Raw genomic sequence first — 41,483 nt, 5'->3', positions numbered from 1 at the left:
AAGGGTACACCCTGATCGAGCGGGCAAAGCCAACTTGTTGGTTTAGTGGTGCGCCCAAAAGGATTTGAACCTCTGACCTGCTAATTGGTAATCAGATTCACCTGAGCAGGGTGCGAAGGACGCGGCAAAACATACCCTTTTGTGACCCAAAAACGCAACTATGCAACCGACCTTCTACATCTGAAGCCTATACCCACGCCCACCCATCTAGGTTCCCCCTGGTCACCCGCCACGAAAGAGCGAGCGTAAACAACCCCAACAACGTGAACATGGTCGGGGATGGCGTGGAGGCCCTGGCCTTTACCGGGGCCTGCACCTGGCACGCAAACTGCTGCACAACCCCGCCGGGGGACCGTGGATAGTTCCCCAGGGCGCCCAAGTCCGTCGAGTCGTTATGGCTGACCGTTGTGAATCTACCGCCGAAAGGAAAGCGATGAGCGATAAGCCCATCACAGTGCTGCTGGTCGAGGACAGCCCCGGCGACGCCCGCCAGATCCGGGAGATGCTGGCTGAAGTCAGGGGTACGTCATTCACCGTAGAGTGCTCCGACCGGCTTACGACCGGCCTCAAGCGCCTGGCCGCTGGCGGCAACGACGTGGTCCTGCTGGATCTCTCTTTACCAGACAGCCACGGGCTTGACACGCTGGCCAAGATACGCGCCCGAGCGCCCCAGGTTCCGATCATAGCGCTGACCAGCCTTGACGAGGAAGCAGTGGCAGTGAAGGCCGTCCGGGAGGGGGCAGAGGATTGTCTCGTCAAGGGGCGGCTCGACAGCAATCTGCTGGTGCGGGCCATCCGTTATGCTATCGAGCGCAAGCGGGCCGATGAGGCTTTGCGGGCGGCCAAGGAATACGCAGAGAACCTCATCAATAGCTCTTTAGACATGATCATATCCGTGGATGTAAACCGGAATATCGTGGAGTTTAACCGAGCCGCCGAACAGGTCTTCGGATACAGCAAAGCAGAAGTCTTGGGTAAGTCCATCGACCTCCTGTATGCCGACCCATCCGAGGGAGGCCAGTTGCACAAGAACACTCATGATGGCGGGTTTACAGGAGAAGTTACGAACAAGAGAAAGAATGGGGAGATCTTTTACTCTTACGTTTCTGCATCGGTGATGCATGACGCAACTGGCAGGGTGGTAGGTGTGATGGGGATATCGCGCGACATCACCGAGCGCAAGCGGGCGGAAGAAATAATCGTACACCAAGCGTATCACGACGTCCTAACAAACTTAGCCAATCGCAGGTTGTTTGTGGATCGCCTGACCGAGGCATTGGTCCGCGTCCCATGGCATAAACGGCTAGTGGCTGTTCTCTTTCTCGACCTCGATCACTTCAAAAGTATCAACGACGCGCTGGGGCACAGTCTGGGTGACCTTCTGTTGAAAGCCGTAGCTGAGCGACTTACTGCTTGTGTCCGAGAGGGCGATACCGTTGCGCGTCTAGGGGGCGATGAATTTGCGATTAGCCTTGCGGACGTCGCACGGGCAAGCGATATTCCCAGGGTGGCCCAAAAGATCATTGATGCATTGTCCGAGCCCTATCTCCTGGAGGGTCGTCAACTCTTTATCACTACCAGCATCGGAATCAGCATCTTTCCCGATGACGCACAGGATCCCGAGACTCTTTTAAAACATGCTGATATTGCCATGTACCGAGCCAAGAAGCATGGAAGGAACAATTACCAGCATTATTCCCCGGATATGGATGCTCACGCTTTTGAGCGGCTGGCAGTGGAAACGAGTCTGCGGCACGCACTAGAACGAGAAGAGTTCTTCTTAGCGTATCAACCCCAGCTCGATATTACGACCGGCCGAATCATCGGCTGTGAGGCCCTGGTGCGCTGGCAGCACCCAGATCTGGGAATCATGCCGCCGGGCAAATTTATACCCCTCGCGGAAGAATCCGGCCTGATTGTGCCGCTTGGTGAATGGGTGCTTCGCAGCGCCTGTGCACAAAACAAGGCCTGGCAAGCGGCCGGCCTTCCACCTATACATGTGGCGGTGAATGTATCGCCCCGCCAGCTGAGACACGAGAACCTCGTCCAGACGGTAGACCGGGCGTTAAGGGAAACGGGACTTAGCCCCAATTACCTTGAATTGGAATTGACAGAGAACATCATGCAAGATCCGGAGGGGGCGATGAGATTGCTTACTCAGTTGAAATCCATCGGGGTACACATCGCAATAGATGATTTTGGAACCGGGTATTCTTCATTAAACTTATTAAAGCGTTACCCCATACACAAGTTGAAAATTGACCAGTCTTTTGTGCGTGACATCACAAACAATCCGCATGATAGGGCCATTATTACAGCGATTATCACGCTGGCCCACAGTCTGAATCTCAAGGCGATTGCCGAAGGCGTAGAAACGCAAGAGCAATTGGCGTATTTGCGCTCGCTCAAATGTGATGAAGCACAGGGGTATTTACTTGGCCGGCCTATGCCAGCTCAAGACGCATCAAAACTATTGGCTCAAATGGGGACCAAGGTAGCGCCCCATAAATCCCGAAAAAGGGGCGTCGCGCCACGCTCGAGCCAACGCGGTACGAGGGCGGCTAAGGTTCGTCGTTAGACATAAAGCGTGCCCTGGGGTCGCATCTTTACTCTTGAGTCAAATCGGTCGCCATAGGGGTATATGCCGGGCTCAATACCGTACAACTCTGGGGCTGGGAACAATTAAGGGTCGGGGGGTTGAAAAGTGCCTGGTGATTTGGTGCGCCCAAGAGGATTCGAACCTCTGACCTGCGGATTCGTAGATCGAGGCGCGACACAATAGATTCAATAACTTCAAAGACTTAGGTGTGCAGGACACGGCCAAACGTGACATTTCGTGACCCAAAAACGCAACTGTTGTGAGTAATTGAACTTATCCCCTTTTCTCTCCCCCGGATGCGAGGGGATCTCCAGCGCGAGATGCAACGGGATGCTGGATTGAGAAAGCTTTTCGAGAGCGTAGAGCGAGGCATATTGACTCACAAGTAAAGATTTGACCCCATAACTTGTAGCTTGTATGGCTCCCTGAACCTGACCCAAATAGAAAGGGCCCCGAAAATCTCGAGGCCCTTTCTGTCCTGAGCTGCATCCGACCAACTATCGCTTGATGACGTTGGCCGCCTGCTTGCCCTTTGGTCCTTCCACGACATCGAACTCAAGCGAGTCCCCCTCGGACAGGGTCTTGAATCCGCCGCCTTCGATCGCCGAATAGTGCACAAAAACATCGTCGCCGTCTGGTCGCTCGATGAATCCGTAGCCCTTGGCGTCGTTGAACCACTTCACGGTGCCAGTGTATGCCATGTTCCTTTCTCCCTCCTCTCTTTTTAGGATCCCCGGGCGCTGCCCGGGGGTAAGGTCCCGTCGAAACGAGACCTGACCGCATAAAAAAACCGCAAGGGCTTTTCATGAAGCCCTTGCGGTTTCCGTTTCCACAACAAGCCAAACACGAAAGCTGACAACAGAATAACCTGTCGCTCTCTTCCTGTCAAGCGGTATTTTCTTATGCTGGACATGGAAGAGTGGAGGCGAGGTCAAGTCCTGCAACAATACATTCACGGGAAAGGAACCACGGGTGAGCATCTGCCTTGACCTATTTCGCATGCTTGCCACACCATCCGCAGTGGCGGATACTGAGGCCCTCCTCATGAGACGGACAGATGGAACCGGGGTTGGCGTAGCTCCTGGCCCACCTCCGGCACAAACGTTGGCCCGCCAGCTACATCATGGGCCCTACAGGAAATCCCAGTGCAGATGCATTTACGAGCGATCCCATTTAGGGTATAAGATATAAGAATGGCAGTGTCTGCCACATTGGTTATGCAGCCCAATTGTAGATGGGCCGCGCAGGATATAGAGTCGTGATCGAGGCGCCCGCACGGCGAGAACGCACGCAGTCGCTCGGGGAAGAAATCGCGAACAGCGTCAGCCATGGTGTCGGCTTGCTGGCGGCAGTGGCTGCTGCCCCAGTTCTCGTCCTTGCCGCACTTCAGCGTGGCGGCGTATCGGGAATTCTGGGCGTGAGCGTCTTTGCGGCGACGATGGTGGTGCTGTACCTCGCATCCACGCTGTACCACGCGTTGCCAAAGAATCGGGCCAAGCGGGTATTCCAGGTTCTCGATCACGGAGCGATCTACCTCTTGATCGCGGGCACGTACACGCCGTTCACGCTTGGCGTGCTCCGCGGCCCGTGGGGCTGGACGCTGTTCGTGCTCGTGTGGAGTCTGGCCGTTGCTGGTATCGTCCTCAAGGCTGTCGGCGGGATACGGTACCCGGTCATTTCGACATGCGTGTATCTCGCCATGGGGTGGCTCGTCCTCATCGCGGTAAAGCCATTGGTGCTCCGTGTGCCACCGTGGGGTCTGTTCTGGCTCCTTGCAGGCGGCATCGCGTACACGGGGGGTGTAGTGTTTTTCGCCGCGAAGCGGGTCCCCTACAGCCATTTCGTCTGGCACCTGTTCGTTATGGCAGGCACCGCATGTCACTTCATCGCGGTGCTGTGGTACGCGGCCTAAGCGAACAACGCCATAGAGACTCTTGACGCAATGGTCTCTGTCGAGGGTGAGAACATGCGTCAGGTCACCTGGGTCGTGATCGACGAGGTGAAGCGCGGCGATTGGGGGATCGGTGGAAAGGGATTGACTACCCAGGATGTCAAGGAGCTCGCGGCAGGGTAACCTGACGAAGTAGTCGTGCAGAGCACGGCGAACCAGACGCCCTCTCGGGTAGCGGCCCGCGAGGGCGTTTTGCTTTTTCCTGCGGGCCATGGATTAGTGTCGATATGGTGGTGCGCCCGGAGAGATTCGAACTCCCGACCTCCTGGTTCGTAGCCAGGCACTCTATCCAACTGAGCTACGGGCGCCCTGTGAAGCAGCTGTCGGCTGTCAGCAGTCAGCAAAGATCCTTATTCTCGCCTTCATGCTGACAGCTGATTGCTGACAGCGGACTGCTGAAAATGGCGGAGAGGCCGGGATTCGAACCCGGGGTAGAGCTCATCACCCTACAACCGCTTAGCAGGCGGCTGCCTTAAGCCTGACTCGGCCACCTCTCCGTTTCATTCGCTTATAGTCGAGGGCGGATAGTTGAGAGCAAGAACCAGAAAGCCGAGATTCTGCCCTCAACTCTCAACTGTTAGCTCTCAGCTCTCGCCTCTGGACGCTCAGCTATGCGCTCTGAACGATTGCGTGGCGGAGGGGGTAGGATTCGAACCCACGAGGCTCATCGCCTAACGGTTTTCAAGACCGCCGCCTTAAACCTGACTCGGCCACCCCTCCATTCGGTTCACTGCTCACCGTTCAGGGTTCACGGGTAAAGCCAATCCATTATAGCTCTTCTGACTGTGAACTGTGAACTGTCAACGTGATCCCGCTAGGCGGGGCCTAGTGAGGTTCGATCTTTTTCAGGCCTCCCATATAGGGCCTGAGCGCTTCGGGGATGGTCACGCTGCCATCGGCTTCTTGATAGTTCTCGAGAATGGCGGCCCAGGTCCGGCCGATGGCGACGCCAGAGCCATTGAGGGTGTGGGCAAACTCGACCTTGGCCCCGGGCGCGGGGCGGTACCGAATGGCGGCCCGTCGCGCTTGAAAGTCCTCGAAATTGCTGCAGGAAGAGATCTCGCGGTACACCTGCTGGCTGGGAAACCAGCCCTCGATGTCATATGTCTTGGCAGCCGCAAAGCCCAAATCGCCCGCGCAGAGTGTCACCACGCGGTGGGGAATGCCCAGCCGTTTCAAGACCTCTTCGGCATCGCGGGTCAGCTGCTCTAATGCCTCGTACGACTTCGCCCCCTCGGAAAACTTCACCAGCTCGACTTTGTTGAACTGGTGCTGGCGGATAATCCCGCGCGTGTCCTTCCCATATGAGCCCGCCTCGCGGCGGAAGCAGGGGGTGAACGCGACATAATTCCGCGGGAGGTTTCCGGGCCCGAGGATCTCTTCCCGATGGATGTTGGTAACTGAAACCTCTGCGGTGGGAATGAGATAGTAAGGGTCGTCTGCCATCCTGAACAGCTCCTGGGCGAACTTGGGCAGCTGTCCGGTTCCGGTCATGCTGTCTTCATTGACCATGAGGGGCGGGACCACCTCGGTGTAGCCGTGCTCCCGCACGTGCAGATCGACCATGAAGTTGATGAGGGCCCGCTCCATGAGGGCCCCGTCTCCCTGCAGGAGGGGAAAGCGGGCTCCCGCGATCCGAGCGGCCCGGGCAAGATCCAGGATCCCTAATTCCTCTCCGATCTCCCAGTGGGGCCTCGGCTCAAAATCGAACGTCCGGGGCGTCCCCCAGAGGCGGACCTCAACGTTGTCTTCTGGGGTCTGCCCAGCCGGGACTGAGTCGTGGGGGAGGTTCGGGACCAGAAGCAGTAGGTGTTCTAGTTCATGTTCGAGGGCCTGCAGACGATCCTCGCCCTCCTTGAGGGCGCTCGAGATTTCCCGGCTCTTGGCCATCATCTCCTGGGCCTCGCCGCCAGCCCGCTCGTCGCCCTTCAGGTCGCGTACCCGTTCGGAAATTGATTTCTTCTCACGCCGGAGGCGCTCGACTTCGGTCACCAGCCGCCGCCGCTCGGCGTCCAGCTTCAGCAGATTGTCCAAATCGTACGCCCCGCCTCGCTGCGCCAGCTTTGCCCGGATGAGGTCGGGGTGTTCGCGAATGAGCTTGAGGTCCAGCATCTCCCTGCCCCCTAGGTCTGCTCTGGCTCCTCCTGGGGGGTTTCCTCGCCCACGCCTTCCTCTTCCTCCGTCACCAGGGCCGTCACCGCGCCAACTCGGCCCCTTTCGCCCAAGCCCTGCAGCCGCACCCCCTGTGCCGCCCGACCCGTATCGCGAACCTCTCGAACCGCAAGGCGAGTGATCTTCCCTTCCTGAGAGATCATCATGACCCCGTCATCTTCCCGGACCTGTTTAATCCCCACAACCGGTCCATTCTTGTCGGTCACCCGAATGTTGATGATCCCTTTGCCGCCCCGTCCTTGGAGCCGGTACTCGGGAACATCGGTCCGCTTCCCGAACCCCCGCTCGGTCACGGTCAAAATCTTCGCCTCCTCGGACACGATTTCCATTCCCACCACGTGGTCTCCGCGTCCAAGCTTGATCCCTGTAACCCCTCGGGCTGTCCGGCCCATCGGACGCACATCGCCTTCACGGAATCGGATCGCCATACCCTTCCTGGTCCCCAGGAAGACGTCCTCCGTCCCCCTCGTCATCGCAACACCGATCAGCTCATCCCCCTCATCCAGCGACAAGGCGATGATCCCTCCTGCCCGCGGATGCGCATAGGCGTTGAGTTCCGTCTTTTTCACGACCCCCCGACGCGTGCCCATAATGAGATACCGGTCGACCTCGAACTGGCGGATGGGAATCGTGGTGGTGACATGCTCCCCCGCCTGAAGCTGGAGGAAGTTGGCAATGGCCTTGCCCCGGGCCGCCCGGCCGAGCTGGGGAAGCTCATGGACCTTCAGCCAGTGGACCCGGCCCAGATTGGTGAAGAAGAGCATATAGCTGTGGGTGGTAGCCACAAAGAGGTGCTCCACGTAATCCTCCTCCTTGGTGGCCATGCCGGTCATCCCTTTTCCACCCCGCCGCTGAGCGCGGTACACATTAAGCGGACTTCGCTTGATGTAGCCCCCGTGGGTGACCGTAATCACCATCTCCTCATCGGCCACCATGTCTTCGAGGCTTATCTCGGTCGCCTCCGCCTCGATCTGTGTCCGCCGGGGATCACCATAGGTCTCCTTCAGGGCCACCAGCTCTTCCTTGATGATCTGCCGCACTAGCCCCTCGCTCTGGAGGATGGCCTGTAGCCGCGCGATGGTCTGCAGGATCCCTTGGTACTCTTCCTGGATCTTCTGCTGTTCGAGTGCCGTCAGCCGCTGCAGGCGGAGGTCCAGGATCGCCTGGGCCTGGACCGGGGTCATGGAGAACCGCTGGATCAGTCCTGTCCTGGCATCGTCGACCGTTCGCGAGCGCCGGATCAGGGCGATGACCTCGTCCAGGTGGTTCAGCGCGATCCGGTAGCCCTCGAGGATGTGGGCTCGCTCCTCAGCCTTGCGGAGGTCGAAGCGGGTCCGGCGCAGGACCACCTCTCGGCGGTGATCAATGAATGCTTGCAAGATCTGCTTCAAGGGGCACACCTTCGGCTGGTTATCCACCAGGGCCAGCATGATCACGCCAAAGGTGGATTGCATGGGGGTCTGCTTGTAGAGTTGATTCATGATGAGCCGGGGTGCCTCATCCCGCTTCAGCTCTACGACGATCCGCATCCCTTCGCGGTCTGATTCGTCCCGAAGATCCGACACTCCGTCCAGCCTTCGGTCGCGGACCAGCTCGGCGATCCGCTCGACGAGCTTCGCCTTGTTCACCTGATACGGAAGCTCCGAGATGATAATGCTCTCGCGGCCTCCGCGCCCCTTCTCCACGAAGGCCTTGGCCTGCATCTGAATCAGGCCCCGGCCGGTCCGGTACGCCTCCACGATCCCTGCGCGGCCGCGGATGAGTCCCGCTGTCGGGAAGTCCGGCCCTGGCAGGACCGCCATGAGCTCCTCCAGCGACGCGTCGGGGTTCTCCAACTGAAGGATCGTCGCATCCGTGACCTCACCCAGGTTATGCGGCGGGATGTTGGTGGCCATCCCGACGGCGATTCCCGAGCTCCCGTTGACGAGCAGGTTGGGGATTGCGGCAGGAAGGAGGGCCGGCTCCTTAAGGGTGTCGTCAAAGTTCGGGACAAGGTCGACCGTCTCTTTGTCGATGTCCCGGAGCATTTCCTGGGCGATTCGGGCCAGGCGGACCTCGGTGTATCGCATCGCCGCCGGCGCGTCCCCGTCCACCGATCCAAAGTTCCCCTGCCCGTCGATCAACGGGTACCGCATAGAGAAATTTTGCACCAGGCGGACAAGCGTGTCATAGACGGCGGTGTCGCCATGAGGGTGGTACTTCCCCAGGACCTCTCCGACCACCCGGGCTGCCTTCTTATAGGGGCGATTAAAGGGAAGCCCCAACTCTTGCATCGCGTAGAGCACGCGGCGGTGGACCGGCTTGAGCCCATCCCGGATATCGGGCAGGGCCCTGCCGACGATGACGCTCATGGCGTAGTCGAGGTAGGACCGGCGCATCTCGTCGTGGATGTCGGTCGGCCTCACCTCGCCGATTCGCGGCTGCTCGATCCGATCCTCTGGCACCGCTTGTCCTTTCGCGTATCTAGATATCCAGGTTTACGACTTCCAGGGCGTGCTCTTCTATGAATTGTCGCCGGGGCTCCACCTGCTCTCCCATGAGGGTGGTGAAGATCCGTTCGGCAGCCAGGGCATCCTGCACGGTGACCCGCAAGAGACTGCGGGTCTCCGGGTTCATGGTGGTCTGCCAGAGCTGGTCTGGATTCATCTCGCCGAGGCCCTTGTAGCGCTGGATGGCCATGCCCTTTTTCGCCAGCCCGAGCGCCGCTTCGTACAGCTCTGCCCACGAAGAGGCCTCGGTCCTCTCCCCGTTCGCCTCGATCCGGAAGGGCGGCTTGCCTAAACCCTTGAGGGCTTCCGTCGCCGCCTGTAATTCCCGATACTCGACCGATCCCACCAGTCCTTGGTCGATGACACAACGCGCCCGAGGGCCCCCATCGCCGAGCGTCACCACGAGGCGATGTGCTTCTTCGTCTTCGTCCCACTCAACTTCCCCCTCCGGGCGCCCTTTCTGGTTGCCCTGGGCCTGTAGGGCCTTGAGGAGTCGTTCGCGCAGTCGCGTCACCTTTGCCTCATCCTTGAGCACGCCTTGCAACGTCCCTCCGGCCTGGATCAGCGCATCAATGATATCCGGGTTTCGTCCTCGACGCTCCAGCAGGCGTCGACACTGCTGCCAGGCGGCCATCTTTCGAAGGAGGCCAACAAGCTGCTGCCCCCTCCAAACCGCTCCCTCGGCACCGGCCTGGACCTTGAGCACCTCGGCCGCCGTCTCCAGGAGGAACTCCTCCATGGCCCGGTTGTCCTTGAGGTACCGCTCGGTCTTGCCCCGCTTTACTTTGTAGAGGGGGGGCTGGGCGATGTAGAGGTGTCCGTCGTCCACCACCTGCCTCAGATGCCGGAAGAAAAAGGTCAGGAGAAGTGTCCGGATGTGCTCCCCGTCCACATCTGCATCGGTCATGATGATGACGCGGTGGTACCGGAGCTTGCTGATGTCGAACTCGGGATTGATTCCTGCCCCCATGGCCGAAATGAGCACTCGGATCTCCGCCGAGGAGAGCATTTTATCGATCCGGGCGCGCTCCGTATTCAGGATCTTGCCCCGCAAGGGGAGAATGGCTTGGAACCGCCGATCCCGGCCCTGCTTCGCCGAGCCGCCTGCGGAGTCTCCCTCCACGAGAAAGATCTCGCTCAGCGCCGCGTCCTTCTCAGAGCAGTCGGCGAGCTTTCCCGGGAGGTCAAGGTCGCCAAGGGGACCCTTGCGTCGGGCCAGCTCTTTCGCCTTTCGAGCTGCTTCCCTGGCGCGCGCCGCCTCGACCGCTTTGTCCACGATGCGGCGGCCGATCCCGGGATTTTCCTCCAAGAACTCACCGAGCTTCTCGTTGACGATGGTCTCCACCAGGCCCTTCATGTCCGGATTGTTCAGGCGGGCCTTGGTTTGTCCCTCAAATTGCGGGTTCGTCAGCTTGACACTGATCACGGCGGTCAGCCCCTCCCGGATATCTTCACCGGTCACGCTTGCCTTGAGGTTCTTGAGGAGGTCCCGCCCCGCGGCATAACTGTTGATCGTCCGCGTCAAGGCCGACCGGAAGCCAATCAGGTGGGTGCCGCCGTCATGCGTATTGATGTTGTTGGCAAAGGAAAAGACCGTCTCGGCGTAGCCGTTGTTATACTGAATGGCTATCTCGACAATCGTCCCGTTTCTCGTCTCCTCAATGTGGATCGGTTTAGGGTGGAGTACCGTCTTGTTCTCGTTCAACAGGTCAACAAGCGCCCTGATCCCCCCGGTATAGTAGAATTCCCGGGTCTCATCGGCCCGCTCATCGGCGAGGATGATCCGAAGCCCCTTGTTCAAGAAGGCCAGCTCTCGTAGCCGGTTGCTCAACGTGTCGAGGCTGAAGGTCCGGTCCTCAAAGATCTGCTCGTCCGGAAGAAAGGCGATCCGGGTCCCGCCCTTCCGGGCTTTGCCAATTTCCTCGATCTCTCCCGTCGGCTTGCCTCGCTCGTACCGCTGCAGATATCGTTTTCCCTCGCGCCAGATCTCTACCTCGAGCCACTCGGAGAGTGCGTTCACCACCGAAACGCCCACGCCGTGCAGGCCGCCCGCGACCTTGTACGCGGAGCTGTCGAATTTGCCGCCGGCATGGAGGGTGGTCAACACTACCTCAACGGCGGGCCGACCGGTCGGCTCGTGGAAATCAACCGGAATCCCGCGGCCGTTGTCTACCACCGTGACACTATTGTCGACGTGAATGGTGACCGCGATCCGGTCGCAGAAGCCTGCCATTGCCTCGTCAACGCTGTTGTCCACCACCTCGATCACGAGATGGTGCAGTCCCTCCGGTCCGGTGCCGCCGATGTACATCGCGGGGTGCTTGCGGACCGCTTCAAGCCCCTCCAGGACCTTGATCTGTCCTGCGCCGTAGCTGGCAGCCTCTTGAGGTTCCTGTCGCCTTTCTGTCATCTTTGACACCGCTCCCTTATTGGTTCGGTCCCTGGGTCAGCTCTCACAAAAAAAATCCCTCCGCACCCCATTCGGTGGCCTCCGAGATGAGTAGCCGCGGAAGGACAAATGGACTAGATCCGCATGGGCATAATGACGCAGCTAAACCCCTCCCCTTTCGCCGGTTCGAATACGGCAGGTGACAATGGATCTTGAATGCGCATCTCAACTTCGGTTCGTTCTACCACACCCAAGAAGTCCAGGAGATACTTTGCATTAAAGCCGACGGTGACCTCCGGGCCCTGATAGTCCATGGAGAGCTCTTCCTTTGCCTCACCGAGATCGACATTGGTGCAGGAGATGAGCAGTCGCCCCCCTCTCAGATCCAACACGGTCGGCGTCGCTCGGTCCCCAGCAATGGTGGAAGTGCGGCGAAGCGCTCCTAGGAAATCTTCGCGGCGAACGACGGCTCCTGGGCCGCTGGGAGACGGGAGGACTTGCTCATAGTTGGGAAATTGTCCTTCAATCAACCGACTGATCAGGCGGCTCTGGGGCAGGAGGAAGCCCATCTGGTGACCAAGGGGGATCAATCGGATCTCTCCTGATTCATCTTTGAGCATCTTTCCTAGTTCCACAAGGGCCTTCCGGGGGATGATCGCCTCCAGCATGTCTTGATCCTTTTCTTGATCCTTTGCTGAGTCGAAGGAAGTCGTGACCAGCGAGAGGCGATGACCATCGGTGGCCACAATCCGAAGATCGCTCGCCGTAATTTGCAGCAGGGCTCCGGTCAGGGTTGGTCGCGTTTGGTCTGTCGACACGGCAAAAAGGACCTTGGAGATTATTCCCCGGAGTGTTTCGGCATTCACTGTGATCCCTGTTCCCTCGGCGATTTCAGGAAAGGCGGGAAACTCCTCTGGTGCGGCCCCCTTCAGGCGAAAAACTGATTTTGCGCAAATGATCTCGAGGTTTTGCGGTTCTTGCCAACGCAGATCGATCGAAGTATCGGGGAGTTCCCGCGCGATTTCGTAGAGTTTCTTGCCAGAGACAGCAACTCTTCCCTCATTTTTGACATCCCCGTCGAGGGTAGTTCGTATACTCACGTCGAGATCTGTTCCTGAAATGCTGATAGTATTTTCCTTTGCTTCGAGGAGGAGGTGAGAGAGAATAGGAAGCGTCCTTTTTGCTTCGATCACCCCTTGAATCTGAGCTAGCGTGCTCAGGAATGGCCCTCGAAGCACTTGGATGTGCATTCTTCTCCCCCCCGAAATTCAGTAGGTCAACTTACTATAATAAAGAAAAATAAAATGAGTCGTTGTAGTAGGCTTTGTGGAAAACCGGAAACCAAAGGAAAATCGAGAGTCTGTCTTGGGAGAGAAGGGGGAACAGGTTGTGGATTGGATCGGAGCGCGTCCCCAGCCGCCCATATCCCTCATCTGGTCCACAACCTTCCCCGCTCCATTTCCCTGGTTATCAACGTCTCCCGGTTACGCCCAGCCCTTCGCGACTGGGGATGACGACAGTGTCCGACACCGCACTGCGCTTCACTGGATCGCTTTCCACATGTGTCAAGCCGCGCCCCGCGTGCATTCTACCGCCCCCACCCCCTTTAGATGGTTGTGAGAGCAGCACCGGAGTTACGCACAACATTTTCCACAGCTGTGGAAAACCATAAAACCATTTAAAATCAAACAGTTAGAAAGGCACAACTCGTCGGAGCAGCGCAGAACCCGATCGAGGGGTGGACCAGCCAACCCCACAAGAAATTGTAGCATTTCAGCCAGGGGACCACAACTAGTTTTTGTCTCTAGGCGAGAGAAATGTGGATTGGCGATTGACAATTCGCGTCGAGAAGCATAACATTAAGTGTTTTTGCCGGGTCGGCATCCCAGGGCAGGGAGGAGCGAGTGAAGCGGACGTATCAGCCGAAGCGCGCCAAACGAAAGCGGACCCACGGATTTCGGCACCGGATGAGAACAAAAGCGGGTCGGCGCATCCTGAATCGTCGGCGCGCAAAGGGCAGAAAGCGCCTGACAGTTTAGCAGGCCCATGCATGACGCGGTCGAGGCAGCAAGCGAGGCAGTGCTTTTCGGGGGCGGATCGTATCCGGGGGAGGACCGAGTTCCAGGAAGTCATCCGGCGTGGCGAAAAAGTATCCTGGAAAGGATTCAGCCTCTTTGTGCGCCGTGGCCCCGGAACGAGCCGACGTCTGGGCGTAGCGGTCAGCAGCCGCGTTGGCGGAGCGGTGGCCCGGAATCGCATGAAGCGACGGCTGCGCGAGCACTTCCGGCTCAACAGGGACCGCATGCCAAAAGGACTTGACCTAGTAGTGGTGGTACATCGAGACCTCTCTGAAGTGGACCACAAGACCTTTCGGGCGATTGTGGGGGACCTCTTCAGGCGGGCCGGGATCATCCGGCACCTTCCCCCTCAGCATGCAAAAGAACTCGTCCACACCCACAACTAAGATTGCCCTGAAGTGCATTACCCTCTATCGGCGGTTTATCTCTCCGCTCTTCCCTCCTGCTTGTCGATTTGTCCCCACCTGTTCAGCCTATGCTGAGGAGGCAATAGCGAGATACGGTCCGGCGCGAGGCTTTGTCCTGGCGCTGTGGAGATTGACAAGGTGTCACCCTTTCCATCCCGGGGGGATTGACCCGCTGCGCTGAAGGAACCTCGCACAGCAGGAGATACATCGGAGGAACGAATGGACCAATTGTCGGGTCCTGGCGGAGAAAACCTGGAGCGGAGGGCCATTCTCGCGACGGTTCTGGCCCTGATCGTTCTCCTGGGATATTACGCCTTCTTCATGCCGACTCCACCTCCGCCACTCGCGGAGCCGGAGAAGGCACAGCCAGAGGTCGCCGAGGGGGTGACGCCTCCGGGTTCTACGACGAAACCGGAGCCCCTATCAAAGATCCAGCCGATCAGTGGGCCGCTCAGGCGGGCAGAACGTGAGGAGGAGGTCGTCCTAGAGACCGACCTCCTCAGCGTGACCCTGAGCAATCGCGGAGGTGGGGTGCGGAGCTGGAAGCTCAAACAGTATGAGGAGACTGCCGGCTTCGTCGATCTGGTTGGGGCCCTCCCCGAAGAGGGGGCTCCGCTCCCTTTGGCCACCTCGATCCAGGGGGGAGAGGGGGCCACGGGGCTTTATCGAATCGTGGAAAGGCCCAGGGCCGGCCCCACAGAGCCCCAGCGCGTCGTGATGGAATTTCAGGAGACGAGCGGGATTGTACTGGAGAAGACGGTGATTCTTTACCCGGGGAGCTACCTGGCCGACGTCCAGATTCGATTGAAGAACATCGGGCAGACAGTCACACAAGGCCCCCTGCGCCTGCAGTGGGGCCCCGGGTTTCGTATCGGAATGAACGACAAAGTGGCGGGCCCGGCCACCCCGGCCGCGTGGATTGACGGGAAAGTGGTCTATCCCGAAGCGGAAGAGGCGAGCCAGGAGCTTACCCAGTCAGGAAAGGTCGGCTGGATGGCCCTTCAGGACCTCTACTTTGCTGCAGCGCTGATCCCGGGCGAGGCAGACCCCGCGAGTTTTGTGGCGAAGGATGCTGAGGGCATGCAGATTGTGGGTCTCCTCTACCACGCAATAAGAATCGCCCCCGGGACGGAGAAAAAGGTGGAAATGAAGCTCTACGCCGGGCCCAAGGAGATCACGAGACTCCGCGCGGCAGGCCACAACCTTCGGGAGCTCGTGTACCTCGGCTGGTTCGATTTTTTGGCCAGGCCGGCCCTGTATTTCCTCCAGTTCCTTTACGGATTCATCGGCAATTACGGCGTCGCGATTATCATTATCACCGTGGTGCAGAAGGTGGTCTTTTATCCCCTCACGCAGAAAAGCCATAAGTCGATGCAGGCAATGCAAACGCTTCAGCCCAAGTTGCAGGCGATTAAGGAGCGATACAAGAACAATCCCCAAAAGGTAAATCAGGAGACGATGGATATGTACAAGAAGCACGGGGTGAACCCCCTTGGGGGTTGCCTCCCCATGGTGATTCAGATTCCGATATTCATCGCCCTGTATCGTGCCCTGGGCAGCTCGGTCGAGCTGTGGCACGCCCCCTTCGCGCTGTGGATTACGGACCTATCAGCGCCCGACACCCTTTTCACGATCCCCTTCGGGGCGGATGTGTTTGCAGTCCGCGCCCTCGCCTTGATCATGGGTATCAGTATGTTCATTCAACAGAAGATGAGCCCGACAGGCGGGGATCCTCGCCAAGCAAAGATGATGCTGTATATGATGCCGATCATGTTCACCTTCATCTTCTGGAGTATGCCGTCGGGGCTGGTCCTCTATTGGCTCGTCAACAACGTCCTCCAGATCGGACACCAATACCACATGAATCGGGGGCTCAAGCTGTCACCGGCGACGGGAAAGGCAGAATGAGCGTGGCCCAATCGGACCCGTGTCAGGATACCATCGCCGCGATCGCTACGCCGCCGGGGGAGGGGGGAATCGGGATTGTCCGCCTGAGCGGACCCCAGGCGCTCGAGGTGGCCGCCCGGGTTTTCTCTCCCCATTCGGGAGCCGACCCACGCGAATTCGCTAGCCACACCTTGCACTTGGGCCATGTGGTGGACCCGACCACCGGGGGCCCGGTGGACGAGGCCTACCTGGTACCCATGCGGGCCCCGAGGTCTTTCACAGGCGAGGAGGTGGTGGAGCTGCATGGCCATGGCGGGAGGGTCTCCCTTCAGGCTATCCTGAATATCGTCGTTCGCCACGGGGCGAGGCCCGCGGCACCCGGGGAGTTTACGCGCCGGGCCTTTTTGAACGGCCGGATCGACCTGGCTCAAGCCGAGGCGGTCTTAGAAATCGTGAGGGCCAGGACTGAGGCAGGGCTGAAAGCAGCCATGCGACAGCTTCAAGGGGGACTTTCAGTGCAGGTCCAGGGACTTCGGGGAGACCTGCTCTCCTTGTTGGCCACCCTCGAAGCCTCCGTGGATTTCCCAGAGGAGGGGCTTGATTTTCCAGAGATTGGAGAGATTGAGAAGCAGGTGGACCTCATCGCGGAGGGCCTTCAGGCCTTGATCCAGAAAGCGAGGGAGGGACGCCTGCTGCGAGAGGGGGCAACGGTGGTCATCGCAGGCCGGCCGAATGTGGGGAAGTCGAGCCTCCTGAATGCTCTCCTGGGAAGGGAGCGAGCCATCGTTTCGGGTGTCCCCGGGACTACCAGGGATACCGTGGAGGAGGAATTTCAGATCGGAGGAATTCCGGTCCGGCTGATCGATACCGCAGGGGTTCGCCAAGAGACGGGGGATCCCGTAGAGATGGAAGGGCTACGACGGACCCGGGCGGCCCTGGAGCAGGCCGATCTCACGATCGTCGTCCTGGATGGGAGCGAGGGAATTGCACACCTAGATCTCCAGGCGTGGGCAGAGACGCAGAGTTCGAGGATTCTCGCAGTCAACAAGAGTGATCTCCCGCCCGCCCTGCCGCCCGCCACCTATCAGGAGCGCTTCGGAGTTCAGCCGCGCTTCACCTCAGCCATCACTGGCCAGGGAGTGGAAGCCTTGCGCGACGAGCTGAGGCGAATGCTAGGAGGGGAGGCGGAAACCGAGGCGCTGTTGATGATAGTTCCGAGGCATCGGGAGGCATTGGAGCGGGCGGAGAGACAGATGCTCGGTCTGCGCAGGAGCCTCGGAGAAGGGCCCTCCCCTGACCTGATTGCCCTCGATGTCCGTGGTGCGCATGCTGCGTTAGGCGAGATCCTGGGCGAGACCATGTCGGAGGACCTGTTGGACCAGATTTTTCAGCAATTTTGTATTGGGAAGTAGACCCCCCAAACAGCTGCACATCAGCGTCTCCAGGGGGAGGGGGAAATAAAAAAAGAAAGAAGGAGGAGGAAACAAATAGGGTGGCAAAAGAGTGGAAGTCCTCCCTGGATGAGGCGGCAAAGAAATTCCTCCAGCGCGGGATAACGCGGCTAGGCCTTTCCATCACCGACCAACAATTCGAACTTTTTCTCACGTACCTGCAGGAACTCAAGCGCTGGAATCGGAGGGCGAACCTCGTCGGGTTTCGAACCGATGAGGCGCTCGTCCGACACGGGATCCTGGAATCCCTGAGCCTCTTGAAGGCATTTCGCTTCCGGCCTGACCTTCGGCTCATTGACATCGGCAGTGGTGCGGGCCTTCCGGGCATTCCTCTCAAAATTGCCACCCCCGACCTTACGATTACCCTTGTGGAGGCCACGGGAAAAAAGGCCTCCTTTCTGAGGCAGGCTGTCCGCCTCCTCCAGCTCTCTCGCATCTCTGTGCTTCACACCAGGGCGGAATTGCTTCTGTCCGATCCAATCCATCGAGGGGCCTATGATCTGGTGACGGCCAGGGCTGTGGCGAGGCTGCCGGCGGTCGTCACCCTCTGCGCCCCTTTTCTGAAGACGGGGGGACATCTCCTTCTCCCCGTAGGGCCCCAATGGCCGAGGGAGGCAGAGACCCTCAGGCGCCCCGATCTCAGAATTGAGGGAGCGATGCCCACGAGTGGCGATCGACACCTTCTGGTGATGGTGAAGACGGACAGTGTTTCACGTGAAACACCGGTTCCGGCACGCCGCGGACGTTCCACGTGAAACATTTTCCTTTCCCCCCCGAGGAGCGACGTGCTATCTTCCGGGCAATGCGAAACGGAGGACGCGGAGGATATTGGTGGCACGGGTGATCGCGGTCACCAATCAGAAGGGAGGAGTAGGAAAGACCACCACCGCCGTAAACCTGGCTGCCTGTCTCGCTGCCGCCGAGAAACGCACCGTTTTAGTAGACATCGATGCGCAGGGAAACGCCACCTCCGGACTGGGTATTTCCCGGCAGGGACCGGGGCCTTATCTGTACGAGGTTCTCATCGGGAAGGCCAAGGCCGCTGAGGCGCTCCGCCCTTCCGAGATCCCTGGGCTCGATGTGCTCCCGTCAGACCCCGCCCTGCTGGGGGCGGAGATCGAGCTGGTGCGGGAGGAGGGGCGGGAGCGAAAACTAAAGGAAGCGATCGAGGAACTCCTTGGTGAGTATTCGTATGTCCTGGTCGATTGCCCCCCTTCCCTGGGTCTCTTGACCCTGAATGCCTTGACAGCAGCCCACTCCATCCTCATCCCTTTACAGTGCGAGTATTACGCCCTGGAAGGACTGACTCACCTGTTGAGGACGCTCCGCCTTGTCCGCCGCTCTTTTAATCCGGGCCTCATGATCGAGGGAGTCGTCTTTACCATGTATGACAGCCGCCTGACCCTCAGCCGGCAGGTGGTGGAGGACGTTCGGAGGAACTTTCCGGGACGGGTCTTCGAGACCCTGATCCCAAGGAACATCCGTCTGAGCGAGGCGCCGAGCTTCGGGAAGCCAATCATCCTCTACGATATCCGCTCGGCCGGGGCGGAGGCGTATCTCAAGCTCGCAAAGGAGGTGATCGATGGGACGGCAGGCACTCGGCCGGGGGCTTGAGGCCCTCATCCCCCCCGAAAAGCCAGGACCGCGGGCAGTCGAGATCCCGTTAACGGAGATCCGCCCTAGCCCCTTTCAACCCAGAAGACGCTTTGATGATAATAAATTAGAGGACCTTGCCGCCTCGATCCGCGGGCACGGAGTCCTCTCCCCCGTTATAGTGCGACAAAGCCAAGACGGCTACGAACTTATTGCGGGGGAGCGGCGCGTCCGCGCTGCCGAGCGCGCGGGGCTCGAGCGGATTCCAGCCGTGATTCGGGATGCATCCAACGCGGAGATGCTGGAGGTTGCCCTGATCGAGAACCTCCAGCGGGAAGACCTCAACCCCGTTGAGGAAGCGGACGTCTATCGCCGGTTGGTTGAAGAGTTTGGGCTGACCCAGGAGGAGGTGGCCACAAGGGTTGGAAGGGATCGCGCCTCCGTTGCCAATACGTTACGCCTTCTTAAGCTTCCCACAAGGATCCAGGAGGACTTGATCGAAGGGACCCTTTCTGCCGGCCACGTCCGCGCGCTGTTGGGCCTGGAGGGTCGGGTCCACCAGCTGAAAGCACGGGAGTCGATCATCAGGCGCAGCCTTTCGGTTCGGGCTACGGAGCTTTTGGTAAAGCGACTCAAGGCTGGTCCCGCGGAAAGGCATCAAAAACTCACCCGGCACGGTCCGGAGTTGGCCTCTGTGGAAGAGCAGTTGCGGCGGGCCTTGGCCACAAAGGTTCGGATCGTCCGAAGTGGCCGCCGTGGCCGGATCGAGGTGGAATTTTACTCCGACGAGGATCTGGACCGGCTCATCCAAAAAATCTGCGGATAAAGCATCCTATGCGCCCCACGCACCGGGCCTTGGTGATCTTCCTCGCTGCGGGAGTCGGAACCTGGCTTGGGGCGATGGTCTTTCTCAGCTTCGCGGTAGCGCCTACTGCCTTTGCCATCCTCGAAAGTCGCCATCAGGCCGGCGACCTGGTGGCTACAACCCTGAACATTCTATACCTGGCGGGGTATATCCTCGGTCCGACCTTTGTGTTTGTCAGTGTCGCGACTCGACCCCTTGCACGGCCGCTCCTGTGGGGGCTTCGGACGATTCTGCTCATCCTGATGACCGCGTCAACACTCATTTCTCGGGAGATGGTGGGATCAAAGCTGTTAAGCCTCCGCCAAGCCATGGGAACAATGATCGAGAAAGTCCCTGCTGACGACCCGATGCGGCTCCTGTTTCAGCAGTGGCATCAAATATCCGTTCTCCTCATGCTTTTCAACATCGTGGCCGCCACCGTTGTTCTGTTCCTGCTCTACTTTGAAGGATTTAGAGAAGCTCGGGGCTAGCGGTGCGATGATTGCTCTCCAGCCACCCTCGCGCAGGAGCAGCCACTCAAGTCCCACCGTCATGATGAAGTACGCCCGCCGGCCTCACGGCCGTGCCGGCAACCACACAAACCCTTTATTTTCAATGGCTTATGTGAAAAGCCCTTCGGAATAATACAAGACCCCCCGTTTCCTCATGGACGCGGGGGGTCGGCCAAGCGGGGGGCCTGTTACATTTCTTCTTCGCCAATCCAGGGAATGAGTGGTCCTGTGGCGTACTGCAGTGTTCCCTGACAAGCTCCGTGGGCATACTCGAAAAGGTCGCCCGCCTGGACCGGACGCTTTTGGGGCTCTAAGAACACGGGGCGGACCTCGGCGTCGGTTAGCTCAAATAATGCGTTGCACTCCTCGCAGGTGTACGACCGACGGACCGACCTCTCGTCAACCGGCATGGCCTTCCCTTGCTCAGCCATCGAGTCAATGTAATCACCGATGAGTTGTTCTGTCTCCTCTGGAAGGTCGACAAATTCCATCCCGGTGTTGAAGATCAAAACCATCTCACTGTCCGCGTTCAGTCCTTGCCGAACGACCGCGGACCAGACCACGCGGGACCGCAGTTTCACCTTGTTCCCATTTAGCTCGAGCTCCAAAGAAGAAGTGGAGCCCGGTCGGACAACATCGTCATGCTCGATCAGCGCCCCCCTACGACTGATATTCATGAGAAGGGCCTCGTAGGTAGAAGTTACCCGCCCCCTGGTCTCTTCTGCTACAAAGAATCGGACGCATTGCCTTCGGTCTGCTGCTTTTTCCCCCGTCGATTTTTTCTTCGCTGCTTTTTCCCCCATGGTCGCTCCTCTATCGCGGCCCCCAGAGCGGGGGTGCCCGCCCCTCCCCACGTATCACAAGCCATTATTGCAATGCCAGTTCAGCAATCTATGTGCCAATCGAGAGGCGCATTACGGATGCACGCCGCTCAGGGACGATGACGCTCTTTGCTCCTAATCTCTCTCCTGTTATGAACACCCGGAACCCCAAGCCACGTTTATTCAGCAACTAGTTGTTTTTCGGGGGCGGAAGTCCAGTTAGGCACAAAGCTTGCTGTCGGTAAGTGCCGAAGGGGCCGGCTTGCGATCTGTGCCCAGGGCCGCTTCGATCCTTGTGGCCTGCAAGGCAAGGAGCGGGCGGACTGACGGCGAGGAGGAGGATCGATGCACAGAGGGAACTATATCGGCGGAAGGTGGATCGATGCCCGAGGCGGAGGGATGTTCGAGAGTCGAAACCCAGCAAACACCGAGGAGGTCTTAGGATCCTTTCCCATGTCCCATCGCAATGAGGCAGAACGGGCGGTCGCCTCGGCGAAGGCGGCCTTTCCCGGCTGGCGTGCGCTCTCGCGGATAGCGCGAGGAGAGCTCCTTGATCGGTTTATCGAAGTCATAAAAGTCGAGACGGACGAGATGGCCAGGTTGGTAGCGAAGGAGGCGGGCAAGTCCCTGAACGAGGCAAAGGCCGAGGTCGTCGAGGGGATCCATATGGCGCAGTACATGTTCGGACATGCGCGGATGCCCCATGGAGAGGTCGTGGCGTCGGAGATCAGCGAAAAGGACGCCACTATGCTGCGAAAACCGAAGGGAGTGGTGGCGGTCATCACACCCTGGAACTTCCCCGTTGCCATCCCCATCTGGCTCATCACTCCTTCCCTTGTTCAGGGGAACACGGTGGTCTTTAAGCCCTCGGAAGAGACACCGCTGGTGGGGCAAAAGCTGGTCGAGTGCTTTGAGCGTGCCGGGCTCCCATCCGGGGTTTTGAACCTGGTTCATGGGATGGGGGAAGAGGTGGGGTGGCCCTTGGTCGTGCATCCAGATGTCGAGGTGGTCCTCTTTACTGGCTCGTATGCGGTGGGCGCGCGGATCAAGGAGGCCTGCGCAATGGACTATCGCAAGATGTGCGCCTGCGAGATGGGGGGGAAGAATGCGATGGTCGTCTGCCAGGACGCCGATCTCGAGATAGCGGTCCGCGCGGCGGTGCTGAGCGCCTTCAAGACCACAGGCCAACGCTGCACCTCCGCCTCGCGCCTCATCGTCCATGAGAGTCGGTTGGCGGAGTTTGCCAAGGCCTTTGCCTCCATGGCAAAGCGGATCGTCATTGGCGACCCCCTGGATGAACAGGTCTTCATGGGACCCCTGATCAATGAAGCGGCGGCGAAAAAGGTCGGCTTCTACAACGAGCTGGCCAAAAAGGAGGGGGCAGACGTTCTTGTCGAGGGGGGGCGTATGGAAAAGGGCAAGCACCGCAACGGACACTTCTTTAGCCCCTTCATCTATCGGATGCCCCACCGCCGTGATGCCCGCGTGCTGCACGAGGAAGTCTTTGGTCCCCACGTGGCCCTGATTCCCTTCCGGACACTGGACGAGGCCGTCGCCATTCACAACGATGTGGAGTACGGCCTCAGCTTTTCGGTGATCACCGAGGATTACCGGACCGCTCGGTTCCTCCGCGAGGCCTGCGAGTTCGGGATCGGCTACTGGAACCTCCCGACCATCGGGGCCGAGGTTCATCTCCCCTTCGGCGGGGTGAAAAAGAGCGGGACGGGAACGCCCGCGTCCTGGCCCTTGCTGGATTTGGTGACCCACAAGGTGGCCTGGACCGTAAATCACGACCGCGAGATCAAGATGGCGCAAGGGATGAGCGCCGAGGTGTGAGCGCGGATCGCGAGAGATCATGAGAGACTGGGCAAAACTCGAGCAACAGTATTTCATGGACACCGGACATCGGCGTCTCGGAATCACCGTTGTGCGCGGAGAGGCAGCCAAGGTCTGGGATGAGGCAGGGCGCGAGTATCTCGACTTCATCGCCGGTTGGGCTGCCTGCAGCATTGGGCATTGCCACCCGGTCATCCTGAATGCCCTCGAAGAGCAAGGGGGACGTCTCATCCTGGCTGGCTACGACGTCTACACAATCCCGCAAATCGAATTAGCAGAGCTCCTCACGTCGGCGAGCGGGCTGCAGAAGGTTTTCTTCTGTAACAGCGGGGCCGAGGCCAACGAGGGGGCGGTGAAGCTGGCGCGGAAATACGGGAAGCTCCACTTGAACGGTGCCTTTGAGGTGATCTCGGCCCTCCGTGGATTTCATGGCCGGACGTTGGCCATGGTGGCAGCGACCGGAAAGCCAGAGCACCAGAAACCCTTCACGCCACTTCCGGCAGGATTCACACATGTTCCCTTCAACGATGTCCAGGCGCTTCGGGCAGCCGCGAAAGACACAACCTGCGCTATCCTCTTAGAGCCGATTCAGGGGGAGGGAGGGGTGAATATCCCGGATGACGGGTACTTGAAGGAGGTCCGACGGCTCTGCGACGAGCGAGGAATCCTGCTCATCCTGGACGAGGTTCAAACCGGGTGCGGGCGAACAGGGACCCTCTGGGGCCACGAGCAGTTTGGCGTGAAGCCGGACATCATGACTCTTGGGAAGGGGTTGGGCGGCGGCGTGCCCATCGGGGCGATCCTGGTTAACGAACGGGCTGCCTGCTTTGGCCCAGGAGATCACGGCTCTACCTTTGGCGGGAATGCTCTGTGCACTGCGGTGGCTGCCGCGGTCTTCCAATATATCCTGCAAGAGGATCTCCCAGGCAATGCAGCCCGTGTGGGGACCTACTTCCGGGACAGGCTCTTGGACCTCCAGGAGAAATACGAGGCGGTAAAGGCGGTTCGAGGGCGGGGACTTCTTGTGGCACTGGAGTTTAATGAGCCGATCGCATTGCCGGTCGTTCAGGCCTGCCGTGAGCTCGGACTTTTGGGAAACCCGCTTCCGCCACATACGATCCGGTTCATGCCTCCGCTGATCATTGAACCCCACGATGTGGACCGGGCCATCGCGATTCTGGAAGCGGCGATAAAGCAAGTCGCCTCGCTCGGAAACTAATATCGGCGGTCCGTACCAGAAGCGGGGACGTAAAGTACTTGATGGCCCGAAAAGAAGCCCAAGCACTCCTTCGGTAAGGGGCCACATTCCGTTGTTCTAATTCCTCGTTGGCTCTCGCGAGAGCCGAAAAATCCAGTCCCAGTGCTGCCCCGCCCGGTTCACGACGGCTGGAACGTCCTTGTCAAGCAAGAATCCTTGCTTGACGAGTGAGCGGGCGGCGCGCTCCACCGACCTGAGATAATCTTTCTTGTCATTGTATAGGCTCTCGATGCTTGGGCGCGGATCGCCCGTTTGACGACGTTCCGCCTCTGTTTTCGGCAATGGGATGTAGGTACCGAGAAAGTCCGTGAGTTCGTCCGTCGCTCCTGGAAAACCTGTCCGCAGGTTCCACGGAGTGTATGTGGCAAGCGGTACAAGAATCTCAACACTCCGCACGCCTCCGAGCTCATTTCCAAATGTATTGACCTGGGGGACCAGAATCGGAAACGGCTTGCCAAGTTCAGGTGGTTGACGATCAATGATCCCCTCCTGCCAGCGGGGACCGTAGTTCACTCGGTAGGCTTCATGGGCCACTTGTGGAAACGTGACACCGCGCAACGTTGGAAACTTGAGCTGGGCAATCGGGACCAAGGTTCCAGCATCGATTCGTGGATATGCACTGGGCGGGGGCTCGGTATGGTCCCGCACCCACGCTACCATCCTCGCAAGGAGCGCCCGCATCGTGTATAGGAAGTTCAGTGGGTTGCCACGGTATGCCCGAGAGCCTGGCAGCTTGCTGTCGGGCGGAAAGCGGCCGACAAAATGCTGACCGCTCGCGAGGTGGTACATGCGCTCGTTGGGATAGGGCTCGATATCTCTCGCCCCATCGGTCGTCGTATGAATCAGGGACGCCGCCCTTCCCCAGTACTCATACCCGGTGTTCGTATAAAAGATTTTCGGAAGATGATCCGAGTTGTCCATGTGCGTGAAGAGCCCGGTTTTCAGGCCAGTTTCTGGATCGGTCTGGGTCCGGCTGGTGAACGGAAAGATATCGGTAGGATAGAAAAAGGATGAGTATCGATGAGCATCCCGTGAGGGCTGTGCAAATCGGTGATTGAAGCTCCCCCGCCCGGCACCCGCCGTGTGAATGATCAGGCCGTCAAAGACCTTCCGCCCGTGCTCGTCCGTATTGAACCCCTGATAGAGGAACTGGCGGAGGAATCGTCCGGATTGTGAGATGCCGATGGCAATCCCATTTTTCACCGGGAACAAACCGGCGGGATCATACTTGGCATACGACATCATGTCGCGAACCGCCGCCAATCCGAGACCAACCACTTTCGGATCCTGGGCGCGGTACACCAGCTCGTAGATCTTCCCCGCCTCGAAACTCGATTCCTTATATATGATGGTGCAACTCGAGACCACGCGTCCGTTTTCCTCGCGCGCAAAGCGCCACTCATGCCTCGGTACGGTTCGACGAGGTGTCAGTCGACCGTCCCGGACCGTCAACACGTTGTCTGCGTGGTTCGGGTCAGAGACGGGATAGGCGATATGGTTTCGGTGGCCAAGGGCGAGCGTCTTAGTTGGTCGATCGACGGTCCAGTCGCTTCGGACAAGACCTTGAATCGGGCGGTTTCCCTCTCGCGCCACCGGCACATGGAGTCGGAGCAAGCATTTGCGGGGCGGCACATCATGTTGCCAGCCGACCCAGATGATGGTGAGACCGAGCCGCATCAGGAATCCATCCCCGAAGTGCGGCTCGAGCCTCGGATCGCGTGTCCAGGTCCCGCTGTTGAAGTATGGGAGCACGGCCTTGCCTCCACGGTTGCTTACTTCGAGTAATGCCGTCCCACCACCGCGTACGGGATTTTTGGGCCGCAGTACCATGAAGTTCGCCCTTGCCTCCACGAGTCCGTCGGCATTGCGCGGGGCTTTGTTGAGGTCGACGATCCTGGTGTTTTTGGGGTTGGTAGGGTCGAAGGAGAAGGAGATCTTGCCGACGATCTTTTCATAAGGCCCGGCGGTGCCGAAGGTGCGACCGTTTAGGATGGTTTCTCGCCTGTCGACGACGACGCGGGCAACACGGGCGGCGGTAAGCGTAGGGTTCAGCGTGACCGCTGCAAGGATAAGGAAAAAGTGAAGCCACCTGGCCATAAAGACCCTTCTCCTTCTCTGGCGATATCAACGCTGTTACAATACCGGCGCCGGAAGCGTCTGTACAGGACGGAGGAAAGGAGGGCCCCGTGAGAAGATTGGTGAAAAAGAGTCATGCCATTGTGTTGCTGATGGGTGTCATCTGCTTCAGTATCGCCGCCGCTCAAGCCCCGGATGCGTCTGAGGGCGTGGTCAAATATCGGCAAAGCGTGATGAAGTCCCACGCGGCACACATGAGTGCCATGGGTCGCATCGTCCAAGGGCAGGTTCCTTTTACGGAGCATGTGGCCGATCATGCCGCCGCCATTCGCAGCACGAGCAAGATGATCCCCCAGATTTTCCCCGAGGGGAGCGGTACGGGTGAGACCCGGGCGAAGCCCGACATCTGGCAGAAGCGGAGTCAGTTCGAGCAGGCAGCACTAACGCTTCAGCAGGAAAGCGCCAAGCTTGTCGAGGTCGCCCAGGGCGGGGACATGAAGGAGATTACCGTGCAATACCTGGCGGTTGCAAAGGCATGCAAGGGGTGCCATAAACCCTTTCGCAAGCGGAAATGAAGCACAGCAGTGGGTTCCTAGCCCTCATCCTGCTCCTCTTCTTTGCTGTCCAGGCCTTGTCCGGCGAGGCTGATGGGGTGAAGCGCGGCGAGTACATCTTCCGTGCGACTGGCGGCTGCACTTGCCACACCGAAGAGGAGGTGGGTGCGTTCTTGAGCGGGGGACGGGCGATTCAAACCCCTTTCGGCACCCTTTATGGCACGAATATCACACCGGATGAAGAGACAGGAATCGGGGACTGGGGGGAACCAGACTTCGTGCGCGCTATGCGCGAGGGCGTGTCACCTCGGGGTGCCCACTATTTTCCAGTCTTCCCTTACACGTCCTTCACGCGGATTCGACATCAGGATCTGCTGGACCTCAGGGCCTATCTCTTGACTGTCGCGCCGGTACGGAAGGAAAACCGAGCCCACGAAGTACAACCCCCCTTCAGTTGGCGCCCGCTTTTGTGGGGCTGGAAGCTCCTGAACTTCAGACCGGGAGAGTTTGAGGAGGATCCGGCGCGGTCTGCCGAATGGAACCGCGGCGCGTATCTGGCACAAGCGCTCGGCCATTGCGAAGAGTGCCACACACCCCGCAACCTCCTCGGGGGACTCAAAAAGAACATGGCCTATGCCGGGTCCCGGCAGGGCCCGGAGGGAGAGGCTGTATCCAATATCACCCCCGATGTGGAGACGGGAATCGGAACATGGACCGTTGAGGATGTAGTCTTTTTGCTCAAAACGGGTTTCAAGCCCTCCGGTGACGATGTCCAGGGCCTGATGGCCGAGATGATCGACAACGGCTTCAAGCATCTCAGCGATGACGATCTGCGCGCCATCGCGGTCTATCTCCGCTCTTTACCGCCTGTTCGAAACGAGGTTCCGTCTCGGGAGAAGGAGGCAGGGAATATCTCAGAGGGAAAGGCATCGGGGATGAAGAGCGAGAACGGTCAGGACTGAAGGGCGTTTGTCGGGCCGACTTCACGGAGGTCAATGCGGGTCCAGGTGTGCAAGAGACGAGAGGGGGCGAGGAGTATCCTGAGCTCCTTGGTCTCTTCCTGCCAGGTCTCGGAAGGGAGCTTTTGTAGGATGGCCTCGGGATCCTCGTAGAGTCGTGTCATGAGTTGGTTGGCCTTTCCCAAGAACCAGGTAACCCGCTTATCCAGCCTGCGCCTTACCGCGGGTCGGAAGAGGCGAGCTAAGGCATCGAATAGACCGGAGTCCAACCGGACATAACCCGTAACGGTGTTCTGCACATAAGGGGAGTTGCTATCTTTTCCCGCGGAATACTGCATCACAATTGCGATGCGGCCAGGGATACGGAAGATCCCCTTCTTATACTTCCCTTTCGCATACACGACCATTCGTCCCGGTTCTGCGCGTAGGATCGCGAAATGGGCCGTGAGTCCGTCATGGTCATTCACCCAGTACTCCGCCTCTCCCCGACGCTCCACTGTATATTTCAGCAGACCTGCAGCCTGCGCGAGACTCGCGGCAAAATCGGGGTGTGTCGAAAGATACTCAAAAACCGCCTGTTCACCGTACAGACGGAGGCCGCTTATCTGCCGGCGGAGAGTGGAGTCTTCCACGACCTCCCTCAGAGACGGTCCTTGCTCGCCTCGGAGCAGATCTTCGGGAAAGGACTGGGTTGTCCCCCCCGAAGCAACCGCCGTGAAAAGGACCAGGATGAGGACGCATCCGCTCTTTTTGGCCCGCATTGTGCACCTCTTGAGCCTGAATCATATCAGAGGGGGATCGGGACATCAATCTTAGGACGGGTTTGACAGGGGTAGGTATTCATGTTAGCTTGAAAAAACTTGGACTTAGGTTGGGTGCAGTGGCGCAAGAGCGCGCGGGGATCGGCGGATGATGCGACGGGAAAAGGGCACACGGGAGGTCGGGGATATTAAGGCCTTTCTGGGCGAGGGAACCGAATTCAAGGGGGTCCTGAGCTTTCAGGGGACTGTGCGAATCGATGGTCGTGTGCAGGGTGAGGTGCTGGGGGAAGAACTGCTCATCGTGGGGGAAGACGGAGTCATTCAAGCGGAAGTCGAGGTGGGGAGTCTGATCGCTAGCGGCAGGATCGAGGGAAACATTCGAGCCAAGCGGTGCGTCGAGCTGCTGGCTTCGAGCACGGTCACCGGAAATATCATCACCCCGTGCCTGATCGTGATGGAGGGAGCTACCCTGAATGCCAGTTGCGATATGGGCGACTTGGACCAGGCGGAATCGCTCTCACCTGTCGCGGAGGCTGGGACAGGGGCCTAGTCAACTCTGCCGGAGAGGAGACGGCGCCAGGACTCGGGATGGATACGCGGGTCGTTGTGGCGATGAGTGGCGGGGTGGATAGTGCCGTCACCGCCGCCTTGCTTCAAGAGGAGGGGTATGGGGTTGTCGGAGTCACGTTGAAAGTGTGGGGCCACGTGGCCGAGACTCCCGTACCACACCCTCCTCAGAGCTGCTGCACGCCGGAAGCCTTCGAAGATGCCCGCCTGATGGCGGCCCACCTAGGAATCCCGCACTATCTCCTGAATGTTGAACGGGAATTCGAGACGCATGTCATCACCCCCTTCTGCCAGGAGTACGCTGTCGGCCGCACCCCCCTTCCCTGTGCGGCGTGCAATACCGAGGTCAAGTTCGGATCTCTCCTCCGGCGGGCCCTCGCCTGGGGAGCCGAGTTTGTCGCCACCGGACACTATGCACGGACAGGCGTGGACCAGACCACCGGAAGGATCCTGCTAAAGCGCGGAATCGATCCGGACAAGGATCAGAGCTATTTCCTCTACGGCCTCACCCAGTCGCAGCTTCGACGAATTCGTTTTCCTCTCGGCACCATGCGTAAGGGTGACGTGCGGGCATTGGCCGCGCAGAAAGGCCTTCGCGCGGCGACCAAGCCAGATAGTCAGGAGCTTTGTTTCCTTCCTGAAGGAGATTACCGGGCACTCCTCCGAGAGCGACATCCTGGAGCCATCCGACCCGGCATCATCCGTGATCAAACGGGACAAGTCCTGGGAACGCACGAAGGGATTCCCCTGTATACGATCGGACAGCGGCGAGGCCTCAAGATTGGGGGTCGCGGCCCGTACTATGTGGTCGCTCTCGCACCCGGGCGGAACGAGGTCGTTGTGGGCCGCGAGGAGGACCTTCAGGCCGACACCCTGGTAGCAGATCGAGTGAACTTTATCCCATTCGACCGGCTAAACGGGGAACGCTCTGTTTTGGCGAGCATTCGGTACCGACACCCCCCTGCAGAAGCAGTGATAAGCCCCATGGCGGATGGGAGGGTCCTCGTGCAGTTTGCGCGACCCCTGCGCGCCATCACCCCTGGCCAGGCGGTGGTCTTCTACGAAGGAAAAGACCCGGATCTGGTGCTGGGTGGCGGAACGATCCAGGAAGTCCTCCGCCGGACGCCCCCCAACTCCCTCATGTAATCGGATAGCAGGGATCGCTTGTGCAGTCGGTCCTCTCGATTCGATCCCGGATTGCTCCTCTAGGCTGGAGGGTTCGATGGCACCGTGGCGCCTACTGGGGCACCCGGTGGCTTCACTATGGCCTGCTGGCGGCTCTCCCCCTTCTCTTGGTCAAGTCCCTCTTGCCAGGGCCGACGGCTCTGTGGGTCCTCTCTGTTGCCATCGTCGGGGCCGGTGGTGGGCTCCTGTATGGGCTCTCCCGGCCGATCGCTCTCTTAGACCTCGCGCGGCTCATCGAGGAACGACTTGCCCTTCAGGCCCGTCTGAGCACCGCCCTCGAATACCATGACCGGCAGGACCGGTCCCCTTTTGCCTTGGCTTTGTATCGGGATGCTTTCAGGACCCTACCCCCTTTCAGGGGAAAGGAACCCCTCCCCGTTTGCCTCCCTCGCGGACGACCCGGTAGAAGAAGTGCTCCGGACCGTCAGGGAGACGATGGACCTGAAAGCCCTGACCTAATGCACAGAGGGGTCTTTCCTGCCCACGACTCGCGTTGAATCTCGGGGAGAGTCTTGACATAAAATGAGACGCCGTGCTAGTCTATGCCGCTTTTGGTCGCGAGAAGCCCCCAATGGGATGGGTGGAGAGGGTCATCCTGAGACGCTCGGTCGCAGAGTCCGCCGAACCGCCCTTATCCTCATCGGGGGCGGTTTCCTTTTTTGTCTGTTGCTCGGTGGGTGGAGCTGGGCGCTCGGCTATGCGATCGGCGGTGGGATTGCTTCAAGTCACTTAGAGTTTTTGCGCCAGGGGGTCACCGGGACCCTCGCCTCGGATACGAGAAAAGTCCTCCCCCGCATGGTCGCCGGTTCGCTCCTCAGGTTGCTCGGGATCGGGATTCTGCTCTTCCTGGTCCTGAAGTTTCTTCCTGTGAAGGTCATCGCCCTCGCCATTGGGCTATTGGTGGGACCGGTTGCCATCCTGGGGGGAGGGTTCCCCAGGAAGGATGACGATGACCTGGGGCAGGGTCCGACAAGCCCGGATTAATCGTTTCGGATGTGATGTGCTGATGCAAGGGGGAAGACGGTGAACTGGATCAGATCTTCTCGGATCGGGGGCGGGATCGGGGGCCTCGTGCTCATCGCCCTTCCTGTGGTGAGCCTGGCCGCAAAGGCAGAGGCGGAACATGCCCCGGGGATCATCAATCTGAATCTCACGCTGCTGCTCCAAACGATTAACTTCATCATCCTCGCCATAGTGCTCTACAAGTTCCTCTTCAAGCCCCTGGGCAGCTTCATGGAGAAGCGGGCGGAGGGGATTCGGCACTCCTTGGAGGAAGCCAAGCAGGCCCGTGACGAGGTCCTCCGGGCGCGCTCGGAATATGAGGAGTCGTTGCGGACGGCTCGACAGGAGGCGGCAGCCCTCCGACAACGGATGGATCGGGAAATTACCGAAGAGCGTGAGAGGTTAACCCAGCAGTCACGGGAGGAAGCCCATCGTATGATTAGCCAGGCCCGAGCCGAGATCCAACAAGAGGTGAGGCGGGCCAAGGTTGAACTCCGCGACGAGACGGTCACCCTCTCACTGACGGCGGCTGAGCGGCTCTTGCGGCGAAATCTAACGGAGGAGGATCACCGGCGGCTTGCGGAGCAGTACATCGAGGAGCTGGGGAGAACCACGTGATCACGGGTGCGTTGGCAAAGCGCTATGCCAAAGCGCTGGCGGAGGTGGCGGCCGAGACGGACGCCCTAGAGTCGGTCGGCGCGGAGCTTGACCGTGTGGCGACACTCTGGGACTCGGAACCGGCAATGGCTGGATTTTTCACCAATCCCGGAGTCCTTGTGAGGAACAAGACCCAGATCCTCACGACCCTCTCTCAGCAGATGCAGCTCTCTCCGCTTCTCACCAAATTTCTGGACCTACTCCTCACCCGGGATCGGCTGCAGGCCGTCCCGAGCATCGCGCGCGTCTACCGGGACCTCATGAACAGACGTTTGGGACGAGTCCAAGCGGCGGTCACGACAGCGGCTCCTCTCACGCCCGATCTCATGGAGAGCCTTCGCCGCCGGATGGCCGAGGTGCTGGGGAAGACCGTGCTTCTGGAGTCCCGGGTCGATCCGGCGGTCTTGGGGGGGATCGTGGTCCAAGTGGATAGCACGGTCTACGACGGCAGCATCCGGACGCAACTCAGGCAGCTTCGGGAACATCTGCTCAGGGAGTGAGATGCCATGGCACAGATTCGCGCCGACGAGATCAGCCAACTCATCAAGGAACAGCTCAAGGGCTACGAGGCCGCAGTGGAGGTGGCCGAGGTCGGGACCGTCACCGAGGTGGGGGATGGGATCGCCCGGATCTACGGATTGGAAAAGGCGATGGCCGCTGAGCTTCTGGAGTTTCCCCACGACGTGATTGGAATGGTCCTCAATCTGGAAGAGGATAACGTGGGAGCGGTTCTCCTCGGAGAGGACACCCTCATTAAAGAGGGGGACCTCGTCAAGCGGACCGGTCGAATCGCGCAGGTCCCGGTGGGGGAGGCGATGGTCGGTCGCACCGTCAACGCCCTGGGCCAGCCCATCGACGGCAAGGGACCCATCGAGGCCACGGAGCATCGCCCCATCGAACGGTTGGCGCCCGGGGTGGTGGACCGCCAGCCGGTCAAGGAGCCGCTCCAGACCGGCATCAAGGCTATCGACTCCATGATCCCCATCGGGCGGGGACAGCGGGAGCTCATCATCGGCGACCGCCAGACCGGCAAGACGGCCCTAGTGGTGGACACCATTCTGAACCAGAAAGGGCAGGACGTCTTCTGCATCTACGTAGCGGTGGGGCAGAAACGTTCCACCGTGGCCCAAGTCGTGAAGATTTTCGAAGACCACGGCGCGATGGAGTACACCACCGTAGTCTTGGCCACCGCCTCGGAGCCCGCGCCGCTGCAATACGTTGCCCCGTATGCGGGCTGCGCGATGGGGGAGTATTTCCGCGACAACGGGAAGCACGCCCTGATCATTTACGATGATCTCTCCAAACATGCGGTGGCCTACCGCCAGCTCTCCCTGCTGCTCCGACGGCCGCCCGGCCGAGAGGCGTATCCCGGGGACGTCTTTTACCTGCACTCTCGACTCTTGGAGCGGGCAGCCAAGCTCAACGATGAGCTGGCTGGGGGTTCCCTCACCGCCCTCCCGATCATCGAGACCCAGCTCGGAGATGTGGCCGCCTACATCCCCACCAATGTGATCTCCATCACCGATGGCCAGATCTACCTCGAGACCGATCTTTTCTACGCGGGCGTCCGACCGGCGGTGAACGTGGGGCTGTCGGTCTCGCGGGTAGGGGGGAGCGCGCAGATCAGAGCCATGCGGCAGGTGGCCGGGCGCCTCCGCCTCGACCTGGCCCAGTACCGGGAACTGGCCGCCTTTGCCCAGTTCGGGTCTGAGCTGGATAAGGCGACGCAGGCGCAACTCAAGCGGGGCGCGCGAATGGTAGAGATCCTGAAACAGGATCAGTTTGTTCCGCTCCCCGTGGAGCGGCAAATCCTGATCGTTTTCGCCGGAGTCAACGGGCATGTCGATGATCTCCCGATCGAGGCAATGCGACCCTTTGAACAAGGCCTTTCCCGGTTCGTTGAGGCGAGCTATCCGGAGATCTACAAGGAACTAAACGAGAAGAAGGTGATCGGCGAAGATCTTAGCCAAAAGATGGAGCAGGCCATCCGAGAGTACAGGGAAGAGTTCAAGGCCCAAAAGCCGGCCGCCTAAGCTAGTTCAGAGTTGAGAGTTCAGAGTTCAGGGGTGGTTGGTGGTCAGTGATTGGTGATTAGTGAAAACCACCAGCCAATAGACTTCGGCGAGCTCAGTCGAGCCGTCACCGGCCACCAGGCACTTTTCTCGTTCGGTTGTCGGTCATCGGATAGCGGGACTGAGGATGGCGACGCTACGGGACATCCGCCGACGCATCAATAGTGTCAAGAGCACGCAGCAGATCACCAAGGCCATGAAGATGGTGGCCGCGTCGAAGCTGCGCCGTGCCCAGCAACGGATCGTGGAGGCCCGTCCTTACGCGTACAAGCTTCAGGAGGTCATCGGTTCCTTGGCCCTGCGGACCGATCCGGAACAGCACCCGCTCCTCCTGAGGCCGGAGACGGGACGGAAGGGACTGGTGATCATCGCCGCCGACAAGGGGCTCTGTGGGGCCTTCAATACCAACATCCTGCGAAAGGCGTTTGAGTATCTTCGGCAGGCCGAAGACGCTGAGGTGCAGATCACCATACTGGTGGTGGGCCGGAAGACCCGGGATTTCTTTCGCCGGCGGCAAATTGAGCGGGAGGGGGAGTGGATCAACATTTTTGATCAGCTGGCGTACGAGCACGCTGCCGAGATCGGGAACCAGGTGGCCAAGGGCTACATCGACGGCGAGCTGGACGAGGTGCATTTGCTGTATAACGAGTTTAAGTCGGCCGGCATCCAGCGGCCGGTGATGGAGCAACTGCTCCCCATCGCGCCCCTCGCCGTTGAGACCGATGAGTTGCAGCCGATAGAGTATATCTTCGAGCCCTCGGCGGAGGTCATCCTGCATGAGCTGCTGCCTCGTCATGTAAAGATCCAAGTCTATCGAGTCCTGCTGGAATCGGCCGCGGCGGAACAGGGGGCGCGTATGACCGCCATGGAGGCGGCGACGAAGAGCGCAGCGGAGATGATCGAGCGGCTGACCCTGGTGTACAACAAGGCTCGGCAAGAGCGAATCACCGAGGAGCTACTCGATATTGTCGGTGGGGCTGAGGCCCTCCGTAAGGCTGGCACCGCGTAAAGAACAGCTAGGATGCTAGAAGGCTGGCACGCTGGGATGCTCGAATCGCCGGAAGACTGTGCCACCTTTTGCTTTGGAGCCTACTAGCCTTCTAGCGTTCCAGTGGCGGACAGTAACTGCTGACTGCTGAACAGGGGAGAGTGCCGATGAACGAGGGATGGATCACTCAGGTGATTGGGCCGGTGGTGGACTGTGAGTTTGCTCCCGGGCATCTGCCGGCGATTTACAATGCCATCAAGGTGCCGGGGATGGAGTACACCGACATCTTCTCTTACACCAAGGAGTTGACGCTGGAAGTGGCCCTGCATCTGGGGGAGAACAAGGTTCGGTGCATCTCCCTGGCCGGGACTGATGGACTCGTCCGGGGACAAAAGGTCATCGACACTGGCGCAGGCATTAAGGTCCCCGTCGGTCCGTCCACGTTGGGCCGGATCTTGAACGTCATCGGGGAGCCGGTGGACAAGCTCGGGGAGATACACGCGGAAAAGTTTTATGCCATTCATCGAGAGCCCCCCTCCTTTGAAGAGCAGGCAACCGAGGCGGCCATGATGGAGACGGGGATCAAGGTGGTCGATCTGCTCGAACCCTACACGCGGGGAGGCAAGACTGGCCTCTTCGGGGGTGCAGGAGTGGGCAAGACCGTCCTCATCATGGAGCTGATCCGCAACATCGCCATGGAGCATGGGGGCATTTCGGTCTTTGCTGGCGTCGGAGAGCGGACCCGAGAGGGGAATGACCTGTGGCTCGAGATGAAGGCCAGCAAGGTCATCGACAAAACCGCCCTGATCTATGGTCAGATGACCGAGCCACCGGGAGCCCGGCTTCGGGTAGGCCTCACGGGCCTCACCGCGGCCGAATACTTCCGAGATGAAGAGGGACAGGACGTCCTGTTGTTCATTGATAATATCTTTCGCTTCACCCAGGCGGGCTCCGAGGTCTCGGCCCTCCTGGGCCGGATGCCCTCGGCCGTGGGCTACCAACCGACCCTGGGGACAGAGATGGGGGAGCTGCAGGAGCGGATCACCTCCACCAAGCGAGGATCCATCACCTCGGTGCAGGCTATCTACGTCCCGGCGGATGACATCACGGACCCCGCACCGGCTACCACCTTTGCGCATCTCGATGCGACCACCGTGCTCTCCCGTCAGATCGTCGAGATGGGGATCTATCCTGCGGTGGATCCGCTCGCCTCTACGTCCCGGATTCTCGATCCTCGGGTCTTAGGCGACGAACATTATCAGGTAGCCCGCGGGGTCCAGACGGTTCTCCAACGGTATAAGGATCTGCAGGACATCATCGCCATCCTTGGAATGGAGGAACTGTCCGAGGAGGACAAGCTGGTGGTGTCGCGGGCGCGGAAGATGCAACGGTTTTTCTCTCAACCCTTCTTTGTGGCCGAGGAGTTCACCGGAACGCCTGGAAAGTATGTGCCTCTGAGGGAGACGGTGAAGGGGTTCAAGGAGATCCTGGATGGCCACTGCGATGAGTGGCCGGAACAGGCCTTCTATATGGTTGGGAACTTGGAAGAGGCGAAGGGAAAGGCAGAGCAGCTCGCCGGCAACTAAAGAAGCAATCAGCAGTCCGCGGTCAGCAGTCGGCAAAGTCTTCTTGAGATCCTTCGATTTATTGCTGACAGCTGATTGCTGATAGCTGACCGCTCAGGATGAGAGATGGCGAGACAGGACGGGATTCCGAAAACGCTACTGCTCGAGGTGGTCACTCCGACCCGAATGGTCGTCAGGGAGGAGATTGAGGAGGTCGTGGCGCCGGGGGTCGAGGGATACTTCGGCATCATGGGAGGCCATCTCCCGTTCATGTCCACCCTCAAGGTCGGAGAGCTGGCCTACCGCAAAAATGGAAGGTGGCGGTATCTTGCGGTGAGCTGGGGATATGTGGAGGTCCGGCCCGAGACGGTGATCGTGCTGGCGGAGACCGCGGAGCGGGCCGAGGAGATCGATGCCGCCCGGGCAGAGCGGGCACGGGACCGCGCCCGAGAACGCTTGGCCAGGTGGGGGGAAGAGCCGATTGACATCTCGGAGGTTGAGGCAGCCCTCGCTGGGGCCGTGACCCGGATCGAGGTGGCTGCAAAGGTCTGACACACGCGTCAAATTTTCCCTGTCTCGATGCCGCCTGCGCTTCGCCCCTTCTTTACGCGGCACTTCCCTGCAAGCGCGCCTGAAGCTCACTGACAGCCTTCCGCAGCCTGGATACCTCTTTCAGAAGCTCTGGCAGTTGCCCCAGGGCGGCAAGCTGCCGCTTCGTCTTCTGAATGGGGCGCGCAGGAGTCCCAAAGACGATCTCGCCCGACCTGATCTCTTTCCGGGAAGGGATCCCCGACTGAGGCGCCACCATGACGCCATCCCGGAGAGTCACGTAGTTCGCGAGCCCTACCTGCCCCCCCAGGATACACCCCCGCCCCAAGGTGGAGCTGCCGCCGATCCCTGCCTGGGCGATCAGGAGGGAATCCTCGCCGACAGTAACGTTGTGGCCGATGTGGACGAGGTTGTCGGTCTTCACGCCCCGCCTGATAACGGTGGAGCCCAACGTCGCACGGTCAATGGTGACGTTTGCTCCCACTTCAACGTTGTCCTCGATAATGACGTTACCAACCTGGGGGATCTTTACGTGCCGTCCATCTTCTCGTGTAAAGCCGAACCCGTCCGAGCCGATGACGGATCCGGCGTGGATGAGGACGCGACAGCCTATTCGGACTTGATCGTACAGGGTTACGTTGGCCCGGAAGACCGAGTCTGCTCCGATCACACAGTCGTCCTCAATGACACAACAGGGCCCAATCACCGCCCGATCACCAATCTGGACCCGATCGCCGATAGCGACGAACGGACCGATAGAAACCGCAGACCCGAGGTGGACATGCTCGCCGAGGACGCTCGACGGATGAACCCCGGGCCTCGGCACTTTGGGGGGATGATAGAGGGTGAGCGCCTTGGCAAAGGCCAGCCTGGGGGAATCGACGAGGATCAGGGTCTTTTGAGAGGAGCGCTGTGCTCTGGGGGCAATGATGCAGGAGGCCTGTGAGGCTTCAGCCCTTTGAAAAAAAGCCTCATTCTCTGCAAAAACGAGGGACCCTTCCCGGGCTGCCTCGATGGTGCTCATCTCCTGGATCACAAGGGATTCATCCCCCAGCGGCTGTCCTAGGATATGGCGAGCGATTTCACCAACCGTGTGGCTCATCTCATTTCCTCCTCAGACAAGGGGCCCGCGCGGCGGCGGACGGACCAGAGAAAGCGAGGGTGGGGAATAATGACGAGGCGGGCTTCAGTCAGAGGTCCTCTTCCATAGGGGTCTGGCCCTCTCCCTCCTCCTGCATGGCTTCCTCCATCATCGGCTCGAAGTCTTCCCCCATTTCGTCTCCAAGCTCCTTCCCCATCCGCGTGACCCATCGATGGATGCTCTGGGGATCGTCTTCATCGAGATCCCCTAGGCGGCTCGGATCGGCCAGTTTCTCGAGACGCTCCTCTTCCGTGCGGAGCCGGGCAAAGCGGGAGAGGAGTCTGGTGAGGTGCTCGCCTCCACAGCGTGGACATCGGAGGGGGGGCGGGTTGTGGAGATTTAGGATGAGCAGGCTCACCTGGCGGCGGCAGTCGGCGCAGTCGTACTCGTAGATTGGCATACCCCTCTCCCTCGGATCCCTTCGATTCTAGCACCGCAAGGAGCAGGGTCAAGCCTTGACCGCCTCTAGGGACTGTGTTAAGCAGAGCTTACAATGCGTTGTCCGCACTGTGGCTATGTGAGTTTCGATGGTCTCACCGCCTGTCGTCGGTGTGCCAACCCTCTTCCCCAACACCGGCGACAGGGTCCGGCTCCTCCGGCCCCACGCCCTGAGGCTGGTCCTCCCTCCTCGGTCAGTGTCGAGGGGGAGCGAGCCTGGATGGACGAAGGGTACCTCACCGAGGGAGACGTCTTTGAAGAAGAACTGGACCTCAGTCGCCTCACCCTGCCCGCAGAACTTCTTACGGCCTTGCGTCCGCCGGTCGTTTATGGAGGCTTTGGACGCAGGGCGGTCGCCGCCCTGATTGATGCGCCCCTCCTCTTTCTCCTGACGGTCCTGGCCATGAGCTTGGCTTCCCTCACGGCTATCGGAGGGGGGACGGTCGGTGGCGAGGTGACCCGCGGTGTCCTATTTCTCGCATTAGCCGCCGCACTTGTGGCCGCCTTGGCGGTGAGTCTAGCCTTCCATGTCCTCTGCTGGGGGCATGGAGGTCAGACTCCCGGGATGATGTTGCTAGGACTCCAAGTGGTGAGGCAGGATGGGGAGGAGATCGGATTTATCCGTGCGTTCCTCCGGTGGGTGGGGTACCTCTTGGCCCTACTTCCCCTCGGTTTAGGAATGCTCTTGGTGTTCTTTCAGCCCCGCCGGCGCGGACTCCATGACCTGTTGGCAGGGACCTGCGTCATCCGGGTCGGTTCGGAATCCAAGCAGTGAGCAGGAGGTAACGACAGATGGCTGGCAGGAGAGGGCGCGGGACAGCCTTTCTTGCACTCCTCATCAGCATTGCAGCCTTGGTCATCGCGATGATGGCTTACCAGCGGACCGGGGCCGACCTGAAGCTTCGCGAGCGTGTCGAGTCTCTCCAGCACGCCTTGGACAACGTCCGCCAGGAGACGGCCAATGCGCTCGATCAGCTCGAAGAGCTCGTGAGAGGCTCCCAGGAAAAAGAGCGCTAGTTCGGACGAAAGATATCCCCCTTCCCCACGAGCCTGTAGGGCTTCACGAAAATCTTCCGTTCAGCATCCCGAATCGTATGCCCCAGCCGATAACACTCTGCCCCGTGCTGCTTGGCGATGGTCATGGCCTGATCGATCTGGGCCGGATCATTGGGCAGGATCATACAAAACCCGATACCCATGTTGAAGACCTTGAACATCTCTTCGGTGCCTATTCGGCCCATCTCCTGGATGACGCCAAAAATCGGATGGGGTTCTGGCCAGAAGTCGATAGCAAAACCCACCCTGGCAGCGACTCGGTTCAGGTTGAAAAGTCCATCGCCGGTGATGTGAATGAGTGCCTTGAGTTCCAGCCCCGCCTTCATCATTTCCAGGATCTCTGGGACATAGATGCGCGTGGGCTCCAAGAGTTCCAGCCCGATGCTCCGGCCGACTTCTGGGATGTGCTGATTCGGGCGAAGTCTCTGGCGGCGGAACAAGACATCGCGGGCCAGAGTGACGCCGTTACTGTGAATACCGCTGCTTCGGAGGCCAAGGATCACGTCCCTCGGTTTGATGCCTTGACCGATAATGATCCGATCTAGGGAAACGGTGCCGACGCTGGTGCCGACCAGGTCAAATCCGTCGTCCTCGTGGACTCCCCGGATGATCTCGCCCAGTTGGGCGATCTCTCCTCCGGGAATCGTGATCCGGGCCTGGCGCGCCCCCTCCTGCAGACCCTTTCCTATCTCTCGGAGCAGGCGACGGTTCGGTACCTGCACCGCCACGTAATCGACGAGGGCGAGCGGCTCGGCCCCGACGCAGATGAGATCGTTGACGTTCATAGCGATGCAGTCAATGCCAATGGTGTCGAACTTGCCAAGCATTTGGGACACCAGGATTTTGGTCCCCACGCCATCAGTAGAGACGGCCAGGCCGAGATTCTCTCCGAGTGCGATCACGTTAGCAAAATACCCGAGGGGGAGCATGACGCGACCAATGCCCTTCCGATTGGTAAAGGTCTTCCGCAGCAGGGTGGTCAGGTCTGTGAGGGCAGACGTCACTCTAGCCGTGTTTACGCCGGCTCCCCTATAGGTGACCCGCTTTGAGTGAGCCATTTGAACACCTCTCAATAAGACTGAATTCGCCTCACCATAGCCTAATTCTCATTGTCACACAAGCCGTCTCGGATCCCTCGTACCCCCTCGACACGTGTGCTCCGATCTGTTATGCTGCGGGGCATTCCTGGGCCACAACTTGATCATCGACGAAGCGGGCAGGTAGCTCAGTCGGTAGAGCACGGGACTGAAAATCCCGGTGTCGGCGGTTCGATTCCGCCCTTGCCCACCAGTATTAATGGACAGTTACAGGCATTGCTGACTCAAACGGTTGACAGGCAGTGGCAGTTTTGGTGGCAGTTGGTGTTGTTTTAATCCTCCTTGGGGGATGGTAGTTGAGAGACTGGTGGGAAGAGAACATCCACTACACAGAGTATGATTCTGAGACGATATACGGCTGGCACGATATGGTGGACACATACGTCGTTGCCGAGGTGGCGATCTACTCTGCAGACGGTACCCCGAGAATTGGGTTATATTTCGTGTTTACAGGGCAGGACGCAAAGATTGGGGGCTTTACAAAGGAGGCTGCCATTGAAGAGGCCAAGAGGGTTAGACCGAAGATCGT

Annotated in this window: 40 protein-coding genes and 4 tRNA genes; 30 read left to right on the top strand and 14 right to left on the bottom strand. The window is 59.6% G+C overall.

Features of this window, described 5'->3' with window-relative positions; all coding sequences use genetic code 11:
* The first annotated feature begins 433 nt into the window (after positions 1-433).
* A complete protein-coding gene (locus tag O6929_13245) occupies positions 434-2,578 on the top strand; it encodes an EAL domain-containing protein (protein ID MCZ6481342.1) in 2,145 nt (714 codons plus the stop codon).
* A gap of 518 nt (positions 2,579-3,096) precedes the next feature.
* Here O6929_13245 and O6929_13240 read toward each other — a convergent pair.
* The gene (locus O6929_13240; protein ID MCZ6481341.1) at positions 3,097-3,300 is read right to left on the bottom strand and encodes a cold shock domain-containing protein; all 204 of its coding nucleotides are present in this window, start codon (positions 3,298-3,300) and stop codon (positions 3,097-3,099) included.
* 533 nt (positions 3,301-3,833) lie between these two features.
* On the opposite strand from O6929_13240, the gene O6929_13235 reads away from it, so the two are divergent.
* Together O6929_13235 and O6929_13230 are read left to right on the top strand one after the other, a co-directional pair.
* Positions 3,834-4,511: a hemolysin III family protein gene (locus O6929_13235; protein ID MCZ6481340.1), complete on the top strand. Its 678-nt coding sequence runs from the start codon at positions 3,834-3,836 to the stop codon at positions 4,509-4,511.
* 30 nt (positions 4,512-4,541) lie between these two features.
* On the top strand, positions 4,542-4,673 hold the full coding sequence (locus O6929_13230; protein ID MCZ6481339.1) for a 4-oxalocrotonate tautomerase: 132 nt from the start codon (positions 4,542-4,544) through the stop codon (positions 4,671-4,673).
* Between the two features lie 108 nt (positions 4,674-4,781).
* On the opposite strand, the gene O6929_13225 is transcribed toward O6929_13230, so the two are convergent.
* From O6929_13225 to dnaN, 7 genes are all read right to left on the bottom strand, one after another.
* Positions 4,782-4,858 (bottom strand) — tRNA-Arg (locus tag O6929_13225).
* 94 nt (positions 4,859-4,952) lie between these two features.
* A tRNA-Ser gene (locus O6929_13220) sits at positions 4,953-5,047 on the bottom strand.
* A gap of 134 nt (positions 5,048-5,181) precedes the next feature.
* Positions 5,182-5,270: transfer RNA gene (locus O6929_13215), tRNA-Ser, on the bottom strand.
* 105 nt (positions 5,271-5,375) lie between these two features.
* A complete protein-coding gene (gene serS, locus O6929_13210) occupies positions 5,376-6,662 on the bottom strand; it encodes a serine--tRNA ligase (GenBank protein MCZ6481338.1) in 1,287 nt (428 codons plus the stop codon).
* 11 nt (positions 6,663-6,673) lie between these two features.
* Positions 6,674-9,166 carry a DNA gyrase subunit A gene (gene gyrA / locus O6929_13205; protein MCZ6481337.1) on the bottom strand — a complete coding sequence of 831 codons (2,493 nt, stop codon included), beginning with the start codon at positions 9,164-9,166 and terminating at the stop codon, positions 6,674-6,676.
* 19 nt (positions 9,167-9,185) lie between these two features.
* On the bottom strand, positions 9,186-11,621 hold the full coding sequence (gene gyrB / locus O6929_13200; protein MCZ6481336.1) for a DNA topoisomerase (ATP-hydrolyzing) subunit B: 2,436 nt from the start codon (positions 11,619-11,621) through the stop codon (positions 9,186-9,188).
* A gap of 113 nt (positions 11,622-11,734) precedes the next feature.
* Positions 11,735-12,850 (bottom strand): DNA polymerase III subunit beta, encoded by a 1,116-nt coding sequence (gene dnaN / locus O6929_13195; protein MCZ6481335.1) that lies wholly within the window; start codon positions 12,848-12,850, stop codon positions 11,735-11,737.
* Between the two features lie 654 nt (positions 12,851-13,504).
* Here dnaN and rpmH point away from each other — a divergent pair.
* From rpmH to O6929_13150, 9 genes are all read left to right on the top strand, one after another.
* Positions 13,505-13,639, top strand: coding sequence for a 50S ribosomal protein L34 (gene rpmH, locus O6929_13190; GenBank protein MCZ6481334.1), 135 nt, complete (start codon positions 13,505-13,507; stop codon positions 13,637-13,639).
* Between the two features lie 11 nt (positions 13,640-13,650).
* A complete protein-coding gene (rnpA, locus tag O6929_13185) occupies positions 13,651-14,064 on the top strand; it encodes a ribonuclease P protein component (protein MCZ6481333.1) in 414 nt (137 codons plus the stop codon).
* Positions 14,033-14,266, top strand: a complete 234-nt coding sequence (gene yidD / locus O6929_13180; protein ID MCZ6481332.1) for a membrane protein insertion efficiency factor YidD — start codon at positions 14,033-14,035, stop codon at positions 14,264-14,266. Before rnpA ends, yidD begins: the two co-directional genes overlap by 32 nt.
* Positions 14,267-14,304: 38 nt before the next feature.
* Positions 14,305-15,993, top strand: a complete 1,689-nt coding sequence (gene yidC, locus O6929_13175; GenBank protein ID MCZ6481331.1) for a membrane protein insertase YidC — start codon at positions 14,305-14,307, stop codon at positions 15,991-15,993.
* On the top strand, positions 15,990-17,384 hold the full coding sequence (gene mnmE, locus O6929_13170; protein ID MCZ6481330.1) for a tRNA uridine-5-carboxymethylaminomethyl(34) synthesis GTPase MnmE: 1,395 nt from the start codon (positions 15,990-15,992) through the stop codon (positions 17,382-17,384). Before yidC ends, mnmE begins: the two co-directional genes overlap by 4 nt.
* 80 nt (positions 17,385-17,464) lie before the next feature.
* On the top strand, positions 17,465-18,178 hold the full coding sequence (rsmG, locus tag O6929_13165; protein ID MCZ6481329.1) for a 16S rRNA (guanine(527)-N(7))-methyltransferase RsmG: 714 nt from the start codon (positions 17,465-17,467) through the stop codon (positions 18,176-18,178).
* Between the two features lie 76 nt (positions 18,179-18,254).
* Positions 18,255-19,037 (top strand): ParA family protein, encoded by a 783-nt coding sequence (locus O6929_13160; protein MCZ6481328.1) that lies wholly within the window; start codon positions 18,255-18,257, stop codon positions 19,035-19,037.
* Positions 19,006-19,842, top strand: coding sequence for a ParB/RepB/Spo0J family partition protein (locus O6929_13155; protein MCZ6481327.1), 837 nt, complete (start codon positions 19,006-19,008; stop codon positions 19,840-19,842). Before O6929_13160 ends, O6929_13155 begins: the two co-directional genes overlap by 32 nt.
* An 8-nt stretch (positions 19,843-19,850) precedes the next feature.
* Positions 19,851-20,351 (top strand): DUF4149 domain-containing protein, encoded by a 501-nt coding sequence (locus O6929_13150; protein ID MCZ6481326.1) that lies wholly within the window; start codon positions 19,851-19,853, stop codon positions 20,349-20,351.
* A 209-nt stretch (positions 20,352-20,560) separates the two neighbouring features.
* Here O6929_13150 and O6929_13145 read toward each other — a convergent pair whose 3' ends face one another.
* Positions 20,561-21,175 carry a PilZ domain-containing protein gene (locus tag O6929_13145; protein ID MCZ6481325.1) on the bottom strand — a complete coding sequence of 205 codons (615 nt, stop codon included), beginning with the start codon at positions 21,173-21,175 and terminating at the stop codon, positions 20,561-20,563.
* A gap of 363 nt (positions 21,176-21,538) precedes the next feature.
* Between O6929_13145 and O6929_13140 the strand changes: the two genes are divergently transcribed.
* Complete coding sequence (locus tag O6929_13140) at positions 21,539-23,029, top strand: aldehyde dehydrogenase family protein (protein MCZ6481324.1); 1,491 nt, start codon at positions 21,539-21,541, stop codon at positions 23,027-23,029.
* Positions 23,030-23,048: 19 nt separating this feature from the next.
* Positions 23,049-24,248: an aspartate aminotransferase family protein gene (locus O6929_13135; protein MCZ6481323.1), complete on the top strand. Its 1,200-nt coding sequence runs from the start codon at positions 23,049-23,051 to the stop codon at positions 24,246-24,248.
* A 96-nt stretch (positions 24,249-24,344) separates the two neighbouring features.
* On the opposite strand, the gene O6929_13130 is transcribed toward O6929_13135, so the two are convergent.
* Positions 24,345-26,384 (bottom strand): alpha/beta hydrolase domain-containing protein, encoded by a 2,040-nt coding sequence (locus tag O6929_13130; GenBank protein ID MCZ6481322.1) that lies wholly within the window; start codon positions 26,382-26,384, stop codon positions 24,345-24,347.
* Between the two features lie 89 nt (positions 26,385-26,473).
* Here O6929_13130 and O6929_13125 point away from each other — a divergent pair, with 89 nt between their 5' ends.
* Together O6929_13125 and O6929_13120 are read left to right on the top strand one after the other, a co-directional pair.
* Positions 26,474-26,938 carry a cytochrome c gene (locus tag O6929_13125; GenBank protein MCZ6481321.1) on the top strand — a complete coding sequence of 155 codons (465 nt, stop codon included), beginning with the start codon at positions 26,474-26,476 and terminating at the stop codon, positions 26,936-26,938.
* Complete coding sequence (locus O6929_13120; protein MCZ6481320.1) at positions 26,935-27,879, top strand: cytochrome c; 945 nt, start codon at positions 26,935-26,937, stop codon at positions 27,877-27,879. The genes O6929_13125 and O6929_13120 overlap by 4 nt, the downstream gene beginning before the upstream one ends.
* Here the strand turns inward: O6929_13120 and O6929_13115 are convergent.
* Positions 27,870-28,637, bottom strand: coding sequence for a hypothetical protein (locus tag O6929_13115; protein MCZ6481319.1), 768 nt, complete (start codon positions 28,635-28,637; stop codon positions 27,870-27,872). The two genes, O6929_13120 and O6929_13115, sit on opposite strands and share 10 nt — an antisense overlap.
* Before the next feature lie 148 nt (positions 28,638-28,785).
* Between O6929_13115 and O6929_13110 the strand changes: the two genes are divergently transcribed.
* From O6929_13110 to O6929_13065, 10 genes are all read left to right on the top strand, one after another.
* Complete coding sequence (locus O6929_13110) at positions 28,786-29,187, top strand: polymer-forming cytoskeletal protein (protein MCZ6481318.1); 402 nt, start codon at positions 28,786-28,788, stop codon at positions 29,185-29,187.
* Between the two features lie 38 nt (positions 29,188-29,225).
* Positions 29,226-30,350, top strand: coding sequence for a tRNA 2-thiouridine(34) synthase MnmA (gene mnmA, locus O6929_13105; GenBank protein ID MCZ6481317.1), 1,125 nt, complete (start codon positions 29,226-29,228; stop codon positions 30,348-30,350).
* A 20-nt stretch (positions 30,351-30,370) separates the two neighbouring features.
* Positions 30,371-30,886, top strand: coding sequence for a hypothetical protein (locus O6929_13100; GenBank protein ID MCZ6481316.1), 516 nt, complete (start codon positions 30,371-30,373; stop codon positions 30,884-30,886).
* Positions 30,887-30,965: 79 nt separating this feature from the next.
* Positions 30,966-31,373, top strand: coding sequence for an ATP synthase subunit I (locus tag O6929_13095; protein MCZ6481315.1), 408 nt, complete (start codon positions 30,966-30,968; stop codon positions 31,371-31,373).
* A 39-nt stretch (positions 31,374-31,412) separates the two neighbouring features.
* Positions 31,413-32,009 carry a F0F1 ATP synthase subunit B gene (atpF, locus tag O6929_13090; protein ID MCZ6481314.1) on the top strand — a complete coding sequence of 199 codons (597 nt, stop codon included), beginning with the start codon at positions 31,413-31,415 and terminating at the stop codon, positions 32,007-32,009.
* The gene (gene atpH, locus O6929_13085; GenBank protein MCZ6481313.1) at positions 32,006-32,548 is read left to right on the top strand and encodes an ATP synthase F1 subunit delta; all 543 of its coding nucleotides are present in this window, start codon (positions 32,006-32,008) and stop codon (positions 32,546-32,548) included. Before atpF ends, atpH begins: the two co-directional genes overlap by 4 nt.
* Positions 32,549-32,554: 6 nt before the next feature.
* On the top strand, positions 32,555-34,081 hold the full coding sequence (gene atpA / locus O6929_13080) for a F0F1 ATP synthase subunit alpha (protein MCZ6481312.1): 1,527 nt from the start codon (positions 32,555-32,557) through the stop codon (positions 34,079-34,081).
* A 166-nt stretch (positions 34,082-34,247) separates the two neighbouring features.
* Positions 34,248-35,129 (top strand): ATP synthase F1 subunit gamma, encoded by an 882-nt coding sequence (gene atpG / locus O6929_13075; GenBank protein ID MCZ6481311.1) that lies wholly within the window; start codon positions 34,248-34,250, stop codon positions 35,127-35,129.
* 140 nt (positions 35,130-35,269) lie between these two features.
* Positions 35,270-36,694 (top strand): F0F1 ATP synthase subunit beta, encoded by a 1,425-nt coding sequence (gene atpD / locus O6929_13070; protein MCZ6481310.1) that lies wholly within the window; start codon positions 35,270-35,272, stop codon positions 36,692-36,694.
* 105 nt (positions 36,695-36,799) lie between these two features.
* Entirely contained in the window at positions 36,800-37,225 is a 426-nt protein-coding gene (locus O6929_13065) for a F0F1 ATP synthase subunit epsilon (protein ID MCZ6481309.1), read from the top strand.
* A 52-nt stretch (positions 37,226-37,277) separates the two neighbouring features.
* On the opposite strand, the gene lpxD is transcribed toward O6929_13065, so the two are convergent.
* Both lpxD and O6929_13055 read right to left on the bottom strand, forming a co-directional pair.
* Positions 37,278-38,324, bottom strand: coding sequence for a UDP-3-O-(3-hydroxymyristoyl)glucosamine N-acyltransferase (gene lpxD / locus O6929_13060; GenBank protein ID MCZ6481308.1), 1,047 nt, complete (start codon positions 38,322-38,324; stop codon positions 37,278-37,280).
* An 88-nt stretch (positions 38,325-38,412) separates the two neighbouring features.
* Positions 38,413-38,763: a zinc ribbon domain-containing protein gene (locus O6929_13055; protein ID MCZ6481307.1), complete on the bottom strand. Its 351-nt coding sequence runs from the start codon at positions 38,761-38,763 to the stop codon at positions 38,413-38,415.
* Between the two features lie 258 nt (positions 38,764-39,021).
* Here O6929_13055 and O6929_13050 point away from each other — a divergent pair, with 258 nt between their 5' ends.
* Entirely contained in the window at positions 39,022-39,576 is a 555-nt protein-coding gene (locus O6929_13050) for an RDD family protein (GenBank protein MCZ6481306.1), read from the top strand.
* Positions 39,577-39,593: 17 nt separating this feature from the next.
* Positions 39,594-39,818 (top strand): hypothetical protein, encoded by a 225-nt coding sequence (locus O6929_13045; GenBank protein MCZ6481305.1) that lies wholly within the window; start codon positions 39,594-39,596, stop codon positions 39,816-39,818.
* Here O6929_13045 and purM read toward each other — a convergent pair.
* A complete protein-coding gene (gene purM / locus O6929_13040; GenBank protein ID MCZ6481304.1) occupies positions 39,815-40,915 on the bottom strand; it encodes a phosphoribosylformylglycinamidine cyclo-ligase in 1,101 nt (366 codons plus the stop codon). The genes O6929_13045 and purM overlap by 4 nt on opposite strands.
* Positions 40,916-41,071: 156 nt before the next feature.
* On the opposite strand from purM, the gene O6929_13035 reads away from it, so the two are divergent.
* Positions 41,072-41,147, top strand: a tRNA-Phe gene (locus O6929_13035).
* A gap of 103 nt (positions 41,148-41,250) precedes the next feature.
* The coding region (locus tag O6929_13030; protein ID MCZ6481303.1) for a hypothetical protein at positions 41,251-41,483 on the top strand (233 nt) is incomplete at its 3' end.

The organism is Candidatus Methylomirabilota bacterium, from assembly GCA_027293415.1.
Lineage (GTDB): Bacteria > Methylomirabilota > Methylomirabilia > Methylomirabilales > CSP1-5 > CSP1-5.
Note: the sequence above shows the minus strand (reverse complement) of the source record. Positions and strands in the feature narration are given on the sequence as shown.

Bases quoted from the DNA above. Each gene is read 5' to 3' on its own strand.
- O6929_13095 (MCZ6481315.1), top strand. From the start codon at position 30,966: ATGGGTGGAGAGGGTCATCCTGAGACGCTCGGTCGCAGAGTCCGCCGA.
- mnmE (MCZ6481330.1), top strand. From the start codon at position 15,990: ATGAGCGTGGCCCAATCGGACCCGTGTCAGGATACCATCGCCGCGATC.
- atpA (MCZ6481312.1), top strand. From the start codon at position 32,555: ATGGCACAGATTCGCGCCGACGAGATCAGCCAACTCATCAAGGAACAG.
- dnaN (MCZ6481335.1), bottom strand. From the start codon at position 12,850: ATGCACATCCAAGTGCTTCGAGGGCCATTCCTGAGCACGCTAGCTCAG.
- yidC (MCZ6481331.1), top strand. From the start codon at position 14,305: ATGGACCAATTGTCGGGTCCTGGCGGAGAAAACCTGGAGCGGAGGGCC.
- purM (MCZ6481304.1), bottom strand. From the start codon at position 40,915: ATGGCTCACTCAAAGCGGGTCACCTATAGGGGAGCCGGCGTAAACACG.
- gyrB (MCZ6481336.1), bottom strand. From the start codon at position 11,621: ATGACAGAAAGGCGACAGGAACCTCAAGAGGCTGCCAGCTACGGCGCA.
- O6929_13115 (MCZ6481319.1), bottom strand. From the start codon at position 28,637: ATGCGGGCCAAAAAGAGCGGATGCGTCCTCATCCTGGTCCTTTTCACG.
- O6929_13110 (MCZ6481318.1), top strand. From the start codon at position 28,786: ATGATGCGACGGGAAAAGGGCACACGGGAGGTCGGGGATATTAAGGCC.
- rnpA (MCZ6481333.1), top strand. From the start codon at position 13,651: ATGACGCGGTCGAGGCAGCAAGCGAGGCAGTGCTTTTCGGGGGCGGAT.
- O6929_13065 (MCZ6481309.1), top strand. From the start codon at position 36,800: ATGGCGAGACAGGACGGGATTCCGAAAACGCTACTGCTCGAGGTGGTC.
- O6929_13240 (MCZ6481341.1), bottom strand. From the start codon at position 3,300: ATGGCATACACTGGCACCGTGAAGTGGTTCAACGACGCCAAGGGCTAC.
- O6929_13245 (MCZ6481342.1), top strand. From the start codon at position 434: ATGAGCGATAAGCCCATCACAGTGCTGCTGGTCGAGGACAGCCCCGGC.
- O6929_13235 (MCZ6481340.1), top strand. From the start codon at position 3,834: ATGGGCCGCGCAGGATATAGAGTCGTGATCGAGGCGCCCGCACGGCGA.
- mnmA (MCZ6481317.1), top strand. From the start codon at position 29,226: ATGGATACGCGGGTCGTTGTGGCGATGAGTGGCGGGGTGGATAGTGCC.
- O6929_13130 (MCZ6481322.1), bottom strand. From the start codon at position 26,384: ATGGCCAGGTGGCTTCACTTTTTCCTTATCCTTGCAGCGGTCACGCTG.
- O6929_13055 (MCZ6481307.1), bottom strand. From the start codon at position 38,763: ATGCCAATCTACGAGTACGACTGCGCCGACTGCCGCCGCCAGGTGAGC.
- O6929_13050 (MCZ6481306.1), top strand. From the start codon at position 39,022: ATGGACGAAGGGTACCTCACCGAGGGAGACGTCTTTGAAGAAGAACTG.
- O6929_13135 (MCZ6481323.1), top strand. From the start codon at position 23,049: ATGAGAGACTGGGCAAAACTCGAGCAACAGTATTTCATGGACACCGGA.
- atpG (MCZ6481311.1), top strand. From the start codon at position 34,248: ATGGCGACGCTACGGGACATCCGCCGACGCATCAATAGTGTCAAGAGC.
- O6929_13140 (MCZ6481324.1), top strand. From the start codon at position 21,539: ATGCACAGAGGGAACTATATCGGCGGAAGGTGGATCGATGCCCGAGGC.
- O6929_13155 (MCZ6481327.1), top strand. From the start codon at position 19,006: ATGGGACGGCAGGCACTCGGCCGGGGGCTTGAGGCCCTCATCCCCCCC.
- O6929_13145 (MCZ6481325.1), bottom strand. From the start codon at position 21,175: ATGGGGGAAAAAGCAGCGAAGAAAAAATCGACGGGGGAAAAAGCAGCA.
- O6929_13120 (MCZ6481320.1), top strand. From the start codon at position 26,935: ATGAAGCACAGCAGTGGGTTCCTAGCCCTCATCCTGCTCCTCTTCTTT.
- yidD (MCZ6481332.1), top strand. From the start codon at position 14,033: ATGCAAAAGAACTCGTCCACACCCACAACTAAGATTGCCCTGAAGTGC.
- O6929_13230 (MCZ6481339.1), top strand. From the start codon at position 4,542: ATGGTCTCTGTCGAGGGTGAGAACATGCGTCAGGTCACCTGGGTCGTG.
- O6929_13150 (MCZ6481326.1), top strand. From the start codon at position 19,851: ATGCGCCCCACGCACCGGGCCTTGGTGATCTTCCTCGCTGCGGGAGTC.
- O6929_13045 (MCZ6481305.1), top strand. From the start codon at position 39,594: ATGGCTGGCAGGAGAGGGCGCGGGACAGCCTTTCTTGCACTCCTCATC.
- lpxD (MCZ6481308.1), bottom strand. From the start codon at position 38,324: ATGAGCCACACGGTTGGTGAAATCGCTCGCCATATCCTAGGACAGCCG.
- serS (MCZ6481338.1), bottom strand. From the start codon at position 6,662: ATGCTGGACCTCAAGCTCATTCGCGAACACCCCGACCTCATCCGGGCA.